The sequence below is a fragment of the Streptosporangium sp. G12 genome (assembly GCF_052983175.1).
This window is the reverse complement of the sequence record NZ_JBRIQO010000039.1, coordinates 1-57,215: the sequence shown is the minus strand read 5'-3', so window position 1 is coordinate 57,215 and position 57,215 is coordinate 1. Positions and strand designations below refer to the sequence as shown.

At 68.9% G+C, this 57,215-nt stretch carries 50 protein-coding genes (1 of these 50 running past the window's edge); 21 read left to right on the top strand and 29 right to left on the bottom strand.

Features of this window, described 5'->3' with window-relative positions; genetic code table 11:
* Both ACVCAG_RS41080 and ACVCAG_RS41075 read left to right on the top strand, forming a co-directional pair.
* A protein-coding gene (locus ACVCAG_RS41080) for an HD domain-containing phosphohydrolase (RefSeq protein ID WP_440088586.1) crosses the window boundary here: on the top strand, positions 1-514 show its end. Its footprint begins 767 nt before the window's first position; the window shows 514 of its 1,281 coding nt (coding positions 768-1,281); its start codon lies off the left edge, out of view; it ends in the stop codon at positions 512-514.
* 172 nt (positions 515-686) lie between these two features.
* Positions 687-899 carry a biotin/lipoyl-binding carrier protein gene (locus tag ACVCAG_RS41075; protein WP_440088585.1) on the top strand — a complete coding sequence of 71 codons (213 nt, stop codon included), beginning with the start codon at positions 687-689 and terminating at the stop codon, positions 897-899.
* Here ACVCAG_RS41075 and ACVCAG_RS41070 read toward each other — a convergent pair.
* Entirely contained in the window at positions 889-1,287 is a 399-nt protein-coding gene (locus tag ACVCAG_RS41070; protein ID WP_440088584.1) for a thioesterase family protein, read from the bottom strand. The genes ACVCAG_RS41075 and ACVCAG_RS41070 overlap by 11 nt on opposite strands.
* On the opposite strand from ACVCAG_RS41070, the gene bsaP reads away from it, so the two are divergent.
* Positions 1,286-1,495, top strand: a complete 210-nt coding sequence (gene bsaP / locus ACVCAG_RS41065) for a biotin synthase auxiliary protein BsaP (RefSeq protein WP_440073019.1) — start codon at positions 1,286-1,288, stop codon at positions 1,493-1,495. The genes ACVCAG_RS41070 and bsaP overlap by 2 nt on opposite strands.
* A gap of 324 nt (positions 1,496-1,819) precedes the next feature.
* Complete coding sequence (locus ACVCAG_RS41060) at positions 1,820-3,613, top strand: serine/threonine protein kinase (protein WP_440088582.1); 1,794 nt, start codon at positions 1,820-1,822, stop codon at positions 3,611-3,613.
* A 102-nt stretch (positions 3,614-3,715) separates the two neighbouring features.
* Here the strand turns inward: ACVCAG_RS41060 and ACVCAG_RS41055 are convergent, their stop codons facing one another.
* From ACVCAG_RS41055 to ACVCAG_RS41035, 5 genes are all read right to left on the bottom strand, one after another.
* A complete protein-coding gene (locus tag ACVCAG_RS41055) occupies positions 3,716-5,368 on the bottom strand; it encodes an acetolactate synthase (protein ID WP_440088580.1) in 1,653 nt (550 codons plus the stop codon).
* A 247-nt stretch (positions 5,369-5,615) separates the two neighbouring features.
* Entirely contained in the window at positions 5,616-6,611 is a 996-nt protein-coding gene (gene bioB, locus ACVCAG_RS41050; protein WP_440088579.1) for a biotin synthase BioB, read from the bottom strand.
* 39 nt (positions 6,612-6,650) lie between these two features.
* Entirely contained in the window at positions 6,651-7,373 is a 723-nt protein-coding gene (gene bioD / locus ACVCAG_RS41045; RefSeq protein ID WP_440088577.1) for a dethiobiotin synthase, read from the bottom strand.
* Between the two features lie 81 nt (positions 7,374-7,454).
* Positions 7,455-8,174, bottom strand: a complete 720-nt coding sequence (locus tag ACVCAG_RS41040) for a GntR family transcriptional regulator (protein WP_350976883.1) — start codon at positions 8,172-8,174, stop codon at positions 7,455-7,457.
* Positions 8,171-9,331, bottom strand: coding sequence for an aminotransferase class I/II-fold pyridoxal phosphate-dependent enzyme (locus tag ACVCAG_RS41035; protein WP_440088576.1), 1,161 nt, complete (start codon positions 9,329-9,331; stop codon positions 8,171-8,173). Before ACVCAG_RS41035 ends, ACVCAG_RS41040 begins: the two co-directional genes overlap by 4 nt.
* 68 nt (positions 9,332-9,399) lie before the next feature.
* Between ACVCAG_RS41035 and ACVCAG_RS41030 the strand changes: the two genes are divergently transcribed.
* Complete coding sequence (locus ACVCAG_RS41030; RefSeq protein WP_440073013.1) at positions 9,400-10,863, top strand: histidine kinase N-terminal domain-containing protein; 1,464 nt, start codon at positions 9,400-9,402, stop codon at positions 10,861-10,863.
* 181 nt (positions 10,864-11,044) lie between these two features.
* On the opposite strand, the gene ACVCAG_RS41025 is transcribed toward ACVCAG_RS41030, so the two are convergent.
* Positions 11,045-11,299 (bottom strand): WhiB family transcriptional regulator, encoded by a 255-nt coding sequence (locus ACVCAG_RS41025; protein WP_440088575.1) that lies wholly within the window; start codon positions 11,297-11,299, stop codon positions 11,045-11,047.
* A gap of 280 nt (positions 11,300-11,579) precedes the next feature.
* Entirely contained in the window at positions 11,580-12,539 is a 960-nt protein-coding gene (locus ACVCAG_RS41020; RefSeq protein WP_440088573.1) for a diacylglycerol kinase family protein, read from the bottom strand.
* 78 nt (positions 12,540-12,617) lie between these two features.
* Here ACVCAG_RS41020 and ACVCAG_RS41015 point away from each other — a divergent pair, with 78 nt between their 5' ends.
* Positions 12,618-13,013 (top strand): hypothetical protein, encoded by a 396-nt coding sequence (locus ACVCAG_RS41015; RefSeq protein ID WP_440088572.1) that lies wholly within the window; start codon positions 12,618-12,620, stop codon positions 13,011-13,013.
* On the opposite strand, the gene ACVCAG_RS41010 is transcribed toward ACVCAG_RS41015, so the two are convergent.
* The 3 genes from ACVCAG_RS41010 to sodN all read right to left on the bottom strand — a co-directional run bounded on the left by ACVCAG_RS41010 (position 13,010) and on the right by sodN (position 14,979).
* Positions 13,010-13,789, bottom strand: a complete 780-nt coding sequence (locus ACVCAG_RS41010) for an RNA polymerase sigma factor SigF (RefSeq protein WP_362697768.1) — start codon at positions 13,787-13,789, stop codon at positions 13,010-13,012. The two genes, ACVCAG_RS41015 and ACVCAG_RS41010, sit on opposite strands and share 4 nt — an antisense overlap.
* Before the next feature lie 17 nt (positions 13,790-13,806).
* Positions 13,807-14,232, bottom strand: coding sequence for an anti-sigma factor (locus ACVCAG_RS41005; protein WP_030924831.1), 426 nt, complete (start codon positions 14,230-14,232; stop codon positions 13,807-13,809).
* Positions 14,233-14,577: 345 nt separating this feature from the next.
* On the bottom strand, positions 14,578-14,979 hold the full coding sequence (gene sodN, locus ACVCAG_RS41000; RefSeq protein ID WP_440088571.1) for a superoxide dismutase, Ni: 402 nt from the start codon (positions 14,977-14,979) through the stop codon (positions 14,578-14,580).
* 90 nt (positions 14,980-15,069) lie between these two features.
* Here sodN and sodX point away from each other — a divergent pair, with 90 nt between their 5' ends.
* Entirely contained in the window at positions 15,070-15,372 is a 303-nt protein-coding gene (sodX, locus tag ACVCAG_RS40995) for a nickel-type superoxide dismutase maturation protease (protein ID WP_440088568.1), read from the top strand.
* A gap of 22 nt (positions 15,373-15,394) precedes the next feature.
* On the opposite strand, the gene ACVCAG_RS40990 is transcribed toward sodX, so the two are convergent.
* Entirely contained in the window at positions 15,395-15,925 is a 531-nt protein-coding gene (locus ACVCAG_RS40990) for a CGNR zinc finger domain-containing protein (protein WP_362697777.1), read from the bottom strand.
* 280 nt (positions 15,926-16,205) lie between these two features.
* Here ACVCAG_RS40990 and ACVCAG_RS40985 point away from each other — a divergent pair, with 280 nt between their 5' ends.
* Both ACVCAG_RS40985 and ACVCAG_RS40980 read left to right on the top strand, forming a co-directional pair.
* Positions 16,206-17,399: a malic enzyme-like NAD(P)-binding protein gene (locus tag ACVCAG_RS40985; RefSeq protein ID WP_440088609.1), complete on the top strand. Its 1,194-nt coding sequence runs from the start codon at positions 16,206-16,208 to the stop codon at positions 17,397-17,399.
* Between the two features lie 294 nt (positions 17,400-17,693).
* Positions 17,694-19,052, top strand: coding sequence for a hypothetical protein (locus ACVCAG_RS40980; protein WP_440088566.1), 1,359 nt, complete (start codon positions 17,694-17,696; stop codon positions 19,050-19,052).
* 146 nt (positions 19,053-19,198) lie between these two features.
* On the opposite strand, the gene ACVCAG_RS40975 is transcribed toward ACVCAG_RS40980, so the two are convergent.
* From ACVCAG_RS40975 to ACVCAG_RS40955, 5 genes are all read right to left on the bottom strand, one after another.
* Positions 19,199-20,704, bottom strand: coding sequence for a trypsin-like serine peptidase (locus ACVCAG_RS40975; RefSeq protein WP_440088565.1), 1,506 nt, complete (start codon positions 20,702-20,704; stop codon positions 19,199-19,201).
* 896 nt (positions 20,705-21,600) lie between these two features.
* Positions 21,601-23,106: a trypsin-like serine peptidase gene (locus ACVCAG_RS40970; protein ID WP_440088565.1), complete on the bottom strand. Its 1,506-nt coding sequence runs from the start codon at positions 23,104-23,106 to the stop codon at positions 21,601-21,603.
* Positions 23,107-23,620: 514 nt separating this feature from the next.
* The gene (locus ACVCAG_RS40965) at positions 23,621-24,781 is read right to left on the bottom strand and encodes a trypsin-like serine peptidase (protein ID WP_440088564.1); all 1,161 of its coding nucleotides are present in this window, start codon (positions 24,779-24,781) and stop codon (positions 23,621-23,623) included.
* Between the two features lie 134 nt (positions 24,782-24,915).
* Positions 24,916-26,136, bottom strand: a complete 1,221-nt coding sequence (locus tag ACVCAG_RS40960; RefSeq protein WP_440088563.1) for a trypsin-like serine peptidase — start codon at positions 26,134-26,136, stop codon at positions 24,916-24,918.
* 211 nt (positions 26,137-26,347) lie between these two features.
* Entirely contained in the window at positions 26,348-27,904 is a 1,557-nt protein-coding gene (locus ACVCAG_RS40955; RefSeq protein ID WP_440088562.1) for a hypothetical protein, read from the bottom strand.
* A 318-nt stretch (positions 27,905-28,222) separates the two neighbouring features.
* Between ACVCAG_RS40955 and ACVCAG_RS40950 the strand changes: the two genes are divergently transcribed.
* A complete protein-coding gene (locus ACVCAG_RS40950) occupies positions 28,223-28,873 on the top strand; it encodes an SSI family serine proteinase inhibitor (protein WP_447191417.1) in 651 nt (216 codons plus the stop codon).
* 122 nt (positions 28,874-28,995) lie between these two features.
* On the opposite strand, the gene ACVCAG_RS40945 is transcribed toward ACVCAG_RS40950, so the two are convergent.
* Positions 28,996-30,111: a trypsin-like serine peptidase gene (locus ACVCAG_RS40945; RefSeq protein WP_440088559.1), complete on the bottom strand. Its 1,116-nt coding sequence runs from the start codon at positions 30,109-30,111 to the stop codon at positions 28,996-28,998.
* A 671-nt stretch (positions 30,112-30,782) separates the two neighbouring features.
* Here ACVCAG_RS40945 and ACVCAG_RS40940 point away from each other — a divergent pair.
* Together ACVCAG_RS40940 and ACVCAG_RS40935 are read left to right on the top strand one after the other, a co-directional pair.
* The gene (locus ACVCAG_RS40940; protein WP_440088558.1) at positions 30,783-31,667 is read left to right on the top strand and encodes a hypothetical protein; all 885 of its coding nucleotides are present in this window, start codon (positions 30,783-30,785) and stop codon (positions 31,665-31,667) included.
* Positions 31,668-31,825: 158 nt separating this feature from the next.
* Complete coding sequence (locus ACVCAG_RS40935; RefSeq protein WP_440088556.1) at positions 31,826-32,788, top strand: zinc-binding dehydrogenase; 963 nt, start codon at positions 31,826-31,828, stop codon at positions 32,786-32,788.
* Positions 32,789-32,953: 165 nt separating this feature from the next.
* Here the strand turns inward: ACVCAG_RS40935 and ACVCAG_RS40930 are convergent, their stop codons facing one another.
* The 9 genes from ACVCAG_RS40930 to ACVCAG_RS40890 form a co-directional block, all read right to left on the bottom strand.
* Entirely contained in the window at positions 32,954-33,643 is a 690-nt protein-coding gene (locus ACVCAG_RS40930; protein ID WP_440088554.1) for a helix-turn-helix transcriptional regulator, read from the bottom strand.
* Positions 33,640-34,437, bottom strand: coding sequence for a DUF4097 family beta strand repeat-containing protein (locus ACVCAG_RS40925; protein WP_440088552.1), 798 nt, complete (start codon positions 34,435-34,437; stop codon positions 33,640-33,642). Before ACVCAG_RS40925 ends, ACVCAG_RS40930 begins: the two co-directional genes overlap by 4 nt.
* Positions 34,438-34,507: 70 nt before the next feature.
* The gene (locus ACVCAG_RS40920; protein WP_329094229.1) at positions 34,508-34,684 is read right to left on the bottom strand and encodes a DUF6104 family protein; all 177 of its coding nucleotides are present in this window, start codon (positions 34,682-34,684) and stop codon (positions 34,508-34,510) included.
* A 147-nt stretch (positions 34,685-34,831) separates the two neighbouring features.
* The gene (locus ACVCAG_RS40915) at positions 34,832-38,530 is read right to left on the bottom strand and encodes a multifunctional oxoglutarate decarboxylase/oxoglutarate dehydrogenase thiamine pyrophosphate-binding subunit/dihydrolipoyllysine-residue succinyltransferase subunit (protein WP_440088550.1); all 3,699 of its coding nucleotides are present in this window, start codon (positions 38,528-38,530) and stop codon (positions 34,832-34,834) included.
* A gap of 193 nt (positions 38,531-38,723) precedes the next feature.
* Positions 38,724-39,389 (bottom strand): phenylalanine--tRNA ligase beta subunit-related protein, encoded by a 666-nt coding sequence (locus ACVCAG_RS40910; RefSeq protein ID WP_440088548.1) that lies wholly within the window; start codon positions 39,387-39,389, stop codon positions 38,724-38,726.
* 46 nt (positions 39,390-39,435) lie between these two features.
* A complete protein-coding gene (locus ACVCAG_RS40905; RefSeq protein ID WP_362846078.1) occupies positions 39,436-39,714 on the bottom strand; it encodes a helix-turn-helix domain-containing protein in 279 nt (92 codons plus the stop codon).
* 7 nt (positions 39,715-39,721) lie between these two features.
* A complete protein-coding gene (locus ACVCAG_RS40900; RefSeq protein ID WP_440088547.1) occupies positions 39,722-40,081 on the bottom strand; it encodes a type II toxin-antitoxin system RelE/ParE family toxin in 360 nt (119 codons plus the stop codon).
* A 114-nt stretch (positions 40,082-40,195) separates the two neighbouring features.
* A complete protein-coding gene (locus ACVCAG_RS40895) occupies positions 40,196-42,733 on the bottom strand; it encodes a glycoside hydrolase family 9 protein (RefSeq protein ID WP_440088546.1) in 2,538 nt (845 codons plus the stop codon).
* A gap of 217 nt (positions 42,734-42,950) precedes the next feature.
* Positions 42,951-43,844, bottom strand: a complete 894-nt coding sequence (locus ACVCAG_RS40890; RefSeq protein ID WP_440088545.1) for a glutathione S-transferase C-terminal domain-containing protein — start codon at positions 43,842-43,844, stop codon at positions 42,951-42,953.
* A gap of 318 nt (positions 43,845-44,162) precedes the next feature.
* On the opposite strand from ACVCAG_RS40890, the gene ACVCAG_RS40885 reads away from it, so the two are divergent.
* The 3 genes from ACVCAG_RS40885 to ACVCAG_RS40875 all read left to right on the top strand — a co-directional run bounded on the left by ACVCAG_RS40885 (position 44,163) and on the right by ACVCAG_RS40875 (position 46,088).
* Complete coding sequence (locus tag ACVCAG_RS40885; RefSeq protein ID WP_440088543.1) at positions 44,163-44,945, top strand: ATP-binding cassette domain-containing protein; 783 nt, start codon at positions 44,163-44,165, stop codon at positions 44,943-44,945.
* A complete protein-coding gene (locus tag ACVCAG_RS40880) occupies positions 44,942-45,463 on the top strand; it encodes an NAD(P)H-dependent oxidoreductase (protein WP_440088542.1) in 522 nt (173 codons plus the stop codon). The genes ACVCAG_RS40885 and ACVCAG_RS40880 overlap by 4 nt, the downstream gene beginning before the upstream one ends.
* A gap of 118 nt (positions 45,464-45,581) precedes the next feature.
* Positions 45,582-46,088, top strand: a complete 507-nt coding sequence (locus ACVCAG_RS40875) for a flavin reductase (protein WP_440088541.1) — start codon at positions 45,582-45,584, stop codon at positions 46,086-46,088.
* A 361-nt stretch (positions 46,089-46,449) separates the two neighbouring features.
* On the opposite strand, the gene ACVCAG_RS40870 is transcribed toward ACVCAG_RS40875, so the two are convergent.
* A complete protein-coding gene (locus tag ACVCAG_RS40870; protein WP_440088540.1) occupies positions 46,450-47,508 on the bottom strand; it encodes an NAD(P)H-dependent amine dehydrogenase family protein in 1,059 nt (352 codons plus the stop codon).
* 339 nt (positions 47,509-47,847) lie between these two features.
* Here ACVCAG_RS40870 and ACVCAG_RS40865 point away from each other — a divergent pair, with 339 nt between their 5' ends.
* Entirely contained in the window at positions 47,848-48,744 is an 897-nt protein-coding gene (locus ACVCAG_RS40865; RefSeq protein WP_440088539.1) for an SDR family NAD(P)-dependent oxidoreductase, read from the top strand.
* A 156-nt stretch (positions 48,745-48,900) separates the two neighbouring features.
* On the opposite strand, the gene ACVCAG_RS40860 is transcribed toward ACVCAG_RS40865, so the two are convergent.
* Positions 48,901-49,392: a MarR family transcriptional regulator gene (locus tag ACVCAG_RS40860; protein WP_440088538.1), complete on the bottom strand. Its 492-nt coding sequence runs from the start codon at positions 49,390-49,392 to the stop codon at positions 48,901-48,903.
* A 114-nt stretch (positions 49,393-49,506) separates the two neighbouring features.
* Here ACVCAG_RS40860 and ACVCAG_RS40855 point away from each other — a divergent pair, with 114 nt between their 5' ends.
* From ACVCAG_RS40855 to ACVCAG_RS40835, 5 genes are all read left to right on the top strand, one after another.
* Positions 49,507-50,310: an SDR family oxidoreductase gene (locus ACVCAG_RS40855; protein WP_440088537.1), complete on the top strand. Its 804-nt coding sequence runs from the start codon at positions 49,507-49,509 to the stop codon at positions 50,308-50,310.
* Between the two features lie 477 nt (positions 50,311-50,787).
* Positions 50,788-51,411 (top strand): NAD(P)H:quinone oxidoreductase, encoded by a 624-nt coding sequence (wrbA, locus tag ACVCAG_RS40850; RefSeq protein ID WP_440088535.1) that lies wholly within the window; start codon positions 50,788-50,790, stop codon positions 51,409-51,411.
* Between the two features lie 837 nt (positions 51,412-52,248).
* A complete protein-coding gene (locus ACVCAG_RS40845) occupies positions 52,249-55,707 on the top strand; it encodes a ThuA domain-containing protein (RefSeq protein ID WP_440088533.1) in 3,459 nt (1,152 codons plus the stop codon).
* Positions 55,708-55,840: 133 nt separating this feature from the next.
* Positions 55,841-57,022, top strand: coding sequence for an ROK family protein (locus ACVCAG_RS40840; protein WP_440088531.1), 1,182 nt, complete (start codon positions 55,841-55,843; stop codon positions 57,020-57,022).
* Positions 57,019-57,215, top strand: a 197-nt coding sequence (locus ACVCAG_RS40835) for an ATP-binding cassette domain-containing protein (RefSeq protein ID WP_440088530.1), incomplete at its 3' end; no start/stop codon positions are given. The genes ACVCAG_RS40840 and ACVCAG_RS40835, both read left to right, overlap by 4 nt.

Sequence of the window (57,215 nt, the reverse complement as noted above, 5' to 3'; positions counted from 1 at the left end):
ACGGGCGCTGGCGCGGGTCACCGAGGTCGGCGGGTACGTCGAGCCGGGGCACTCCCGCCGGGTGAGCCGCCTGTCGGTGGCGGTCGGGCGGGAGCTCGGCACGGCGGAGCCCGAGCTGCTGGAGCTGGAGTACGCCGCGCTCATGCACGACATCGGCCAGCTGTCGTTGCGCGATCCCATTCCCGGCGGCGCCACGGTCCTCACCGACCCCGAGCAGGCGCGGCGCATCGCCGAGCTGGGCGCGGAGGTGATCAAGCAGACCGGGGTGCTGGACCGGGTGGCCGAGATCGTCCGCCGCCAGTGCGACACCTGCGCGGAGCAGCCTCCGATGGCCAGCCGCATCATCAAGGCGGCCAACGCCTACGACGATCTCGTCGGTGGTTCCAGCGACCGCGACCGGGCGGGTGCCGCCCTGGAACGGCTCCGGCTCGGCGTGGGCCGGGAGTACGACCCGACGGTCGTGGAGGCGATGGCCCGGGTGATCGACAGGCTGGCCCCGATTCACCGTCTCTAGGCCTCACGCGGGCTACGCGGAGGATCCCGGGCGGTTCCTCCGTTCTACGCCGGGTCGCCGGAACGGCCGGAACTCGTCGGCGAAAACCGCGACACGGAACTGGCGGTCCGTATACGGACGTGATCGGCTCTGTCTGGCACAGTTGAAGAACGTTGAACGATGGGAGTTTCCGGTGGCTGAGATCCGCGCCGAGATGGTGGCGAACGTCTGGAAGATCCTCGTGGCCGAGGGGGACCCCGTCGAGGAAGGCGACCCCGTGGTCATCCTCGAGTCGATGAAGATGGAGATCCCGGTTCTCGCCGAGGAGGGCGGCGTGATCGCCAGGCTTCAGGTCGCCGATGGCGACGTCATCCAGGAGGGCGACCTGATCGCCGTCATCGAGTAGTCCCGTCGTCGCTGACGAGCCGGGCGAGGAAGCGCTCGCGGTCGACGACGACGCGCTCGATCGTTCCCGAGGCGACGAGGGCCTTCCGGTCGCGGGCGGTGAAGCCGAAGACCAGGCGGCGCCCGTCGACCTCGGTGAGCTCGACGGCGATCTCGACGTGCGTGCCGATCGGGCTGGCCTCCAGGTGCTCCAGGGAGACCCGGGTGCCCACGGAGGTCTGGCCCGGGGCCAGGGCGCCCGCGATCGCCTGGACGGTGGCCCGCTCGGCGAAGGCGAGCAGGCGGGGAGTCGCCAGCACCGGCACGTCACCGCTGCCGACCTTCGTCGCGGTGTCCTCCCTTTCCACCATGATGAGAAGCCGTGCCTGCAGACCGGGAGCGAGCGTCATGCGCGTCAGCATAGGGTCTGGTCCCGTGACCCCGTACTGCGACCACTGCGGGCGCCCGGAGGGCGAGGCCGACCACGCCGCGTGCCTGGCGGCCCGTGCGATGGAGCCGCCCCGTTACTGTTCCCGCTGCCGCCGCCGGATGGTGGTGCAGGTGACCCCCGGCGGCTGGTCCGCGCGCTGCGCCGAGCACGGCACGACGAGCGGTTGACACCGGCCGGTTTCACCCCGGCTTAGGTGTTTTTTGCGTACCCTTGTAGGGTTTTAGGGAGTTCACCCCGGATATCTCGGGGTGACGCCGTGGCACCCGGGTTGGCTGTTTCCTGCGTGACTCCCGAGTGGCCCTGGACACAAGGGCCTGCAAGGTGCACAAGTACGCCCAAAAGCGCCGGGTTTTGTGCGATGCTACGGCACGCGTCTCGTTTGTGAGCCATCTGGCATGCAGGGTTTCGTTACAGCGCTGTGACGGTGCCGCGATACGGGTGCGCTTTGTTGAGAGCTCTGAGGTAGGAGTGGAGAGGGTTACGGGGGAGTCATGGTGGCCCAAGGCACGACGCTGGCGGGGCGGTATCGCCTAAGCACCCGCATCGGCGCCGGCGGTATGGGCGAGGTGTGGAAGGGCGAGGACATCGTCCTGGCCCGCACTGTCGCCGTAAAGGTGCTGCTTCCGGGCCGTACCGACGATCCGGGCTTCCTGGTTCGCTTCCAGGGTGAGGCCCGGGCGATGGCGACGATCAACCACCCCGGGGTCGTCGACGTGTACGACTACGGGGTTCACGAGGTGCCTGGCGCGGGGGCGACGGCATACCTGGTGATGAAGTTCGTCGACGGCGAGCCGCTCGACCGCCTGCTCGGGCGGCTGCGAAGGATCGCTCCAGGGGCCGCGATGGACCTCATCGCCCAGGCGGCCTCGGCACTGCAGGCGGTCCACGACCAGGGCATCGTCCACCGGGACATCAAGCCGGGCAACCTGCTGGTGCGTTCGGACGGCACGCTCGTGCTCACCGACTTCGGCATCGCGAGGTCCGACACCGCGAGCCGACTCACGGACGCGGGCATGGTGCTCGGCACCGCCGCCTACTGCGCGCCCGAGCAGGCCGAGGGTGCGCCCGTCACACCCGCCGTGGACATCTACGCGCTGGGCGTGGTGGCGTACGAGTGCCTGGCCGGGCAGCGCCCGTTCGACGGCGACACGCCCGTCACCATCGCGCTCAAGCACATCCGCGAGGCGCCGCCGCCGCTGCCGCCGGACATTCCGCCCGCGGTTCGCGCGCTTGTGGAGCGCTCCCTCGCCAAGGATCCGGCCCGGCGCTTTCCCAGCGCCGCGGCCATGAGCGCCGCCGCCAGGCAGGCGGCCTTCGGCACGGAGGGCGGCGACACGCTGTCGTCCGCGCAGCAGGCCGCGCCGCCGGAGACCGGCTGGCAGGCGCAGGCTCCCCAGGCGGGTCCGCAAGGGCAGACCGGCTGGCAGTCACAGGCTCCGCAGGCAGGCTCGCAGGGGCAGACCGGCTGGCAGGGCCAGGGATCGGCCACGCCCCAAACGGGCTGGCAGGGCGCTCAGAGCCCCGCCGGCGGCTGGCAGGACGCCCAGGCGCCGACCGGAAACTGGCAGGGATCGCAGGCGTCGACCGGCGGCTGGCAGGGAGGCTCGCAGCACTTCACCGCGCCGACGGCGGGAGCCGGGGCGGCCGTCGAGGCGGGCGGGCAGGGCCGTGGCCGCCGTGCCGCGCGGAAGCCGCGGAGCAAGAGCGGGCTGGTCGCGGCGTCGGCGGTCGCGGCCGTGATGTGCGCCGGCCTCGTCGCGGTGGCGATCAACGGCATGGCTGCCTCCCGGGAGGCGTCGACCATCGATTCCATGAAGCACCCGGTGGCCACGCCCGACGTCGGTGAGACGAAGAAGACGGGGACGAGGAAGCCCCCCCGCAAGACGACGTCGCCAACTCCGAGAGTGACGCGCGGGCAGGGGAACACCCGGCCCACCCCGGAGCCCACTCCGGATGAGAAGTCACCGACCCCCACCCCGACGACGGCGACGAAGACGCCGAAACCGACTCCCACCCCCACGCCGACCCCGACTCCGAAGCCGAAGAGGAGTGTCCCGGACACCGTCGGCATGAAGCCGGAGACGGCGAGCGCGACGCTCAAGCAGGCGGGTTTCAAGGTGACGCTCTCCTACAGCGCCGACGTCAAGCCGGAGAACTGCACCCAGATCGTCGAGTCCCGCCCGGGCGGGGGCACGATGTGGGACCCGTCCAAGCCGGTGGAGATCATCGCCGCCATCGCCGACTGCCCGCCGACGCCCTCCGCGACGCCGACCGGCAAGCCCTAGTCTCGCCAGGTGACGACCGGCAGGCCACGGTCCCGCGTGGTGTGACGACCGGCTCGCGCCGCGGACCTTCCGGTCCTCGTGCGCGAGCCCGGTGGCGCTCTCCTAGATGCCCGTGGTGTGCCGGGGGTAGGCCACCGAGGGGTCGGTGGCGATGTTGACCATGTAGGGGATGCCGGAGTCGAACGCGCGGCGCAGGGCCGGGCCGATCTCCGACGGGTCGGTGACGAGCTCGCCGCCGCCGCCGAGGGCGGTCACCACCTGGTCGTAGCGGCACTGCGGCTGCAGCTCGGCGGCCACGTCGTAGCCGTAGAGCATCTGCATGGGGTGCTTCTCCAGGCCCCACATGCCGTTGTTGCCGCAGATCATCACGACGGGCAGGCGGTGTCGTACGAGCGTGTCCACGTCCATCAGCGAGAAGCCGGCCGCGCCGTCGCCGAGCAGCAGCACCACCTGTGAGGAGGGACGGGCGATCCTGGCGGCGATGGCGTAGCCCAGGCCGGTGCCCAGGCAGCCGTACGGGCCCGGGTCGAGCCAGTTGCCCGGCTGCCGCGGCTCGACGTACTTGCCCGCGTACGAGACGAAGTCGCCGCCGTCGCCGATCACCACGGCGTCGTCGGCGAGGATCTTGCTCAGCTCCCCGTAGATCCGCATCGGGTGGATCGGGTCGGACGCGGACTCCAGCAGGGCGGTGTCGGCGGCGATGGCGGCCGAGGCGGCCTCGGACAGCTGCGTCACCCAGGGCGCGTAGGTCTTGGGGGAGACGCCCGCGTTGGCACAGGCCGCGCCGAGGCTCCAGAAGAGCAGCGAGAGGTCGCCGGCGGCGACGGCCGCGGGATCCATGTGCGTGGTCAGCTGCGACGGCGCGTCGGCCAGGTGCACGACCTTGGCGAGCGGGGCGCCGTCCTTGCCGCCGAACCAGCCGTAGCCGAGGCGGAAGTCGATCGGGGCGCCCGCCACGATCACCAGGTCGGCCTGCGAGAACGCCATCCCCCTGGCTCGGGTGACCAGCAGCTCGTGACCGGCGGGCAGGATGCCGCGGCCCTGGCCGTTGGGGATGACCGGCAGGCGGTACTCCTCGACGAAGCTCCTGGCGACCTCCTCGGCACGGTCCATCCACACGTCCGAGCCGAGCACCAGCACCGGGTGCTGGGCCTCGGCGATCAGCTGAGCGATCGTGGCCAGCGCCTCGGGGTCGGGCTCCAGCGGCGACGGGGTCAGCGTCTCGGGGGCCTCCTCGAGCGCGGGCGCGGCCGAGAAGAGGTGGTCCATGTGGAAGTCGAGGAAGACGGGACCGCGGTGCGGGGCGAGGGCCGTGCGGAAGGCCATCTCCACGTCCTGCGCGACGGAGTCGGCGCCGGAGCCGGTGAAGGCCAGCTTGGTGATGGGCGCGAACAGCGGCGGGTGGTCGATCTCCTGCAGCGCGCCCGACCCCCAGCGCGACTGCGGGGCGCGGCCTCCCATGACCACCACGGGGGACCCGTTGAAGTGCGCGGTGGCCACCCCGCTGACGCCGTTGGTGATGCCGGGGCCCGCGGTGAGCACGGCCAGCCCGGGTTTGCGTGTCAGCCGCGCGGTCGCCTCGGCGGCGAAGACGGCACTCTGCTCGTGGCGGACGTCCAGGATGGGCATGCCCTCGTGGACCGCACCGTCGTAGAGCGGGAAGACGTGCCCGCCGGACAGGGTGAACATGGTCTCGATGCCGTATGCCTTGGAGACGGCGACCGCTATGTCACCTGCGTGCTTGGGAGACTCCATATCGCGCAACCTACCAGTCAGTCACTTAGCCGGACAGGGATTGTTCTCCCTGCCCAGATCCCTTCGCCTAATGCGGCCGTCGCATATCGCGTCTATCCGGAAATAGGCCGTGCAACACCTGGTGGCGAGCCCGTGCGGGCCGCACGGGACCGGCGGGGGATCGGGTACGGGCCGGAGCGCGGGCCCGCCGGGGTGACCGCCGGCTCGCGAGGCCCCTCGCGTCTCTCGCGAGGAGCCTTCGCGGGGCTCAGAGGGTGTCGGAGAGCGCCTTGATGGGCATCTTGAGGTCCACCAGCAGGCCGAGGTCGGCCTCGGCCGTACGGCCCAGGGTGGTCAGGTAGTTGCCCACGATGATCGCGTTGATGCCGCCGAGCATGCCGTCACGGGTGCCCAGGTCGCCCAGGGTCAGCTCGCGGCCCCCCGCGTAGCGCAGGATCGTGCGGGGCAGCGCGAGCCTGAAGGTGGCGATCGTCCGCAGCGCCTCCGACCCCTCCAGCAGCGGGAAGGACGCGAAGGGGGTGCCGGGACGCGGGTTGAGGAAGTTCAGCGGGACCTCGTCGGGCGCCAGCTCGCCGAGCTGCCCGGCGAACTCGGCGCGCTGCTCCCGCGTCTCGCCCATGCCCACGATGCCGCCGCAGCACAGTTCCATCCCGGCCTCGCGCACCATCAGGCAGGTGTCCCAGCGCTCCTCCCAGGTGTGGGTGGTGACGACCTTGCCGAAGTGCGACCTCGCGGTCTCCAGGTTGTGGTTGTAGCGGTGCACGCCCATCTCGGCCAGCTCGTCCACCTGCTCCTGGGTGAGCATGCCCAGCGAGCACGCGACGTTGATGTCGACCGCCTCGCGGATCGCCTTCACACCCTGGCGGACCTGGTCCATCAGCCGCCGGTCGGGGCCCCGTACGGCGGCCACGATGCAGAACTCGGTGGCTCCCGTCGCCGCGGTCTCCCTGGCGGCCTCGACCAGCGAGGGGATGTCCAGCCAGACGGCGCGGACCGGGGAGGAGAACTGCCCCGACTGCGAGCAGAAGTGGCAGTCCTCCGGGCAGCCGCCGGTCTTGAGGGAGACGATCCCCTCGACCTCCACCTCCGGACCGCACCACTTCATCCGCACCTCGTGGGCGAGGGCCAGCAGCTCGGCCAGGCGGTCGTCGGGCAGCTCCAGGCAGCGCAGCGCCTGCGCCGCGTCGAGGCCGCGTCCCTCCTCCAGCACCTGGGTCCGGGCGATCTCGAGGATGTCGCTCATCAAATACCTCCAGTGTGGAGAGGAACTCCGCGGCTCCGGCTACGGGGAAAGCCTAAGGGTGGCGCGGAAGGAAGGGGGGTCGAAGCCGCCGCCCAGCGCCGGGCCCAGTCCCGCGCGGGCCGCGCGGGCGAAGGCGTCGCGCTCCAGCGACCCGGCCCCCTCCGGGAGGGCGCCCGCCAGCGGCCGGGCGGCCAGCATCTCCAGGTCCGCCACGTTGCTCCGCTCGGCGAGGCCGGGTTCGGCCGGCCAGGAGCCGATCACCACTCCGGCGGGCTCCAGCCCTCGGTGGGCCATCGCCTCCAGCGTCAGCGCGGTGTGGTTGAGCGTGCCCAGCCCGGCCCTGGTCACCAGGAGCACCTGGGCCGAGAGCGCCCGGGCGAGGTCGGCGAGGGTCGCCCCCTCCTCGTCGAAGCGGACGAGCAGCCCGCCCGCCCCCTCGACGATCACCAGCCGGTGCGAGTCGGCCAGCTCCTTGATCCGGGCCGCCGCCCGCGTGACGGAGACCGGCGGCAGGCCGGACAGGCGCGCCGCCGCGGCGGGGGACAGCGCGGCGGGGTACCTGGCCAGCTCGAAGGTCGTGCGTACCCCGGACAGCCGGATGACGTCGTCCACGTCGCCCGGCTCGGCACCGGACACCCCGGTCTGCGCGGGCTTCACCACCGCCACCGAGGAGCCCCGCTCCCTGGCGAGCGCGGCCACCGCCGCGGTGACGACCGTCTTCCCCACCCCGGTGTCGGTCCCGGTGACCACGAGAATGCTCACCCGTCTCACCTTAGGCGGGCGGGACCGCGCGGGCGCGTGCGTCCGCACGGCCCGGCGCCGTCGTGGGCGTCGGGGGCCGGGTCAGGGGCGGCGCAGGCGGGTGACGAACTTGTAGCGGTCTCCCCGGTACAGGGACTGGGCCCACTCGACCGGGTTGCCGTCCGCGTCGAAGGCGTGCCGGGTGAGCAGGAGCATCGGCAGGCCGACGTCGACGCCGAGCACCTGCGCGTCGTACGGGGTGGCCAGCACGGTCTCTATGATCTCCTCGGCGTCGGTCAGCCGCACGTTGTACGCGTTGTACAGCGTCTCGTACAGCGAGGAGTGCACCTCGAGCTCCCGCCGGAGGCGGGGGAAGCGCCGGGCCGACAGGTGGGTGGTGTCGATCGACATCGGCTCGCCGTTGGCCAGGCGCAGGCGGTGGATGCGCAGTACGCGGCCACCGGCGTTGATGGCCAGGCGGCGGGCCAGCGGCTCGTCGGCGGTGACGTAACTGGTGTCGAGGATCTTGGTGTCGGGTTCGAGGCCGGCGGTCCTCAGGTTCCCGGTGTAGGAGGTCAGCTGGAGGACCTGGGCGACCTTGGGCTGCGCGACGAACGTCCCCTTGCCCTGGATGCGCACCAGGCGGCCCTCGACCACGAGCTCGGACAGGGCCTGGCGCACGGTCGTGCGCGACGTCTCGAAGCGGACCGCGAGGGCCCGTTCCGGCGGCAGGGCGCTGCCCGCGGGCAGGCTCTTGGTGAGGGTGAGCAGGCTACGTTTGACGTCGTAGTACTTCGGGATCCTCGGGGAGTCGTCGCTCACATGGTCACCTTCATCTCGGCCACGGCGGTGAGTGCACCCCGGATCACCGCTAGATCATCGGAACTCAGATTGGCCCGTGCCGTCAACCGCAGACAAGAGCGGCCGACCGGCACCGAGGGCGGCCGGAAGCATCCGGCGCGCACCCCGTGTTCCGCGCAGATGAGGGCGGCCCGAAGCGCGGTCTCGGGTGGGCCGAGCACGATGGGGACGACCGCACCCGCCGGATCGCCGGTCTCCAGGCCGAGATCGCGGGCCATCGCGGCCAGCTCCCTCGCCCTGGTTCGCACGCGTCCGGGCAGTTCGGGCTGATGGTGAAGGATATCGACGGCGGCGAGTGCCGCCGCAACGCTGCCCGGTGCCAATCCGGTGTCGAAGATGAACGAGCGTCCCGTGTCGACGAGGGTCTGGATCACCTCGGGGGCGCCCAGCACGGCCCCGCCCTGCGATCCCAGGGATTTGGACAGTGTGATCGTTCTCACAACGCCCGGTTCGGCCGCGAGCCCGGCGGCGTGCACCGCGCCCTGCCCGCGAGCGCCGACGACCCCGATCGAGTGGGCCTCGTCGACGACCAGCAGCGCGCCCTGCCGCACCGCCGCCGCGTGCAATCCCGCGAGCGGGGCGAGGTCGCCGTCCACGGAGAAGACCGCGTCGGTGACCACGATCGCGTGCTCCTCGTCCCGGCCGGCCAGCGCCTTCTCCACGGCCGCCACGTCCTTGTGCGGGGTGACCACGACCCGCGAGCGCGACAGCCGGCAGGCGTCCACGATCGACGCGTGGTTGCCCGCGTCCGAGACCACCAGGGCGTCCCTGCCCAGGGCCGCGACGGCGGCCAGGTTGGCCAGGTAGCCGGAGGAGAACACCAGGGCATCCTGCGCTCCGGCGAAGGCGCGCAGGCGCGTCTCCAGGCGCGCGTGGAGGGCCGTGGAGCCCGTGACCAGGCGGGAACCGGTGGAGCCGGTACCCCACTCTCGCGTGGCCGCCACGGCCGCCTCGACCAGCCGCTCGTCCCTGGCCAGGCCGAGGTAGTCGTTGGAGGCCAGGTCGATCAGGCCGTCGTCGTCGGGGGCGCGGGCGCGCAGGACCCGCCGCAGCCCTGCCGCCTCCCTCGTGGCCGCCGCCGTGCGGAACCGGGCCAGCGGGTCGGGGGTCTGCTCCATAAGCGGCATCTTTCCAGCCGGACTCACCCGATTCGCGTTCGGGCCTGCAAAGAACGCATGATGCACGGGTGCCGACTCTAAGCGACCTGGCGGTCCGTCACACCGCGCTCGACGATGCGGACCTGGAGTGGATGCACTCGCTGGTCTCCGACTGGCAGCTCCTCGCCGACCTCTCCTTCGCGGACCTGATCTTGTGGATCCCGCTGAAGGAGGGCTCCGGCTGGATCGCGATCGCGCAGATGAGACCCACCACGGGACCGACGGTCTATCACGACGACATCGTGGGGATGACGGCGGCCAAGGGGGAGCGGCCGCTCCTGGAGACGGCCTGGAACGAGCGGCGCATCTGCCGCGAGGGCGATCCCGACTGGTCGAGCGGGGTGCCGGTCCGCGAGGAGACCATCCCGGTGCGGCGGGCCGACCACTTCCTGGGCGTCATCCAGCGCTCGACGAACCTGTCCTCCGCGCGCACTCCCTCCAGGTTGGAGCTGACCTACCTGCAGAGCGCCTCCGACCTGGCCCAGATGGTGGCCGAGGGCCGCTTCCCGTTCTCCGGCGCCGAGCCGATCCTGGTCCGCTCGCCGAGGGTCGGCGACGGCCTGCTCCGGCTCGACCGGGCGGGCCGCGTCACGTACGCCTCGCCGAACGCCCTTTCCGCCTACCGGCGGCTGGGCCTCAACGCCGACCTGGTCGGCGCGGAGCTGGGCCGTACGACCGCGACGCTCTGCTACTCCGACGAGCCGATCAACGAGAACCTGATGCTCGTCGCGAGCGGGCGGGAGCCCAGGGAGACGGAGGTGGAGTCGGGCGGCACGGTCGTGCAGCTGCGGGCGATCCCGCTGGTCGTCGGCGGCGGGAGGATCGGCGCGCTGGTGCTCATCAGGGACGTGACCGAGCTGCGGCGCCGCGAGCGGGAGCTGATGACCAAGGACGCCACCATCAAGGAGATCCACCACCGGGTGAAGAACAACCTGCAGACGGTGGCCGCGCTGCTGCGGCTCCAGGCCAGGCGGATGCAGCTGCCGGAGGGCAGGGAGGCGCTGGAGGAGGCGGTGCGCAGGGTCGGGTCGATCGCGATCGTGCACGAGACGCTCTCCCACACGCCCGAGGAACAGGTCGACTTCGACGACATCGCCGACCGGGTGATCGCGATGACGGGAGAGGTCGCGGCCCCGGAGACGCAGGTGGTGCCGCATCGCGTCGGGACGTTCGGGGTGTTGCGCTCGGAGGTCGCGACGCCGCTGGCGATGGTTCTCACCGAGTTGCTGCAGAACGCGGTCCAGCACGGGCTGGCACAGCGCCAGGGCAGGCTGCAGGTGATCGTGTCACGGGGGGCCGAGCGGCTGGACGTGATCGTGTCCGATGACGGCAGCGGGCTGCCCGAGGACTTCGATCTCGACCGGACCACCAGCCTCGGCCTGCAGATCGTCAGGACCCTGGTGGTGGGCGAGCTGTCCGGGCGGCTCGCCATCGAGCCGCGCCAGGGCGGCGGGACCGAGGTGAGCCTGAGCATTCCCCTCCCCGCGATCTGAGCGGGGGAGGGGGAACGGCGTCAGGTCACGCCCTCGCCGCGGGGCGTGCCCGTCGCCCGGTCCGAGGAGAGATGGGACCGGGGAAAAGGAGCGTTCTCATCGGGATGTTCCGGTGTGGCGGCCGGTTCGGAGGCTCGTACGGGAGCGGGCCTCTTCGAGATGATCAGGCGGGGCTTCGGCTTCAGACGCTCGTGCGGGTGCGGGCACGGGCCGTGCGGCGCTTGAGCGCACGTCGCTCGTCCTCGCTCAGGCCGCCCCAGACACCGGCGTCCTGGCCGGATTCCAGCGCCCACTTCAGGCACGCCTCACTGATGCTGCACGAGTTGCAGACCTGCTTGGCTTCCTCGATCTGCATCAGGGCGGGACCGGTGTTGCCGATCGGGAAGAACAGCTCGGGGTCCACGTCACGGCAGGCAGCGTTGTGGCGCCAGTCCATGCGTCCACTCCTTCGTATGAGGAGCCCTTGCGTCGGCTCCAGCGGCTCACTTTGTGAAGAGTTTCACTAACCAGCGCGAACGGTTCCCCGGTCCGTGGTTCGGGTCGGGGGTCCATCCGCTTGATCGCCGTTGGCCTGGGAGCGAGGTGGCCGCTCAAAGGTCCTACGTTCCGACGTCATTCCTGAGATTGTCAGCCACGCTTAGTGCACGCAAGAGGTTTGGGAGAACGTTTTACCTGAAATGGATGTCGGATGCGTCACACAGGCCGCACGTAACAGATCAGACCAAGACCTGTAACGCGTCAGGGATAGAGCGGAACGTTATCCGCTCGACCTCCCCCAGGTAGTCCCCGTCCAGCTGGAACGCCACCGGGCGCCTGGAACTCAGGGTGAACTCCTTCTCGTCGTGCAGCTGCACCAGGTGGCGGCCCGTCGGCAGGGTGTCGCGGGCGCCGAGGATCTGGGGCATCAGCTGGAGCATGGAGGGCAGGCCGAGGCGCTGCAGGCCCAGCAGGTCGAGCCCGGTCTCGAAGCTCGCCCACGGGGTCGGGGAGACCGGGCGGGGGCCGATGAACGACCACGGGGAGGTGTTGGAGATGACGGCCATGAAGATGCCGCCGGTCCGCGGCACCTCCGGGCCCTCCACGGTCATCGGCGGGTGGCGCTTGTCGGTCGACAGGTAGTGGTGTAACGCTGTGTTCACATAGCGGGTGGGCGTCGCCTTGCGGCCGGTGCCCCGCATCCCCTCGACCGCCCTGATCACCTCGGCGTCGTACCCCAGGCCGCTACAGAACGTGAAATACCTGCTGTGGCCATCCCAGATCGCCTGGCCGAGCCCGACGGTCCGCCTCCGGCCGTCGCGGATCGCCTCCAGGATCGCTCCCACCGCCTCCACCGGGTCGTTCGGCAGGCCCAGGGCCCTTGCGAAGACGTTGGCACTGCCGCCGGGGATGGCCAGCAGCGCGGGCCGGTCGGCCGAGCTGCCCTCGTCGCCCGCCTTGCCGTCCACCGGGTCGAGCAGCCCGTTCACCGCCTCGTTGATGGTGCCGTCACCACCCAGCACGGCCACCGCGTCGTAGCCGGAGGCGTGCGCCTTGCGGGAGAGCTGCGTCGCGTGCCCCCGGTATCCCGTCTCCTCGACGGTGAGGTTCATCGTCGCGCTCAGCGCCCTGATGAGAACGTCCCTGGTTCGCTGGTTGGTCGTCGTCGCCTTCGGATTCACCAGGAGCATCGCGCGCATGGCCTCAGCGTATCCGCCGGAAACCGAGCTGAGGCGGCGAAGAGGGGGGCGACGATACCCGGCGATAGGGTTGGCCCCGTGCCGAACCGCCCGCTGACCCTCACCGTCGCCGCCGCCGTCATGGCGCTGGAAGGCGCGACCGCCCTGATCCTCGGCGGCTACGCCGGCGTGGAGACGGTGATCGGCCGTCCGTCCGACCTGATGAGCTCGATCGCCGTCGCCGCGTTCGGGATCATCATCGGCGCCGCCCTGCTCTGGGTCGGCTGGGGAATGATCCACTCGGAGCGGTGGGCGCGGAGCCCGGGCGTGCTGACGCAGATCTTCGCCATCCCGGTCTCGGTCACGCTGATCCAGTCCGACCAGCTGGTGATCGGCTTCTCGCTGATCGCCCTCGCGGTGGTCGGACTGGTCGCGCTGCTGTCCCCGCCGACGACGCACGCCCTCTACGGGGACCAGGACCAGCCGTCCGGCTAGTCGTCGACGGTCAGACCCTCGCGGAGCTGGGCGAGGGTCCTGGCGAGCAACCGGGACACGTGCATCTGCGAGATGCCGAGCTCGGTGGCGATCTGGGACTGTGTCATGTTGCCGAAGAAACGCAGCAGCAGGATCCGCTTCTCGCGCGGAGGCAGCCGCTCCAGCAGGGGCTTGAGCGACTCGCGGTACTCGACGCCCTCCAGGGAGTCGTCCACGATCCCGAGGGAGTCGGCCACCGCCGGCGCGTCGTCGTCGCCGGAGTCGGGCGCGTCGAGGGAGACCGTGGAGTAGGCGTTGGCCGACTCCAGCCCCTCGAGCACCTCCTCCTCGCTCATCTTCAGGAACGCGGCCAGCTCGGCCACGGTCGGCGCGCGCCCCTCCCGCTGGGAGAGCTCGCTGATCGCCTTGGTGAGCGAGAGCTTGAGCTCCTGCAGCCGGCGCGGCACGCGGACCGCCCAGCCCTTGTCGCGGAAGTGGCGTTTGATCTCGCCCACGATCGTCGGGGTCGCGTAGGTGGAGAACTCCACCCCGCGGCCGAGATCGAAGCGGTCGATCGACTTGATCAGTCCGATGGTCGCGACCTGGGTGAGGTCGTCCAGCCACTCGCCCCGGTTGCGGAACCGGCGGGCGAGGTATTCGACGAGGGGGAGATGGAGCTCGACGAGCTCGTCGCGGATGCGCTGGCGTCGCGGGTCGTCGGCGGTCAACTCCACCAGTTCCGCGAAGAGCAGGCGCGCACGCACCCGATCGGGCACCGCGTGGTCGCTGGCGGCCATGGCACGAGTCCTTTCCGTCACGCCGGCCTCGCCGCGCCTCGGCGCTTGCGGAGGACGATCGCCATACGGTCGGGGGAGTCGGTTACGGCATCCACATCGTCAGCCAGGGCGGTGAGCACCATCCACGCGAAGTCGTCGCGCTTTGGAGGGGTGCTTCCCACCGTGCTGACCTCGACCCGCACTTTCATCAGCTGCCCGGTGAGCTCGAACTCGGCAGTCAGATCGGTGCCGGGAACGGCCTGGGTCAGTAACATCGCACACGCCTCGTCGACCGCAATCCGAAGATCCTCGATCTCGTCCAGCGTGAAGTCCAGCCGTACGGCAAGCGCGGCTGTCGCCGTACGCAGCACGGACAGATAGGCACTCGTCGCCGGCAGCCGGACGCTCACCACGTCACGGATCCCGCCCATGCCGACCGCGGGCGCCTCGGTGTGTTCGGTCACGTTCCTCCTCGCAGAGTCGCTGACTGCAACCTACAGCCCTGGGACGGTAGTTGGCCCGCTTGGACTCGCGATCGAGGCGATTTGCCACCGTCAAGAACCCCTGAAGATACGCAAAAGGGGCACTGTACTTATGGCGGCTCCGGCGCGTCGCGACCCGGCCCCGGGCCGGGCGACGCCGGCGCGCCGGGATCCGGCCTGTCAGGCGAGGTCGAGGCATCGCGGCCCGGACGACGTGCCGACGGCGGCGCGTCCTCGCGGACCCCGATCCGGATCAAGGGAGTGTCCCGGGGGACGTTTCCTTGATCCGGACTACCGGCGCCCCATCACGAGATCGTTGTGAGGGTTTTAGGCGGCCTTGGTCTCCCAGAAGATCTTGGAGATGTCGTCGATCTTGCCGAGGAGCTCGTCGGCCTTGGCGACGTCGACCGTGCCCTTGCCGCCGGCCGCGCCCGCGAGCTTGGTGGCCTCCCAGAACAGCTGGTGCAGCTGCGGGTAGGTCTCCAGGTGCGGGGGCTTGAAGTAGTCGGTCCACAGCACCCACAGGTGGTGCTTGACCAGCTCGGCCCGCTCCTCCTTGATGGTCAGCGCGCGGGCGCGGAACACCGGGTCCTCGTTTCCGGCGTACTTCTCCATGATGGCCTTGACGGATTCGGCCTCGATGCGGGCCTGGGCCGGGTCGTACACGCCGCAGGGCAGGTCGCAGTGCGCCGAGGCGATGTGCTTGGGGCGCATAAGTCGTGCGAGCATCGGAAATCCTTCCTTGATGCCGGGTTCAGAATGGTCCGGTTAACGACCTTACTCGTCTCCGAATGCCCGCGCGGGAGGGGGTTACGCTCCATGAGAGTCCGTGTCGCAGGTGAGTCGATGCTGCCCGCGCTGCGGCCCGGCGACTGGCTCTGGGTACGGCGCGGCGCGGCCGTGCGGCCGGGGGACCTGGTCGTCGCCCGGTTGCCGTCCGATCCCGCCGTGCTCATCGTCAAGCGCGCCGCGTGGGAGGCGGACGGCGGCTGGTGGCTGGAGAGCGACAACCAGCGCGCCTCCGGCCGGCGCGACAGCTGGGACTTCGGGGCGCTGCCGCCGTCGTCGATCGTCGGCCGGGTGATGTTGCGCTACTGGCCGGATCCCTGGCGGGCCCGGTGAGGCGCCTCCGGGTGTCTCCGGCTTACTGGACGACCTTCTGGCGGGCCCGGTAGGCGGCGACGTTGGCCCGGCTGGCGCACCGCTCCGAGCAGTAGCGGCGCGACCGGTTGGAGGAGGTGTCGAGGTAGGCCCTGCGACAGGGCGGCGCCTGGCAGAGGCCGAGCCGGTCGACGCCGAGATCGGTGATCATGGTGGCGAGTCCCATCACCGCGCCCACCGCGTACTGGTCGGCCATCCGGCCGCCCTCGGTGAGGTGCAGGTGCCAGCGCTCGCCGTCGTGACCGGAGATCTGCGGCTGGACCGGGTGGTGGATCAGCAGCGAGTTGAGCCGGTCGACCACCGCCTCCTCGTCGCCCGCCTCGGCGGTCTCGAACACGATCATCAGCTCCTCGCGCAGGTCGCGCAGGGCTTCCAGGTCGCTCCTGGTGATGCGGCAGCCGGGCCGGTAGCGGCCGCCCTCTTCCAGGAGCAGGCGCAGCCCGTCGAGGCCGGTCAGCCGGTCGGGACTGTTGATCAGTAGTACGGCCAGCTCCGCGTAGGAGGTCAGGTCCATCTGGGGATCCGTCGATGTAAGAGGCGGCATGGATTTTGAGTATTACACGATGTGGTGAGGTTAACACCGGGACGGCGAAAGTGAGCGACTTCCCTCCACGGGCGGCAGTCTCAACATGTGGCACAATCGAGCAACGGGTGACCCCCGTACCCCCTCCAGGCGACCGTGCTCAGTGGGCAGGTCCCGAGCGGCTACCGAAGCCCGGGACATGCTTCCTCCGGCCGCCTCCGAAGGAAACATCCGTCTGTCTGACTGAACTACAGGGGTCGCTGTGGCTGTCATGCCATCCTCCATCTCCCTCGAAGCCCTCGAAGCCCTCGATCTTGACCCGGCCTTCGCCCTGCACCGCGGGGGCAAGCTGGAGGTCCGCTCCACCGTCCCGGTCCGCGACGCCGACGACCTGGCGCTCGCCTACACGCCGGGGGTGGCCAGGGTCTGCAGCGCGATCGCCGAGGAGCCCGAGCTGGCCAAGGACTACACCTGGATCTCCAACGTGGTCGCCGTCGTCTCCGACGGCACCGCCGTGCTCGGCCTCGGGGACATCGGGCCCGCCGCCGCCATGCCGGTCATGGAGGGCAAGGCACTGCTGTTCAAGCAGTTCGCGAACGTCGACGCGGTGCCTCTCTGCCTTGACTGCACCAACGTGGACGCGCTGGTCGAGACGGTCGTCCGGCTCGCCCCCTCCTTCGGGGGGATCAACCTCGAGGACATCAGCGCGCCCCGCTGCTTCGAGATCGAGGCGCGCCTTCGCGAGCTCCTCGACATCCCCGTCTTCCACGACGACCAGCACGGCACCGCGATCGTCACGCTGGCCGCGCTGAAGAACGCCGCGCGGCTGACCGGCCGCTCGCTGGGAGAGCTGCGCGTCGTGGTCGCCGGCGCCGGCGCCTCCGGGATCGCGGTCAGCCGGTTCCTGCTCAACGCGGGCATCGGCGACATCGCGGTGGCCGACTCCAAGGGCCTCATCCACGAGGGCCGCGTCGGGCTCAACCCGGTGAAGGAGGCCCTGGCGCGCGACAGCAACAGGGCGGGCCTGCGCGGTTCCACCGAGCAGGCGCTGGCCGGGGCCGACGTGTTCGTCGGGCTGTCGGGCTCGACGGTCTCCGAGGAGGCCATCGCGTCGATGGCCCCGGACTCGATCGTCTTCGCGCTGTCCAACCCGACGCCCGAGGTGCGCCCGGACATCGCGCGCAAGTACGCGCGCGTGGTCGCGACAGGCCGCTCCGACTTCCCCAACCAGATCAACAACGTGCTGGCCTTCCCCGGCGTCTTCCGCGGGGCGCTCGACGTCCGCGCCACCACGATCACCGAGAACATGAAGGTCGCCGCGGCCGAGGCGCTGGCCGCGGTGGTCGGGGACGACGAGCTGTCGGCCGACTGCGTGATCCCCAGCCCGTTCGACGAGCGCGTCGCCCCCGCGGTCGTCGCCGCCGTCTCCGCGCAGGCCCGCGCCGACGGGGTCGCCCGCCTCTAGGGTCACCTCCGCTGCCTCCGGTCGTCGCCTCCGTACGGCCGCCGGCGCGATCGTGCACCCCATGCCCACCTCATGCTCATCGTGTGCCCACCAGGCATGTGACCACGGACGCCCCCCGCCCGACCGGCGAGGGGCGTTCGCGCTTTCCGGAAACCCCGATATTCGTCACGGATCGTGCTATAAAAAGAGCTCTCAGTTACCTATGTGCGTAAGGTGTGCATCAGGCAGCGATGCGCGCACGACCGGACCATGCGCGCTGCCGGCACGCAGATGGTTCTCGCGGTGAGGGGAGCTATGAGACGCGAGCCCAACCGACTACTCCAGAGGCTCATCGCCGAGGCGGGCTTCACCCACAAGGGTCTGGCCCGGCGGCTCAACGATCTCGGCGCGGCTCGTGGCCTGTCCGGTCTGAGGTACGACCACAGTTCCGTGCTGCGCTGGATCGCGGGCCAGCGGCCGAGAGACCCGGTCACCGGGCTGCTCGCCGAGATCTTCGCGCTCCGGCTCGGCAGGGCCGTGAGTCCCGAGGATCTCGGCCTGCCGGCCGTCCTGACGCCTCTCGACCTCGGGCAGGAGTTCAACCACACGTGGCAGGAGGGAATCTCGACCGTGACAGCACTGTGGCGCGGGGACGTGGAGAGACGAAGGTTCTTACTCGACTCCACCTTCGCGATCGGGGCCGGGTCCGCCGGGGCGGTGCGCTGGCTGACCCTTCCGCTGGAGGGCCGCCCCGAGGGGCGGGGCACCCGGCGCGTCGGCATGGACGACATCGCGGCGATCCGGGAGGTCACCCGGTCCTTCGGCGAGCTGGACAACAGGTTCGGCGGTGGGAGGGTCCGCCCCGCTGTCGTGAAATATCTGGATACGGCGGTGGCGCCGCTCCTCGGTGACGGCTCGTACGCCGAGAACACCGGCAAGGCGCTGGCGTCGGCCGCCGCCGAGCTGACCCGGCTGGCCGGATGGATGGCCTACGACCTGGAGCAGCACGGCCTGGCCCAGCGCTACCTGATCCAGGCGCTGCGCCTGGCGCGCGGGGCGGGCGACCACGGGCTCGGCGGCGAGATCCTCGCCGGGATGAGCCACCAGGCCATATATATAGGACAACCCGCCCACGCGCTCGACCTGGCCAGGGCCGCCCAGCTCTCCGCCCGCCGGGCCGGGATCTTCGCCCTGCTGGCCGAGACGCACGTGCTGGAGGCCCACGCGCACGCGGGGCTGGACGACCGCGCGGCGTGCGCGAGCTCCCTGCACGAGGCCGAGCTGTCCTTCGACCGGCGCCGGGCCGGCGACGAGCCCGACTGGATCTCCTACTTCGACGAGGCCTATCTTTCTGCGAAGTTCGCGCACTGCTTCCGCGATCTGGGCGACGGGCCGGGGACGGTACGGCACGCCAGACGCTCGCTGGAGATGGACGGGCGCTACGTACGCGGGCGGATGTTCAACCTGTCGCTGCTCTCGGCCGGGCTGCTCGCCTCGGGGGAGCTGGAGGAGGCCTGCTCCGTCGCGGTGGAGGCACTGGAGCTGGCGAAGGGCCTGGAGTCGGCCAGGACCCGGTCGTACGTCGCCGATCTGCGGCGGCGGCTGGATCCCCACGCCGGCGAGCGCCCGGTGGTGGAGCTGAACGAGCGGGTGGGGGAGCTCAATCCCGCCTGAGCCGGGTCGTTGTTCCTGTGGTTTCGGTGGGGAATGGCCGAAGGGGCCCGGCTGATGCCGGGCCCCTTCGGGTGGAGCTGGGTCTAACGGTGGTGCTGTGAGTCTGAGGTTTGGACGCTCAGGCTCGGGTGATCGTCAGGGAGCTACTACTTCTTGACGATCGAGCCGGACCACACCGCGGCGGCCTTGGCGTAGATGGCCGCGGTCTCACCGTCGAAGTACGGCGAGGTGATGGTGTCGAAGCGGCCGTTCTTGTCCTGGTCGCCGAACAGGCTGGTGACACCGTTGACGTAGCCGAGACGCTTGGCGTTGCTGTACTTGGCGAGCCAGGGGCCACCGTCGGCGCCGGGGGTGAAGGAGCTCTTGAGGCCAACGTGCTCCTCAACCTTCTCCGCAGCCGAGACGTACACCTTGCCGGAGGTCTTGCCGTAGGTCCACTTCGGCGTAACGCCGGTGTAGGCCTTGTTGCCGTCGGGGTGCGGCGCGGCGGGGTAGCCGAACACGAACACCGTCTGCTCGGGCTTCTGGTTCCAGGTGAAGCCCTGGCCGCCGACGTTGTCGCCCAGGCGACCGGCGTCCTTGATGTAGCCGTCGATGACGATGAAGACGGCCTTGAAGTACTTCTTCGAGGTGCCGGCCTTCAGCCACTTCTGCACGTAGTAGTGCGTGATGACGAAGTTGCCCTGGGCGTCCTTGACCTTGGTGCCCGGGCCCGTGTACGCGTTGTACTGGGACTCGGTGACGTGCTCGACCTCGGGCTCGCCCAGCTTGTTGCCGGTGCCGGGGCCAACCTGAGCAGCGTCGTAGACAGCCTTGGTGACCTCGGTGCGCTCGAGCACCGCGCCGGGGTGGTTCGGGCCCACGACGTCGGCCGGGGTGTCAGCACCCTCGGACCAGCAAGCACCCAGGTTCAGCACGCACTTGTCGTACTCGGCCTTGGTGATCTCGACCGGCTTGACTTCCTTGCGGCCCTCGAACTTCTTGTAGTCCGCCTCGGAAACTTCCTTGGCGGTGCCGCCACCGACCTGGATACCGTTGTACACGGTCACGAACGCGTAGTCGCGGTCGCGGTCGTTGTACGCGCTGTAGTCGTAGTGGGTGTAGGCGGTCTTGCCGACGTAGATGCCCCACGGGGTCTTGCCCTGGTAGTAGCCGGGGACGAAGACCCAGTTGTCCATGACGCTGGCGTTCTTCTTGTCGTCGTAGACGCAGTGACCGGCCGTGGCGACCAGGTTGCGGTACTTCGACTGGATCGAAGTGGCCGAGCACCACTTCAGCTCGTTCTCGGAGTCGACGAAGAACACCTTGCCGATGGTCTTCGGCAGGTTGATGTTCTTGACCTTGGCCGAGGACTTCTTCTCTTCGCCGATCGGGGCCACGATGCCCGGCTTGCCGTCGGGGGTGTAGCCGCCGGCCGCGCTCAGCTTCGAGGCCGCGATGGTCTCGTCGGTGTACGCGGTCGCCTTGGCGAGGTTGTTGGTGTGACCGTTGGCCTTGAGCCAGAACTCGGCGACGTCAACCGCGGCCGGGGCGTTCTTGGCCATGGTGTCGTAGGCCCAGTCCGGAACGGCGTTGGCGGTACCGGCCAGACCAGCGGCCAGCAGACCGGTGGCCAGAACGGCGCCACCGGCGGGGAGGAGGATGCGCTTCAAGGGGAGCTCCTTGGTCTGATGTGGAACGCTTCTTGCGTCCCATGCGTCAGTAAAGGGAATGCCAGAAACATACAGCGCCGATCTTGAACACCGGAAGCCGCTTTGGGGATCAAAGATGGCCTTGATGGCGCCGATGCCATTCTGTGATGTTTGAGCACGCCTGAAGCTGTTGTGAAAGTTGATGGGTGGGCTCCATGTTTACGCAGATAGGCATAGGGTTGGGGTGAAAGTGACCGATGTGGCGTGAGTGGGTAAGTACACTCCGTTACCGGCCATGTGTGATGCAGATCACATCGATTTGATGGCACCGATTTCGTGGCGGGCACGTCTAAAGGGCCGTCGATTCGGGATCCGGGGCGCGAACGAGCCTGAGAGCGTGCGGTACGGGCCCCCGAAACCGGTACGAACGACCTCTCGCAGCCCTCCCGTTCCCCGCAGGGGAGCTTGATCTTTCCGCTGCCGGGTGCCTGCTGCGGGGGTGGTGGCCTTCCGGCCAGAGGGATCTGACCCCGCTGAGAACGCGACCTGGCGGCGCCGAAGCGAGACGTCCACGTTCGCCGCTGCGGGAGAACGCTGCGAGGAACGCGATCTCCAAACCTGACCTTCGGATCCGTTCTGCAGACCTGTTCTCCGGAATCGGCCTCCGGAGCCGATTCCCGAAGCCGGTGTCATCGGGCGTTCCGATGGGGACATCGCCACTACGTCGAAGGGCCCGGCAGGTTGCCGGGCCCTTCGACGTCTCCGAAAACCGATCGCCGCTTTCGCGGTCATCGGTGGGGAATGGCCGAAGGGGCCCGGCAAGATCTGCCGGGCCCCTTCGGGTGGAGCTGGGTCTAACGGTGGTGCTGTGAGTCTGAGGTTTGGACGCTCAGGCTCGGGTGATCGTCAGGGAGCTACTACTTCTTGACGATCGAGCCGGACCACACCGCGGCGGCCTTGGCGTAGATGGCCGCGGTCTCACCGTCGAAGTACGGCGAGGTGATGGTGTCGAAGCGGCCGTTCTTGTCCTGGTCGCCGAACAGGCTGGTGACACCGTTGACGTAGCCGAGACGCTTGGCGTTGCTGTACTTGGCGAGCCAGGGGCCACCGTCGGCGCCGGGGGTGAAGGAGCTCTTGAGGCCAACGTGCTCCTCAACCTTCTCCGCAGCCGAGACGTACACCTTGCCGGAGGTCTTGCCGTAGGTCCACTTCGGCGTAACGCCGGTGTAGGCCTTGTTGCCGTCGGGGTGCGGCGCGGCGGGGTAGCCGAACACGAACACCGTCTGCTCGGGCTTCTGGTTCCAGGTGAAGCCCTGGCCGCCGACGTTGTCGCCCAGGCGACCGGCGTCCTTGATGTAGCCGTCGATGACGATGAAGACGGCCTTGAAGTACTTCTTCGAGGTGCCGGCCTTCAGCCACTTCTGCACGTAGTAGTGCGTGATGACGAAGTTGCCCTGGGCGTCCTTGACCTTGGTGCCCGGGCCCGTGTACGCGTTGTACTGGGACTCGGTGACGTGCTCGACCTCGGGCTCGCCCAGCTTGTTGCCGGTGCCGGGGCCAACCTGAGCAGCGTCGTAGACAGCCTTGGTGACCTCGGTGCGCTCGAGCACCGCGCCGGGGTGGTTCGGGCCCACGACGTCGGCCGGGGTGTCAGCACCCTCGGACCAGCAAGCACCCAGGTTCAGCACGCACTTGTCGTACTCGGCCTTGGTGATCTCGACCGGCTTGACTTCCTTGCGGCCCTCGAACTTCTTGTAGTCCGCCTCGGAAACTTCCTTGGCGGTGCCGCCACCGACCTGGATACCGTTGTACACGGTCACGAACGCGTAGTCGCGGTCGCGGTCGTTGTACGCGCTGTAGTCGTAGTGGGTGTAGGCGGTCTTGCCGACGTAGATGCCCCACGGGGTCTTGCCCTGGTAGTAGCCGGGGACGAAGACCCAGTTGTCCATGACGCTGGCGTTCTTCTTGTCGTCGTAGACGCAGTGACCGGCCGTGGCGACCAGGTTGCGGTACTTCGACTGGATCGAAGTGGCCGAGCACCACTTCAGCTCGTTCTCGGAGTCGACGAAGAACACCTTGCCGATGGTCTTCGGCAGGTTGATGTTCTTGACCTTGGCCGAGGACTTCTTCTCTTCGCCGATCGGGGCCACGATGCCCGGCTTGCCGTCGGGGGTGTAGCCGCCGGCCGCGCTCAGCTTCGAGGCCGCGATGGTCTCGTCGGTGTACGCGGTCGCCTTGGCGAGGTTGTTGGTGTGACCGTTGGCCTTGAGCCAGAACTCGGCGACGTCAACCGCGGCCGGGGCGTTCTTGGCCATGGTGTCGTAGGCCCAGTCCGGAACGGCGTTGGCGGTACCGGCCAGACCAGCGGCCAGCAGACCGGTGGCCAGAACGGCGCCACCGGCGGGGAGGAGGATGCGCTTCAAGGGGAGCTCCTTGGTCTGATGTGGAACGCTTCTTGCGTCCCATGCGTCAGTAAAGGGAATGCCAGAAACATACAGCGCCGATCTTGAACACCGGAAGCCGGTTCGAGAGGGAAGAAGCGGGCTTGGTGTGACGAGACCGTTTCGTGATGTTTGAAGACCCTTGATGCTGATGTTGCGATTGAGGTGGACCCGGGCTGTTTCCGCAGATAGGTGGAAGCCTGGGATGAAAGTGGCCGATGTGGCGTGTTCGGATGGTCACAATGAGCTGTAGCCCTCATGTGACGCAGATCACATCAACGTGATGGCACCGATTTCGCGGCGGGTACGTCTAACGCGTCCGTCCGCGACCGGAACGGCCTTCCCTGCCGCCCCGGGACACCTCTTCCCGGCTCCGGAAACCGGCCTCCTCGCCACGGAAACGCCCCGGAAAACGGGTGCGGGACCCGGCGCCGCGCGCCGGGTCCCGCCGATGTCTCGGAGGCCGAGGTAATCCCTCGCCCCCACGATGTGCGAGTTACCTGTAAAGCTCGCCGTTCGGGCCGACGATCCTGCCGGACCACACGTTGGCGGCCTTGCGGTAGATGTCGGCGGTCTCGCCGTCGAAGTACGGCGAGGTGATGAGGTCGTAGCGGTCGTTCTGGTCCTGGTCGCCGAACAGGCTGGTGACACCGTTGACGAGGCCCAGGCGCCGGGAGCTGCTGTACTGCGAGATCCAGGGGCCGCCGTCGGCGCCCGGCGTGAGGGCGCCCTTGAGACCGACGTGCTCCTCGACCTTCTCCGCGGCCGAGACGTACTCCTTGCCGGAGGTCTTGCCGTAGACGTACTTGGGTGTCACGCCGCTGTAGGGCTTGTCGCCGTCGGGGTGCGGGGCCTGGGGGTAGCCGAAGACGTAGACGGTCTTGCCGGTCCTCTGGTTCCAGGTGAAGCCCTGGCCGCCGACGTTGTCGCCCAGACGGCCGACGTCCTTGGAGAGCAGGATGTAGTAGTGCGAGCCACGTGACCACTTGGGCCCGGTGAACCCGTTGTACTCGCGCCTGGTGACCTGCTTGACCCCGTTGAAGGCGACGCCGTTGTAGACCGTGACGAAGGCGTAGTCCTTGTCGTAGTCCTCGTAGTTGGCGAAGTCGTAGTGCGTCCACGCCGACTTGCCGACGTAGATGCCCCACGGGGCCTTGCCCTGGTAGTAGCCGGGGACGAAGACCCACTTGTCGAGGGTGTCGCTGTTGCTGCCCGGGTCGTAGACGCAGTGCCCGGCCGTGGCGACCACGTTGCGGTACTTGCCCTGGATCGAGGTGGCCGAGCACCAGCGGTACTGGCCGTTGACGACGAAGAACACCTTGCCGATGGTCCTGGGCAGGTTGACGTTCTTGACGCGGCCGGACGGGGCCTTCTCCGAGCCGGTCGGACCGACGCTGCCGGGCCTGCCGTCGGGGGAGAAGCCGCCGCCGACCTTCATCTTCGGTGCACCGGGGTCGGGGTTGTAGACGGTCGCCTTCTTGAGGGCCGCGAAGTTGGAGGCGGCCCAGAAGTCGATGACCGAGACCGCCGAGGCGTTGTTCCTGGCCATCGGGTCGGTCGCCCAGTCGGGGGCGGCCTGGGCGGTGCCGGCCAGGGTGGTGGCCAGCAGGGCGGTGGCGGCTGCGGCGCCACCGAGGGGGAGAAGAGAGTGCTTCACGACAAAAGCTCCTTGCGCTGCAACGTTCCCGGACGGGACGTCCGGGAACTGCGGGACGACAAGCTACGAACCTATGCAGGGATCAAGGGAGCAAACACTGTATAAGGGTCCCTTAAGGATCTCTTAAGGCGGCGTTATGATCGGGGCGCCTGCTGGGCCGCGGCCCAGTGATAGACGGCGTAGGTCGACGCGATGAAGTACGGGGAGGAGATCCTGTCGTACTTGCGGTCGGTGTTGACGTCCCAGGCGAAGCTGTTGACGCCGTTGAGATAGCCGACGGAGTTCTTGTTGTCGTAGAAGATCAGCCACGGGCCGCCGCTCGCACCGTTGGTGAACGGGCAGGCCAGGGCGACGCCCTGCTCGACCAGGCGGGTGGGGGCCTTCACCCTGACGGTGAGCCCGCGGCACGACTTCAGCTGCTGGCCGTTGTAGGGCCTGCTGCCGTCGGGATGCGGGGCGGCGGGGTAGCCGAAGGCGAGGACGGACAGGCCGGCGCCGCGGTTGGTCGCGAGGCCCTGCCCGCCGACGTTGTCCTCCAGGCTTCCGACGCTCTCCATCTCGTAGCTGCCGGACGTCTTGCCGGCCTTCCACCTGAAGCCGTCGTGCACGGTGACGAACGCGTAGTCGTAGTCGTAGTCGCCCCTGCCGACGAAGTCCTCGTGCAGGTTGAGCGAGTGGCCGACGTAGATGCCGTACGGGGTGTTGCCCTTGTCATAGCCGGGGATGAAGATCCAGTATTCGGCCGGGCTGCCGGTCTTGGCGTCGTAGGCGCAGTGCCCGGCCGTGGCGACCAGGTTGCGGTTGCTCGCCGCCACGGAGGAGGCCGAGCACCAGTAGTCCTTGGAGCCGATCCGGAAGAACACCTTGCCCACGGTCACCGGCGAGTTGCCGGAGGCCGGGGCCCGCTTCTTCGGCAGGGTCGGCTTGACGACCGGTGCGGAGCCTCCCGAGGCGGAACCCTTTCCGCCGGTGGTCGCACCGGCCTCCGCGGTCATGGCCGTCGCGGCGGCGGACTTCCCGGTGGCGGACGCCGCGGCGGCCGTGGCACTCCCGGCCGTCGCACTTCCCGGGGTGGCCGCCGAGGTGGGCGACGCCGAGGAGGGAGGGCCGTCGCTCTTCATCCCTGGCGAGGCGGGCACGTTGTCCATGGCCTGCTTGAGCCTCGCCGGACTCCAGTACTCCGCGATCCGCCTCATGTCGGCGCTGCTCTTGGTCAGGGTGATCGAGGTGATCCCGTTGGGCACCCCGTCCAGCGGGGTGGCTGCGGCGCTCCCGGCGAACGCGGACGTCATGGTCACACAGGCGGCGACCAGCCCGCCGAGTGTGGCCGTGATCCGCCGAGCGCGGGAGGACATGGTGTTCCTTTCGGGGGATCGTGACGTTCGGGGAGTTACGGGAGGCGCAAGGGATGATTTTTCCAGATCAACTTAGTTTTGGGCAGTTCGTTGGACCGATCCGCTCATACTCTGTTATCTGATCAGTGTGGCCGAAGGTGTATAAGCACCCCGTGAAGGCAAGAAAGGGCCCGGTGCGTACCGGGCCCTTCCTCGTTCACGAAGCCCGTGTCTAGGCGGGGAGCTTCCCGGTCCAGAGGTTGGCGGCGTGCTTGTAGATGCCGTACGTGTCACCGTTGAAGTACGGGGTGGTGACGCGGTCGTAGCGCTTGTTGTTGTCGCTGTCGACCGTCAGGCTCACGACACCGTTGAGGTAGCCGGTCCGCTTGCTGTTCTTGTACTGCAGCAGGAAGGGACCGCCGCTGGCGCCCGGGGTGAAGGCGCACTTGATCGCCTGGTGCTCCTCGGCCTTGTAGGCCGACACGACGGGCGCGGCGCCGGTCTTGCCGTAGCACCACTTCTGGGTGTGGCCGGAGTACGGCTTGTCACCGTCGAGGTGGGCCGAGGTCGGGTAACCGAACGTGAAGACCTTCTTGCCCAGCTTCTGGTTCCAGCTGAAGCCCTGGCCGCCGACGTTGTCGCCCAGGCGGCCGGCCGCGGTCACGAAGGTGATGTAGTGCCGGAAGATGATGTACTTCGCTGACGACGTCTTCGCGATGTACTTCACCACGAAGTAGTACGTGATCGTGTAGTTGCCCCGGGAGTCGACCTCCTTGTGGCCGGGGCCCTTGTACGCCTCGTACTCGGTCTTGGTGACGTGCTCGACTCGGGGCTGGAGCTTGGAGCCGCTCGCGGGCCAGTCGGCCTGGTCAAGCGTCCTGCCGAGGGTGACCTTGTCGTCGTGCAGGCCGTAGACCTGGCCGGGGACCTTGTCCCAGCTGGACTTGTCGGTCTCGACCGCGACGGCGATCGCGCCCTTGTACTGCGGACCGACCTGGTCTTCCTTGTCCACGCCCTCGACCTTGCCGAGGCCGCCCTTCTTCGTCCACGCGTCGTAGGTGTTCCGGTCGACCGAGATGGCGGCCTCGCGGCCCACCCCGCCCTTGTCCATGTGAGCCTTGAAGGTCTTGTAGTCGACCTCCTTCTCGGGCTGCTGCTTGATGCCGTCGTAGACGTTGACGAAGGCGTAGTCGTAGTCGTAGTCCTCGTAGACCGTGAAGTCGTCGTGGGTGTTGACCTTGGCGCCGACGTAGATGCCCCAGGGAGCCTTGCCCTGGTAGTAGCCGGGGATGAACACGAAGTTGCCGAACGGCTTGTTCGTGTCGGTGTCGTAGACACAGTGGCCGGCGGTGGCGACCAGGTTGCGGAACTTCGACTGCACGGAGGTGCCGGAGCACCAACGCTCCTTGCCCTTGTCGTCGACGAAGAAGACCTTGCCGACGGTGATCGGGAGGTTCACGTTCCGCGACCTGCCGGCGGTCTTGCCCTCCTCGCCGGTCGGGGCGACGATGCCGGGCTTGCCGTCGGCGGCGGCCCTGGCGGCGCCGGTCTTGTTCAGCTTGGCGGAAACGGTGGAGTCGGCGAGGTAGGTCGTCGCCGACTTCAGCTTCGAGGCGGTCCAGTAGCCCGCGATGGCCTTCGCGTTACCGGAGGGGGTGAGCGCCGACGACTTGACGTCGGGATCGGCCGTGCTCGCCTGGGCGGTGGCGGGGAGGGAGGCGCCGACCATGGTGGCGGCGGCGAGGACGCCGCCGAGGGGGAGGGCGAGGCGCTTGGCTCGGGAGTTCAATGGAGCTCCTTCTTTGTCATGAGTCGCTCGGGACGCAACTCACGCATGCGTAAAGAGACAAGAGGTGACCGTACTCGGCAAAGATGGGTTAAAAAGCTATAAATCGGGCACGGGGTCGGACCGTTATATTTTTGTTACTAAATCCGTGGAACCAGGAATCCTCGGAGTCCGTCTGATCTACCTGAACTTGATCGAGAGGTCCCCCGCGGGTCATGTGACCGTATGAACTGCGGAAACACCCAGGCTTGTCGGTGTCCCGCGAGAGCGTCCGAGGGCAGGCTGAGCCGGCATCCGCGTCACACGTCATCGGGGGATCTCATGCGGCGTCTTCTCTGTCTGGCCGTTGTCGGCCTCTTCCAGCTCTCGGGTACGGCCGTGGCGTCCACGGTGCCGCCCCGCGATCCCGGCCCGGGGTGGCAGGAGACGAGACCGTACCCCTACCCCGGCGACTCGGGACCGCAGGTGACGCGGCCGCTCCCGCTCCATCCGGGCGGGCCCGCCCACGTCATGCCAGGACCGGTCGAACCGTTTCCCGGCGCCAGGCCTCCGCGCAGCGCCAGGGCGCTCGTGCTGAGCCTCGCGCAGGGCGACAAGCCCGTGCCCGTGGCGGGCCACGCCCTGCTGCTGTGCGACCGGCCCGGCGGCACCCATCCCGACGCGGTCCGCGCCTGCGAGGCGCTGGCCGAGGTGCGGGGTGACCCCGCCAGGCTCAGGGCGAGGACGGGGGTGGCGTGCACCCTGCAGTACGACCCGGTCACGGTGACCGCCAGCGGGATCTGGAACAACCGTTTCGTCCGGTTCGAACGCACCTACGGCAGCCCGTGCGCGCTGCGGGCCGCCACCGGCGCGGTCTTCGCCCTGGGAGGCGATTCCCGGCGACCGGGATGGAGCGTTCCGGACACGGTGACGGCCCTTCCCGGGCCGCTGCCCGGAACGTTCCCCGGGCCGATCCGGCGGCCGGGTTCGTAGCCGTCCCCGCTCTCTTCGGGAAAGGGCCCGGTCCTGGGACCGGGCCCTGCTCGTTCCCTGCTTGTTCACTGCCCGTCCGCCGCGGCCGGCCGAATGGCCTTACGGTCGGCCGCGGGTGCGGGTCAGCTGGTCCAGCGGTTGGCCGCGGCCTTGTAGACCTTGTAGGTGTCGCCGTTGAAGTACGGCGAGGAGATCTTGTCGTACCGGTCGTTCTTGTCGGTGTCCCAGGCGATGCTGTTGACGCCGATCAGGTAGCCGGTCCGGCTGGAGCTCTTGTACTTGTAGAGCCAGGGGCCGCCGCTCGCGCCCGAGGTGAAGGCGCACTTGAAGCCGATGTGCTCCTGGACGTTGTACTTCGGCGCGGCCGGCATGGCGCCGGTCTTGCCGTAGCACCACTTCATCGTGCGGCCGGAGAAGGGCTTGTCGCCGTCGGGGTGCAGGCCGGCCGGGTAGCCGAAGGAGAAGACCGTGTTCTTGACCTTCTGGTTCCAGGCGAAGCCCTGGCCGCCGACGTTGTCGCCGAGACGGCCGACGTTCTTGATGACCGGCTTCCACTTGTTGTCCTTGTCCTTCTCCCAGTTCACCTTGAACCCGGAGTGGACGTTGACGAAGGCGTAGTCGTAGTCGTAGTCCTCCTTCACCACGAAGTCGTCGTGCGCGTTGAACCACTTGGCCGCGTAGATGCCGTAGGGGTTCTTGCCGTCCCACGCCTGGTTGCCGTCCCAGTAGGACGGGATGAAGATCCAGTTGTCGTAGAACTGGTTGGTCTTCACGTCGTAGACGCAGTGCGCGGAGGTGGCGACCACGTTGCGGTACTTGCCCTGGACCGAACTGCCGGAGCAGTACTTCCAGCTCTTCGGGTCCGACGGGTTGGCGCCGGGCAGGGTGAAGAAGACGCGCCCGACGGTGTTGGGCAGGTTCACCTGCTTGCTCTTGGAGGACTTGGTGCCCTCCGCGCCGATCGGCGGGACCGACCCGCCGGGGCCGTCGGGGCCCGCCGCGCTGGAGGCCTTGCCGCCCTTGACGCTCAGGTCGAGGTCGCCGGTGGCGTCCGTGGCCTTGCGCATCCGCTCGGGCGACCAGAAGGAGGTGGCCTGGCCGGCCGTCTCCGAGGCCTGGGAACTGACCACGTCCTTGGGGGCCGTACCGGCGTTGGCACCGGTGGTGGCGCCGATCGCTCCGGCGATCATGAGAACGCCGGTGAGGGGGATCGTGAGGCGCCGTGCTCGGGAATTCATGAAGCTCCTTTCGTTCTCAGCGCGGAGACGGGACTTCTCCTCGCCGGGAAAACGATCGGAACGTTACTGACTGGATCAAGCGGCGGGCAGGAATTGACGGGAAAAAGTCTGAGATGGTTCCATCCGATGCTGTCTTGTTATTTAAATAGCTATTTGTTATAAGTTAACGAATAGGCATTTCCGCAGCTCATCGCAGTTGCGGGGCGATCTCAGAGGCATCGCCGTCATCACCGGTAACAGCGATTACCGAAGGTTTCTCGAGCAACTTCGACACCTTTGGAGTGTCGGGTGCGGTGACGTTCTCGATGCTGTTCCGCGGTTTCTCATGGTCATTTTCCGTGAGGTGGCCGCAGCGGACGAGCCGAATACCGGAACAGCGGTCCCGGGACACGGGTGCCGCACCACGGATCCCGCGACGTGACCCTCGGAACACGGATACCGGAACGTCACGGGGCACCGGCGCACGGACCGCACGACCCGGCCACCCGAGAGCGGGCGCCGGGACCCGGGTGCCGGAACCAGGGCGCAGGAACGCGGACGTCGCGGTGTGACGGCGCCCTCTCTCCGAGGCATCGATTCTGATTCGTGACGGTACTGACGCGGACGCCGAGACCGCCGGACCCCGAAGATGGGGCCGGGAACCGTACCTTCTGCAGGAGGCGGCCGAGGACGTGGCCGGTGGTCAGCACGACATCATCGAGGCGAGGTCCCGGAAGGGACCGTGGCCCTGGATCGGCGTCGCCGCGCTGGCGGCGCTCGTGGCGTGGAACCTGACGACGGCCCGGGAGCGGCCGGACACGATCTCGCCGCCGTTCCCGCCGCCGGTGCCCACCCGGGCGGGGACCGTCGCGGAGCAGGTCCCGAACGTGCTCAACCCGGGATTCCGCAAGAAGGGCGGCAGGGAGATCCTCGACGTGGTCTTCCCCGACGGCTCGGCGGCGGAGGTGAGCTACCCGGCGGAGCTGGGCCTGGCCGGGCTGGGGGTCCGGCCCGCGATGTCGGGCCGGCTCGACGGCGACACCGGCCCGTACCGGCAGCTGACCGTGCCGTCAGGCGGTCCGGCGGGGGTCTCCCGAGGGCAGCCGATGATCAGGCGACTGGCCAAGCGGGTCACCCTCTGGCATCCGATGAGCCCTGCCGAGGGCGAGGTGCTGCTGTTCGCGTTCGACCCGTGGTTCGTGGCGCTGCGCGATCTCAAGGACGGCATGCCCTTCGAGCAGCGCATGCTCTGGGCGCGCAACCTGCGCGGCAAGGTGACCAAGGGCGGCTACCTCGTGCTCGAGGCCACGCCCCCGGTGCGGCTGGCCACGCAGGGGGAGATCCTCGACGGTGAGCCGCTGGGACCGCAGCTGTGGTTCGGCGGGGCCAGGGAGACGCTGCTGGTGCTGGCTCCGGTGCCGGGCTGCGACGTCGCGTCGATCGAGCTCTCCGTCATCGAGCAGCGGCGCCGCTTCTCCGCGGAGACCTGCCAGGACGGCGTGTACGTCGCGGCCTCGGGGGAGCGGGGACACGTCGAGCGGACCATGGCGGGCATGACCGTCAGGCGGACGGCGTAACGGCGGCCCGTTCACCGTGATCGCCGCGCGGGGGACATGAGGCGCGGCCCCGTTCACCGCGCGAAGGGTGTGAGACACGGCCCCGGTACGCCGCGCGGAGCGCGTGAGGCGCGGCCCCGTACGCGGTGGTGGCCGCGCGGACGGCGTAGGGTGCGGCCATGTTCGCTGTAACCGCCACGCGGATCGATTCCGACAACCCCCTCGCCGGACTCACGCTCGGTGAGCGCCCGGAACCCGAGGTTCCCGACGGGTGGACCACCGTCACGGTGAGGGCCGCCTCGCTCAACCACCACGACCTGTTCAGCCTGCGGGGGATGGGCCTTCGCCAGGAGCAGCTCCCGATGGTGCTCGGCACCGACGCCGCCGGGCTCGACGAGGAGGGGAACGAGGTCGTCGTGCACTCGGTGATCGGCAGTGGTGCCGACGAGACGCTCGACCCGAAGCGCTCGCTGCTCTCGGAGAAACACGACGGCACCTTCGCCGAGCGGGTCGTCGTGCCCCGTCGCAACCTCGTGCCCAAGCCCGCCGCGCTCAGCTTCGAGGAGGCCGCCTGCCTGCCGACGGCCTGGCTGACCGCCTACCGCATGCTGTTCGACAAGGCCGGGCTCGAGCCGGGCTCGACCGTGCTGGTCCAGGGCGCGGGCGGGGGCGTGGCCACCGCACTGATCCTGCTGGGCCGGGCCGGGGGATACCGGGTCTGGGCGACCAGCCGCTCGGAGAAGAAGCGGGCGCGGGCCCTGGAACTCGGCGCCGACCAGGTCTTCGAGAGCGGCGCCCGGCTGCCCGAGCGGGTCGACGCGGTGATGGAGACCGTCGGCCAGGCCACCTGGGGGCACTCGCTGAAGGCGCTGCGCCCCGGCGGCCGGATCGTGATCTCCGGCGCGACCAGCGGCGCCGTCCCGCCGGCCGACCTGAACCGCGTCTTCTTCCTGCAGCTGTCGGTGATCGGCTCCACCATGGGCACCCGCGACCAGCTGGGCAGGCTGGCCCGCTTCCTGGAGCAGACCGGCACTCGCCCGCTGATCGACCGCACCCTCCCGCTGGCCGAGGCCCGCGAGGGCTTCGCGGCCATGCACGAGGGCGAACTCTTCGGAAAGGTCGTCTTCACCCTGCCGGGATGAGCCCGGCAGGTCCCGGGGGCGGCTCGCGGGCCGGGGTGGCTCGGCGTTCCCGCGGGGGTGGCCCGGCGCCGGGGGTGGCTCACCCGTGCCGTGCGGGCCGCCTCACGGAGGCCGCCGGCCGTGACGTGCCACTCCCGGCGGGCGTCTTACGAGGCGTCGCCGGGATCACCGGAGCGCGTCGCGGATGCGGCGGGCCGCGTCGTACAGGGCGTCCTGGGCGGTCGCCAGGGTCTCCTCGCTGACCTGCGCGGCCGCCGCGTCCCTGCGAACCTCCTCGACGAACTCGGCCAGCATCTGCCCGAGCCGGGCGTCTCCGGCCCGTGATCCCTCGCCGGTGAAGCCGTCGGCCCAGACGCGCTTCCACTCGTCCTTCCACTCGCCGGTCTGGCGCTGCCACTCACGCTTCTGGCGCTGCCACTCCGTCTTCTGCTCGCGCCAGACCTTGCGCGGGTCCTGCTCGGGGCTCTGACGCACCTCGCGCGCCATCTGGGTGAGCTCCTCGCGCAGCGACTTGACCGTGTCGCGCACGTCCTCCTTGACCTCGCGGGCGATGTCGCGGACGGAGTCGGAGATCTCCTGCTCCAGGTCGGCGAGCTCGTCGAGCCGCTCGTTGAGCTCGTCGCGGCCCCGGTCGCTGATGGTGAAGACCTTCTTGCCGTCCACCACCTCGTGGGTGACCAGGCCCTCCTCCTCCAGGCGGGCCAGGCGCGGGTAGATCGTGCCGGGGGAGGGAGAGTAGACGCCGAGGAAGCGATCCTGGAGCAGCCGGATCACCTCGTAGCCGTGGCGCGGGCTCTCCTCCAGCAGCTTCAGGAGATAGAGCCGGAGCCTTCCGTGGCCGAAGACCGGGCTCATGCCTGGACTCCCTTCAGAAGAGTGACGTCGGCGGAGACGGTGTTGGCCGTCAGCGACGCCATGCCGCCGCCGATCCGGCCGCCCAGCGTCTTCGCGCCGGGCTGGGCGGAGTGGTCGAGTTCGGAAAAGGCGGCGTCGAGCCTGCCCGAGTTGGAACGGATCTTGACGTCGGTCTCGACCGTGTGCGGGAGCCGCAGCACGATGTCGCCGGAGACGCTGTTCATCGTGACGTGGCCGGTCGGCGGGAGCTCCAGATCGGCGGTGATCCGGCCGGAGACGGTGGTGACGCTCAACCGCCGGGGCGTGCCCTGGGCGACGGTGAGATCGCCGGAGATGCTCTTGAACGACAGGTCGCCGACCAGGCCGCGGCTCTCCACGTCGCCGGAGACGGTGTCGGCGTTGATCTCGCCGCTCACCCCGTCGAGCACGATCCCGCCCGAAACGCTTCTGACCGAGGTGTGGCCCTCGAACCCGGTGACGACCGCGGACGCGGAGACGACCCCCACGTTGACCGGGCAGTCCTTCGGCACGGTCAGCGCGAGCGTGGCCCGGCGGCGGCCGGGGCGCAGCCAGCCCAGCAGGCCGTCCCAGGTGAGATCCCTGTAGGTGACGGTGAGCGTGCCGTCGTCGTCGTGGGTGACGAGCAGCGGGGGGCTGTCGACCTCGGTGACCTCGAGCCTCGGAGGGCCGTCGCTGGCCAGCACCGCCAGCTTCCCCGCCACGATGCGCACGTTGAGTTTCCTGACGGAGTCGAAGGTGAGCTGCTCCGGCTTCTCTATCGTCCATTGCCGCATGTAGATGACCTCCTTGTAATGAACACGATATGTCGCGTTATTCGGAGGGTCAAGATATATCGCGTTTTTCTCAGTCGTCCTCGTCGTCCAGCCGGGCCAGCCAGGTGGCCAGCCGTTCCACCGGCGTCTCGAAGTCGGGGTTCAGGTCGACGAACTCGCGCAGCCGCTCGGCCAGCCACACGACGGTGACCTCCTCCTCGCCCCGGCGCGCGACGAGTTCCTCGATGCCCCGATCGGTGAAGTACATCGCGTTCTCCCTCAATGACACTGATGACGCTGTGGTCGTGCTCGCGACCTCGTGATGACGCTCGCGACAAACGGGGAAGTCCCCCGCAGAGGCTCCTGCGGGGGACTTCCGTGGTGATGCCTGCGCGGACCGGCCGGGGCCGGTCGCCTAGTTGAAGATCTCGCCCAGCATCTGCTGCAGCTCCGCCTCGTGGGTGGAGTGCGAGCCGGTCGCCGGCGAGGAGTTGGCCTTGCGGGAGACCCGCTTGATCGAACGCCCGCCGAAGACCCCCGGGTTCTCGGCCATCTTGAGAGCCAGGAACGGCCACGGACCCATGTTGAGCGGCTCGTCCTGCGCCCACACCAGCTCGATGTCGGCGGCGTAGCGGCTCAGCTCGGCCTCCAACGGGTCGGCGGGGAACGGGTAGAGCCGCTCGAGGCGGATGATCGCCACGTCGTTGCGGCCCTGCTTGTCACGGGCCGCCGCCAGGTCGTAGTAGAGCTTGCCGGAGACCAGCACGACCTTGCGGACGCCGGCCGGGGGAGCCGTGGTGTCGCCCAGCACCGGCTGGAACGACCCCGAGGTGAAGTCGCCGACCGCCGAGATCGCCGCCTTGTGCCGCAGCAGCGACTTGGGCGTGAACACCACCAGCGGGCGGTGCCGGTTCGACAGCGTCTGCCAGCGCAGCAGGTGGAAGTAGTTGGCCGGCAGTGTGGGCTGCGCCACGGTCATGTTGTCCTGGGCGCACATCTGCAGGAAGCGCTCGATGCGGGCCGAGGAGTGGTCGGGCCCCTGCCCCTCGTAGCCGTGCGGCAGCAGCAGGGTGACGCCGGAGCGCTGGCCCCACTTCTGCTCGCCCGACGTGAGGTACTCGTCGATGATCGACTGGGCGCCGTTGACGAAGTCGCCGAACTGCGCCTCCCAGGCGACCAGTGCCTCGGGCCGCTCCACGCTGTAGCCGTACTCGAAGCCGAGCGCGGCGTACTCGCTCAGCAGGGAGTCGTAGACGTAGAACTTCGTGGTGCCCTGGTTGAACGTCTTGAGCGGGGTGTGCTCCTCGCCCGTGACGCGGTCGACCAGCACGGCGTGCCGCTGGGTGAACGTGCCGCGCCGCGAGTCCTGGCCGACGAGGCGGACCGGGTGGCCGTCGATCAGCAGCGACCCGAAGGCCAGGGTCTCGCCCATGCCCCAGTCGATGTGGTCCTCGGCGACCATCTGCCCGCGGCGCTGCAGCACCGGCAGCAGGCGCGGGTGGACGGTGAAGCCCTCGGGCATGTTGAGCTGGGTCTCCACGATCCGCTTGACGGTCTCCTCGGAGACGGCCGTCTTGACGTCCTCGTGCGACCAGGGGACGTTCTCCATGTCCACCGGGCGGGAGAACTCGCCCGTCGGGTCCTTGGCCGCCGCGCGGGTCTCGGCGAAGGCGTTCTCCAGCTTGGCCTGGTAGTCGCGGAGCGCGCCCTCGGCCTCCTCCACCGTGATGTCGCCCCGGCCGATCAGCGCCTCGGTGTAGAGCTTGCGGGTGGAGCGCTTGGCGTCGATCAGGTCGTACATCAGCGGCTGGGTGAAGCCCGGGTTGTCGGCCTCGTTGTGCCCCCGGCGCCGGTAGCAGATGAGGTCGATCACCACGTCCTTGCGGAACGCCTGGCGGTACTCGAACGCCAGCTTGCCGACCCGGACCACGGCCTCGGGGTCGTCGCCGTTGACGTGGAAGATCGGGGCCTGGATCATCCGGGCCACGTCGGTGGCGTACACGCTGGAGCGCGAGCTGGCCGGGCTGGTGGTGAAGCCGACCTGGTTGTTGACCACGATGTGCACGGTGCCGCCGGTGCGGTAGCCCCGCAGCTGCGACAGGTTGAGCGTCTCGGCCACCACACCCTGGCCGGCGAAGGCCGCGTCGCCGTGCACGAGCACCGGCAGGACGGTGAAGCCCTCCTCGCCGCGCTCCAGGAGGTCCTGCTTGGCGCGGACCACACCCTCCAGGACCGGGTCGACCGTCTCCAGGTGGGAGGGGTTGGCCACAACCGAGGTCTTGAGCTTGGAGCCGTCGGGCGAGACGAAGTCGCCGCTGGCGCCCAGGTGGTACTTCACGTCGCCGGAGCCGTGGGCGCTGCGCGGGTCGATGTTGCCCTCGAACTCGCCGAAGATCTGCCCGTACGACTTGCCGACGATGTTGGCCAGCACGTTGAGGCGGCCGCGGTGGGCCATGCCGACCACGGCCTCGTCGAGCCGCTCCTCGGCCGCGGCGCTCAGCACCGAGTCGAGCAGCGGGATCAGCGACTCGCCGCCCTCCAGCGAGAAGCGCTTCTGCCCGACGAACTTCGTCTGCAGGAACGTCTCGAACGCCTCGGCGGTGTTCAGCCGCTCCAGGACGCGCAGCTGCTCCTCGCGGTCGGGCTTGGCGTGCGGCCGCTCGATGCGGGCCTGGATCCAGGCCCGCTCCTCGGGGTTCTGCATGTGCATGTACTCGACGCCGATGGTGCGGCAGTAGGAGTCACGCAGCACGCCGAGGATGTCGCGCAGCTTCATCAGGGGCCGGCCGCCGAAGCCGCCGGTGGCGAACTCGCGCTCCAGGTCCCACAGGGTGAGGCCGTGCGACTTGATGTCGAGGTCGGGGTGCTTGCGCTGCTTGTACTCCAGCGGGTCGGTGTCGGCCATGAGGTGGCCGCGGACCCGGAAGGCGTGGATCAGCTCGATGACCCGGGCCGACTTCGCCACGTCGTCGTCGTGGGTGGTTGAGATGTCCTGGACCCAGCGGATCGGCTCGTACGGGATCCGAAGGGCCTCGAAGATCTCGTCGTAGAAGCCGTCCTCGCCGAGCAGCAGCCGGTGGACCTGCCGCAGGAAGTCACCCGACTGGGCGCCCTGGATGATGCGGTGGTCGTAGGTGCTGGTGACCGTCATCACCTTGCTCACCGCGAGGCGGGAGAGCGTGTCGGGGGAGGCCCCCTGGTACTCGGCGGGGTACTCCATCGCGCCGACGCCGATGATCGTGCCCTGCCCCGGCATCAGGCGCGGCACCGAGTGCACGGTGCCGATGGTGCCCGGGTTGGTCAGCGAGATCGTCGTGCCGCTGAAGTCGTCGACGCCCAGCTTGCCCGCCCTGGCCTTGCGCACGACCTCTTCGTACGCGACCCAGAACTGGCGGAAGTCCATCCCCTCGGTCGCCTTGATCGACGGGACCAGGAGCTGGCGGGTGCCGTCGCTCTTGGCGACGTCGATGGCCAGGCCCAGGTTGACGTGCTCGGGCTTGACCAGCACCGGCTTGCCGTCGACCTCGGTGTAGGAGTGGTTCATCTCCGGCAGGACCTTGAGGGCCTTGATCACCGCGTAGCCGATGAGATGCGTGAACGACACCTTGCCGCCGCGACCGCGCGACAGGTGGTTGTTGATCACGATCCGGTTGTCGATGAGCAGCTTCGCCGGGACCGCGCGCACGCTGGTCGCCGTCGGCACGACGAGGCTGGCCTCCATGTTGGCCGCTGTCCTGGCGGCGGCGCCGCGTAGTCGGACTTCCTCGGCACCGGCGGCGGCGGGCAACTGCGTCTCCTGCTTGGGTTGGGCCGCCGGGGCGGGCTTGGCCGCCGTCGGCGCTGGGGTCGTCGCCGCGGGGGCCGGGGTGGCCTGAGCCGCAGCCGGGGTGGCCGAGGGCGCAGCGGGGGTCGGTGGAGCGGGCGCGGCGGCAGCCGCCCCCGGGGGTGCGGCACGGCCGGACCCCGAATCAGGGCTGTAGTCGGCAAAGAAGTTCCACCAGGCCCGGTCGACCGACTCGGGGTCCTGGAGGTACTTCTGGTACAGCTCGTCGACAAGCCATTCGTTCTGACCAAAGGCTGCCAGCGGGTTTGTCCGCGACGACTCAGACGACACGGCGGAAATCGCCCTCTTCCGCAGATCGGCGTTGATGATAGAGAACCTGTCCAAGGCTACTCGCCTCGGCTCGGACCTGCGCCAGTCTGACGACAGCTTCCTTGCCGATCCTCTCAGCATGGGTTAAAACGGTCAGCAACCGGGTAACTGTTTACCCGCTCAGGCCCTGGTCAGCCCGATGTGGCAGGCATGATCAGCCCGGCCAGACCAGCCGGGACTCCACCCGTATCCCCGGGGTGACATCTTCGAGCAGCCCGGCCAGGTCGTCCCCGGCCGCGCGCAGCTCCTCCAGGGACAGGGGGGCGAGCCGCTCCAGCAGGAACAGCGCGTCCGTCGTCTCCTCGGTGATCCGGGTGCGGACGCACTGCCGCCAGTTCCAGCGGCGGCAGGTGACGCCCATGTCGTCGCGCCAGACGACCTCGCCGGCCTCCGGGTGGTCGATCGCGGGCTCGCCCTTCTCGATCACCTCGAACGGCTCGTCGCCGCTCGCGCGCACCAGCCTCGCCGTCCCCTCGTAGCGGGCCAGGTCCTCCCCGCCGATCGGCAGGCCGTGCCTGATGCTGATCGCGTTGTAGGCGTCGACCGCCCGGTTGATCTCCGGCGGCGGCATCCGCCTGACCAGCGCGTCCACCGACGGCCTGGTCCGCTGCGGCTTCGCCCCGAACCCCCGGTAGGCCTCCCGCCACGCCTCGATCCTCGGGTCGTCGACCGCCACGGCCTTCTCCGCCGCCTCCGCCAGCCAGGCCCGCGACCTGTCGTCCGTGGGCCCGTTGCGCAGCCCGTACACCTCCATCAGCAGCACCCCGAAGTCGGGCCTGAGCATGCTGACGGCGGGATCCACCCGGATGTCCTCGATCACGCCCCCAGTTTAGGGCGCCCACCGCCCCTGTCCCCCGGGAGCGGCGTCAGGCGGCCGCGTGGGGGGTGAAGGTGACGTTCAAGTCGGCGTCCAGCGCTTTCGCCAGGCGCCGGAGCAGTGCCAGCGTCGGGGTGACCCCCCCTGTTTCCAGGCGGGACACCTGCGGTTGGGTCATCCCGGCCCGCTCGGCCAGCTCGGCTTGCGAAAGGCCGAGTTCCGTCCGGCGGTTGTAGACCTGCTGCCCCAGAAGCAACGCCTCGCGGGCCTCCTGGTAGGCGTCGGCCCGGCGCTCGGCGCCCGTCCGCTCCCACGTGCTGTGAGCCATGCCCCACTCAGTCCTTCCAGACGCGGTCGTAGACCTCCGAGGCGACCACATGAAGATTCTCACATTCGACCTGTGCTCGACGAGCGCGTTCAATCCGACCGGTCTCCCTGCGGCGTGTCTTGGTGAAGACGGTGAGAAGGATGATGCGCCGGCGGGGAGCGAGCCAGTAGGTGATCCTGACCTGACGGCGTGTGAGCGAGAGGCGCAGCTCACACACTTTGCCGCCAACGTGCTTGGAGTACGGCTCGTCGAGCGTCTCGGCCTGTTCGGAGAGGAGATCGGCCAGGGCTTCGACCTTCACGTAGTCGCGCTCGGACAGCGACTCAAGCCAAGATCGGATCTCGGGCTCGATGACATATAGCCTCACGGAGCGTGAGGCTATATGTCATCGATTATATAATCCGCGATACGCCGAGATCGGTAACCGCAGGTCACCGGCTCGGGCCTCCGATTATGGGCGTACGGCGTCAAGCCGCGCCGGTCACGTGCAGAGGGTGCCGTTGAGGAGGAAGCGTTCCGGTCTGGGGTTGGGTCCGGGGGCGTCGGCGCCGAGGAAGCCGAAGGTGACCGAGCCGCCGGGCTTGATGGTCTTGTTCCAGGTGAGGTTCCTGGCCGTCACGGTCGCGCCGTCCTGGCCGAGGTCCGCGCTCCAGTGTCTCCGGACGGCCTGGCCGCCCAGGAAGGACCAGCTGAGGGTCCAGCCGTCGATCGCCTTGGGGCCGGTGTTGGTGATGGTGACCTGGGTGGTGAACCCCCCGGTCCACTGGCCGTGGTTGGTGTAGGCGACCTCGCACGGGCCGGGGGCGGCGGGGGTGGCGAGGTAGGAGGCGATCCAGGAGAGCGGGGAGTTCCAGTTGATCGTCAGCTCGTTGGTGGCCCACGACTCGATGTCGTCGATGTAGCAGAACTGGGGCTTGCAGCCCCGGAGCTTGGCCTGCGCCACCGGGTCCTGGATGGCGGAGTTCGGGCCCCCGGCCAGGGTGCCGCGCGGCGGGTTGGGCAGGGACGGGTCGAGCTGGTGGGCGTACCAGCGGCTGTGCTGGTTCTTCGAGGCGACCTCGCCGTAGCCGGTCACGTACGACTGGTTGAGGGCGTTGCGCCCGAAGATGTAGTCGAGCCCCTCCAGCACCCCGTCGCGGTATTTCGCCTCGCCGCTCAGGTCGTGGGCGACGGCCATCACGACCATGTTGTTGAGCACCAGGTTGTTGGAGCCCCAGTCGTAGTCCGGCGGGTTGTACGGAACGCCGTACGGGTGGGCCTTCTGGACGGCGAGATACTTGTCCGCGCCCTCCAGGACGGATTGGCGCACCCGCGCCCGGTCGGGGAGCGCGCTGGGCACGGAGGCCAGCTGCAGGCGGCCGAGCTGGGCGGTGTTGCCCCAGTCGAAGCCGCGCTCGCGCCAGATGTCGCCGGTGTGGTGCGGTGAGGCGAGCACGTAGTCCATGAACTCCTTCTCGCCGGTGGCGAGATAGAGCTCGGCGGCGGCCCAGTAGAACTCGTCGGTCACGTTGTCGTCGTTGTAGGCGCCGCCGCCCACCCCGTCCGCCGGGTCCGCGTACCGCGCGGGGTTCGCCTTCGCCGCCGCCCACGCCTTCCTGGCCGCCGCGAGGTTGCGCGCGGCGAACGCGGCGTCGTATGGGGCGAAGAGGCGGGCCGCCTGGGCCGCGGTGGCGGCCAGGTTGAGGGTGGCGGCGGTGGAGACCGGGTGCAGCTCGCGTGGCTGGGGGTCCAGGTGGGGCAGCAGGGGCAGGCCGGTCCACGCGGCGTCGTGGATCTTGTGGTGGGCCATCCCCGCGTACGGCTTGCCGTCGGGGACCTGCATGCTGAGCAGGAACTCCTGTTCCCAGCGGGCCTCGTCGAGGATGTCGGGCACCTCGTTGCCGCTCTCGGGGATGTCGAGGTCGCCGTCCTTGTGGACGCCGTCGGCCTTGGCGCGCTCGAAGGCGGACATCAGCTGGTGGACGGAGATGCCGCCGTTGACGACGTACTTGCCGTGGTCGCCCGCGTCGTACCAGCCGCCCTTGACGTTCAGCGTGTAGTCGCAGACGCCCGGCTGGCAGGGCACCTCGACGTCGCCCCGGTTGGGGGCGACCCCGACGTGGCCGGCGGGCCTTCCGTAGCCGGGGCGGAGCTCGTCGAGGATCGGGATGCCGCTGCGCTGGGTGTAGTAGAACTTCAGCGCGTCGGTCCTGAGGTCGCCGTAGACGTCCGCGCCGATGTCGAAGGGGCGGCTGGTCTCGCCGTCGGCCTCCAGCGTGTAGCCGGTGCCGGGGGCGGTGACCGTGCCGAAGTCGATCGAGTGCACGTTCTGGCCGGAGCTCCCGTCGACGCCGCGCGGGACGGTGTCGCCCTCGGCGACGACCTCCCCGCCCTCCCCGCCGCGCCTGAGCTTCCAGGCGACCGGCTCCGTCTTCTCGGTGACGAGGGTGGCGTTCTTCGGCCCCGAGGGCAGGTAGCCGACCATGTTCACCCGGACGCGGGGCCCGGTGTCCGGTTCGTAGACGTCGGGTTCGGCCCCGCCCTTGAGGGAGACGTTGTCCACGCAGAACCTCCATGGGGTGGCGCTGCCCCCAAGCTGGAACGCCACCTGCGCGCCCGGCAGGTCCACGGGCGAGGTGAAGGTGTAGCGGTAGTCGTTGCCGGACACGCTCAGCTCCGGGTTGGCCGACAGGTACTGCGTGTAGGGGTCGACCGGGAGCTGGACGAGGGCCTTGGCCACCCGGCCCGGCGTGGCGGTCCCGAAGAAGGAGAACTCGTACGTCTCGTCCTTGACCAGGGGGATGTCGTTCTGGCCGATGATGACGTCCCAGGGGTTGGCGGTGCCGCCGGGGATGTCGGCGCACAGACGGCCGCCCTCGACCTCCAGCGCGGTGTTGCCGGTGCTCCACCAGGGAGCCGTGCCGGTGTCGAAGGTGCCGTTGACGATCTGTTCCGGGCCGTCCGCGGCGGCGGGCAGGGGGGTCAGGGTCACCAGGGCGGCGGCCGTGGCGAGGGCGAGCCAGGCAGGTGGTCTGATCACGGGGGGTCCTTTGAGCGGGGGAGGTGCCAGGTTGCGGGAGCTTGGGTCCGAGGATCCCCGTCAGAGGGATCCAAGTGGGAGCGCTCCCACAACCTGGGTGCCCGATGTTTCCAGCGCGTTTCACCCACCGTCAACCGGTCACTCTCCCCGACCACCCGCCGACCGGGTGAATGACCGATTTGTCGGATGAAACTTTCAGGCCCTCCCGGAGTCCGTCTCAGGGAGCGGTCCAGTCGACCTCCGGCCCCCGGGGCACGATCCCGCTCGGGTTGACGTTCGTCTGCGTCACGAAGTAATGCCGCTTGATCTGATCGAAGTCGGTCGTGTCGCGGAACGCGGGAACGGCGTACAGGCCGCGGGCGTAGGCCCACAGGGCCGGGTGGTCGGTCAGCCGCCGCACCGAGCACTTGAAGTGCGAGTTGTAGACGGCGTCGAACCTGGCGAGCGTCGGGTAGAGCCGCACGTCGCTCTCGGTGAGCGCGTCGCCGTGCAGATATCGGCGGGTGGACAGCCGCTCCTCCAGCAGGTCGAGCGTGGCGAACACCTCGGTGACCGCCTCGTCGTACGCCTCCTGCGAGCGGGCGAACCCGGCCCGGTAGACGCCGTTGTTGAGGCCGTGGAAGATCACCTCGTTGAGCGCGTCGATCTCCTCGCGCAGTTCCTCGGGATAGAGGTCGGGGGCGCCCTCGGCGTGCCAGGGCGCGAAGGCCGTTTCCAGGGTGAGGGTGATCTGCGGGTAGTCGTTGGTGACCAGGCGCCCGGCGGCGACGTCCCAGACGCAGGGCACCGTGTAGCGGCCCTCGTAGCCGGGGTCGGTCGCCAGGTAGAGCTCGGAGAGGTACTCCACCCCGGTCACCGGGTCGCCCCCGGGGATCCGCCAGCCCTTCTCGTCCCTGATCGGGTCGACGATCGTCACCCCGACCACCTCCCGCAGGCCCAGCAGCTCACGGACGATGAGGGAGCGGTGCGCCCACGGGCAGGCGTAGGAGGCGTAGATCTGGTAGCGGCCGGGCTCCGGCGGGTGCTCGCCGCCCGCCTCGATCCGCGTCGTGAACCGGTTCGGCTGCCTCTCGAAGCGACCGCCGCCGGAGATCTCCTTTTCCAGCTTCATGCTTCGACGGTACGGGACCCCGGCCGTGAGGGCACCCGCTCCGCCGAGGTATTCCATGTACAACCAGTAGGAAATATTGACTTACCGCGAAGTGGTGCGTAGCTTCTCCGGTATGGGCATCTATCTGACTCGGTGCGCGCACGTCGACCTCTGCCGCGTGTTCAGCGCACAGTGTCCGTGATCATGAATCCACCCGCCGTCCCATCCCACACCTCACAGGACGCATAGGACGCATCTCGTGATCATGATCAGACATGTCCCCATCCCCCTCCTCGCCGGTCCCGTCATCCCCGCCCGCGCCTTTCCGGGAGGTGTCCGGTGAGGCTCCGGATCCAGGGGGTCGGCAAGGAGTTCACCGGCCGCGACACCCACCGCTCCTTCGCCGCCCTCGACGACGTCAACCTCGACGTACGGGAGGGAGAGCTCCTCACCCTGGTCGGGCCGAGCGGCTGCGGCAAGTCCACCCTCCTCGACCTGATCGCCGGGTTGGCCGCGCCGACCACCGGCCGGATCCTGCTGGACGGCGTCCCCCTCGACGGCCCCGGTCTCGGCCGGGGGATCGTCCTGCAGCAGTACGCGTTGTTCCCCTGGCGCACGGCACTGTCCAACATCGAGTTCGCGCTGGAGGGCAGGGCCGCCACGAAGGGGGAGCGCGCCGAGCTGGCCAGGGAGTATCTGGACCTGGTGGGGCTGGGCGAGTTCGGTGACCGTTATCCCCACGAGCTCTCCCTCGGGATGCCCCAGCGCGTGGCCGTCGCCAGGAGCCTGGCCGCGGATCCGGCCGTGCTGCTGCTGGACGAGCCGTTCTCCGCGCTGGACGCCGGGACCAGGGAGTCCCTCCAGGAGGAACTGGTGCGGATCTGGGAGAGGACCGGTACGACGATCCTGTTCGCCACCCGGAGCATCGACGAGGCCGTCTACCTCGGCCGGAGGGTCGCGGTCATGACGTCCCGGCCCGGCCGGATCGGGCGGACCGTCGAGGTGGATCTCGGCCCCCGCGAGGGAGATCCGAGGGGCGGTTCCCGCTTCGGGGAGTACCGACACGAGGTGTGGAAGCTTCTCCGTTCCGACGTCGACCAGGAAGCGCCGGTGGCCTCATGAGCATCGTGACCGTGGTGGGAAATCCGCGGCCCGGATCGCGCACCCACGGGGTGGCCGTCCGGGCGGCGGAGGCCGTCGCCCGGCGGATCGGGGACGGGGAGGCTCCCGAGGTCGTCGACCTGGCGGCCCTGGCCCCGCTGCTGTTCGCCCCGGGGACGGCGCCGGAGGTGAGGGCCGCGCTGGAACTGGTGGCCGGAGCCGACGTGCTGGTGGTGGCGAGCCCGACCTACAAGGCCACCTACACCGGCCTGCTCAAGGTGTTCCTCGACCGGCTGCCGGGCGGCGCGCTCGCCTCGGCCGTCGCGCTGCCGCTCCTGGTGATGGGGGACGCCAGGCACTCGCTGGCGGTGGAGGTCCATTTCCGCCCGCTGCTGGTGGAGCTGGGGGCGACGGTGCCCACCCCGGGCCTCGCGCTGCTGGAGTCGCAGATTCCCGACCTCGACGCCGCCCTCGGTCCCTGGGCCGACCGGGTCGGCCCGCAGGTGATCGCGGCACTCGGGAAAAGGGCTCTCGCGTGACGCGGGAAGAGATAGAGACCCCTACGGGTTTTGAGTAGTGTCCTTTGTTCCTTAAAGGGGAAAAAGTGACCAAGTGGATCATCTTCACAGTAACCCACACAGTCCTAAGCGAGGCGGCATGACCGAGACACTGTCCGGCAGAGCGGTCGACGCGGAGCGTTTCCGGCAGGCGCTTGCCGTCCACGCGGCGGGAGTCGTCGTCGTCACCGCTCAGGTCGAGGGCATGCCGGTCGGCCTCACGGCGACCTCGTTCTCATCCGTCAGCCTCGCGCCCCCGCTGGTCTCCTTCTACGTGGACCAGTCCTCGACCACCTGGCCCTGGCTCAGGCAGGCGGACCACTTCGCGGTGAACGTGCTGGCCAGCGACCAGGCCGAGGTGGCCTCGCGCTTCGCCAGGAAGGGCGTCGACCGCTTCGCCGCCCCCACCTCCTGGACCCCCGGGCACCTGGGCGTCCCGCTGCTGGAGGGCGTCTCGGCCCACCTGATCTGCGCTCCCCACTCCACCGTCGACATCGGCGACCACGTCCTGGTCGTCGGACTCGTGATCGAGACCAGCCTCGAACCCGGCGGACGCCCGCTCCTGTATCACCAGGGCCGCTTCGGGCGCTTCACCCCGCACCCCTGACCCCTCTCGATCCCTCCTGATCCCGCGGGAACCCTCCGGCCGATCTCGCGGGGGACGTCCGCGCCGGAGCGTTCCTCGCGGGTGCCGCGGCCGGCGCGGGAGGGGGAACGCGGCGCGGGAACCGGAGGTGTCGCGGCCGGCCGGCGCATTGGCGCACGCGCGGAGGCCCGCAGATCCGTTTGTTGAATGAAATGTTGATTGCCGCGATTTCTCACTTATGGCATTACATATGCCAGTTGTCGTGGATGAGACTTCTATCTGTCGTACTCAGGCTCATCATGCGGCTCGTCCGGCCCGCCGCGGGGCGGAGCCGTGGAGTGTCCACGCGGGGGATGCCTCGGAGGGGGGCCGAGGAGGATCCTCAGGCGAGGCGGACGGTGCCCCGGCCGGTGGCCAGGGGGAGCTCCACCGCGGTGCGGATGCCCGGTGGGGCGGCGCAGAGGGCGGCGACGGAGTTCACGGCGTGGGCGGCGGCGCCGGCCAGACCGTGCGAGATCTCGTCCACGGTGAGCATCAGCTGGGGCACCCCCTCGATGTGGACGCTGAAGCCGGGATCGGCCCAGCGTTCCACCCGGGTGGCGTCGGCCTTGTAGACGCACTCCACCGTCATGAAGGGACGGCCGCGGACCAGCCCGCTGAACATCCAGCGGGACGCGCACACGGTGCCCGCCCTGACCAGCCCCGCGCTGATCTCGAACTCCTCGGACGCGAGCTCGAACTCGTCGCTCTCCTCGACCTCGTCGAGGGCCACACCGAGGTTGTCGGCCACGAACTGGACGCTCTCGGCGAACAGCGAGCGCTGGAAGGCGCGGAAGGGGCGCACGGCGGCGACGTAGTCCTTGGCCGAACGCGTGAAGCCGAACAGGTCCACCACGATCTGCCGGGACGGGTGCCCCCGGAAGTCGGACGACTCCCGGACGTAGATGTGGTCGACGCGGCTGGACAGGCCGGTCAGCGTGAGCGGCAGGATGTCGCTTATGAAACCGGGGTTGACGCCGGTGCCGTGCAGGGACGTGCCCCCCGCGCGACAGGCGGCCTCCAGGCGCTCCACCACCCCCGGGCCGTAGCACTTGGGATACACGAACCCGGTGGTGGTGATGACGTTCTTGCCGGCGGCGAGCAGTGCGCAGATGGTCTCCACGTCGCTCGGATACTCCCCGCCGAAGTAGGACGCCGGCAGCGGCATGTGCAGCACGCAGTCGGCCTCCGTGGCGAGAATCTCCTCGACGTCGTCGGTGCAGGTGACACCGGCCTCGGGGAGCCCCACGAGGGTCCCCGCGTCCTGTCCTACCTTGTCCGGGTCGTAGACCAGGACTCCGGCCAGTTCGAACTCCGGCCGGGTGATCACGCTGCGCAGGGAGTATCTGCCGACGGCGCCCGTGGCCCACTGGACCACGCGCAGGGGCGGCGATAAGGACATATAGGGCCTCCAGCCCAAAATATTGGGCGGGGCCGTACTAGGAAAAAGTGAGGGGTGTCGTCGTTGACCCTCGCCCGTGTGGGGCAAAAACTTTAGCAGAAATTAACACGTGTGCTTACTATCCGCAATGATCCCACGCGTTTTTTGTTACCACTCCACGCCTTTCTTTTCATGGGCCGGACCGGTGCCGGGAAGGTCCCGCCGACGGTTCGTCATGGTTCGGCGGATGTCGTCCCGGTGATTTCGCAGGCGGTGTCCCGAGGATCCCCATGGCATCACGAGGGCCGGGCGAGCTATTGTTCAAACGACTAGAATTATGTTCTCGTGGGAGGGTTGCGGATGTCAGAGCTGCGGTTTGACGGCAGGGTCGCGGTCATCACCGGCGCCGGGCACGGACTCGGCCGCTCGCACGCGCTGTCGCTCGCCGAGCGCGGCGCCAAGGTGGTGGTCAACGACCTGGGCGGGGCACTGGACGGCACCGGCGCCTCCGCGGGCCCGGCCGCCGAGGTGGTCGAGCTGATCAGGAAGAACGGCGGGGAGGCGACCGCCAACACCGACAACGTCGCGACCCCCGAGGGGGCCCAGGCGATCGTGGGGACCGCGATCGACACCTACGGGCGGCTGGACATCGTCGTCAACAACGCCGGCATCCTGCGGGACAAGTCCTTCGGCAAGATCAGCGTCGAGGAGTTCGACCAGGTCCTCGCCGTCCACGTCCGCGGCTCGTTCCTGGTCAGCCGGGCGGCGTTCCCGTACCTCAAGGAGCAGGGGTACGGCCGGATCATCAACACCTCCTCGCCCGCCGGGCTGTTCGGCAACTTCGGCCAGGCCAACTACTCCACCGCCAAGATGGGCCTGGTCGGCCTCACCAAGACGCTCGGTATCGAGGGCGCCAAAGCCGGGATCAAGGCCAACGCGATCGCGCCGATCGCCTGGACCCGGATGACCGAGGAGATCCTGCCCGCCGAGTTCGAGGCCAAATTCACCGCCGAGCGGGTCAGCGCCCTGGTGACCTTCCTGGCGCACGAGGCCTGCGAGACCAGCGGCGAGGTCTTCAGCGTCGGCGGCGGCCGGATCGCCCGGGTGTTCGTGGCCGAGGGACCCGGCTGGCGGCAGGACGACCACACGGTGGAGGACATCCGGGACAACTGGGAGGCGATCCTCGCCGAGCAGCCGTACCTGACCCCGACCACTCTCGGGCGGCAGGCGACCGCCTCGATGAAGGCCATGCTTTGACGGTCACGTACCGGCCGCGGTGGCCGCCGTGGTCGTGACGGCCGGACGTTCGAGGGCGTTCTCGTTTCGAGGGCGCCCTTTTCTTTCGCGTCGAAGGGGGCGGGGGGTGAATCCCCTCGGCGCGGGCCGGCTCTTCCGTCCGAGGCTTCGCGGGCGTCACTGCGACGGCCAGCCCATCGTGATGAGCTTCCGCACGTCGACCATCCCGGTGGCCAGCGCCTCGCTGATCTCCCGCAAGGACTCTTGCTGCTCACGGGTGAGGCGGTCGAACATGAGTGCCCGAACCTGCTCGGCGTGGCGGGGGGCGGCCCGCCGGACCTGCTCCATGCCTTCGTCGGTGAGTTCCGCCAGCTGGCCACGCGCGTCCGAGGGAGACGGCACCCGGCGGACCCAGCCGTCGCGCACCAGCCGGTCGACCGCGTGGCTCAGCCTGCTGCGGTCGAAGACACACGCGGCCGCGAGGTTGGCCATCCGCATCGAGCGCCCGGGCGCTTCCGAAAGCCGGGTGAGGATCTCGTAGTAGGTGAAGGAGAGATCCGCCTCCTCCTTCAGGTCTCGTTCCAGCCGATCGAACAACAGCCTGCTGGCGATCAGGAAGCTGCGCCACGTCCGCTGCTCCTCCTCGTCAAGCCACCGGGTCTCCGTCATCTCGACCTCGCACGAGTTAGTTGAAATTTCAGCACCTTATGCTAGCGTAGGAGAAGGTGCTGAAATTTCAACTACTTCGCGAGGAGGAGATAGATGGACCGTTTGAAGGGCAAGGTGGCGATCGTCACCGGTGCCGCGGGCGGCCTTGGGTTCGCGGGAGCGCGGGCCATGGCGGCCGAGGGGGCACGCGTGGTGATGATGGACCTGTCTTCGTCCGTCCACGAGCGGGCGAAGGAGCTCGTGGGGGAGGGCTTCGACGTCGCGCCGTACGGCGGTGACGTCAGCGTCGAGAACGACATCGCAGGAGTCGTGGCATTCGCCAAGGAGACCTACGGCGGGCTCGATGTGCTGTGGAACAACGCCGGATTGGTAGGCAGCGACTGGATCAAACAGGACACCGACGTGGTGGGTGTCAGCCGTGACTACCTGATGCGGACCTTGGAGGTGAACATGGTCAGCGTCTTCCTCGGCAGCAAGCACGCGATCCCCCTGATGGCCGAAGCCGGGGGTGGATCGATCATCAACACTTCGTCGGTTCAGGCCGCAGGCGGAGACCTCGCGCTGGTCTCGTACGGCACGAGCAAAGCGGCGATCGACTACTTGACGAAGTCCATCGCCACCTCGTTCGGCCATCTCGGCATCCGCTGCAACGCGGTGGCTCCGGGGCTGATCCCGCCGCCCGCCGCACCGGAGGCGCCCGGTGGCGCACACCCCCTGGAGGACGTCGCGCCGGTGAAGCTGGTGCTCGACTCCCAGATGCTCGCGTACGTCGGAGAACAAGCCGATGTGGCCAACGCGGTCGTTTTCCTCGCGTCCGACGAGTCGAAGTTCATCACCGGCCAGCGGATCAACGTCGACGGTGGAACGACCGGTCACCTGCCGACGCTCTCGGATCGTCGCAAACTGGCCGGAGCCTGAGCAGCCGGGCGCACGACCGCCTGGACCACGACCACCGTCAAGGGACGTCCGGGTGAACTCGGTGACCATGCCCGAGAGTTCCCTGTTCGGATCCGCATCGACGATGCGAGCTGTTCTCGCCGGAGGGCGTGCGAATGCCCCCGCCACCGCGGATCACATCCAAGGGGGACATCGTCGGATACGAAATGCGTGCCATGCAGGTCATGATCCGTTGGTCATGGATCAGCAGACCCCATGACCGCTCAGCAAGACGTCGGAACGCCGAGACGCGGAAATAACGACGCAACGATGTGAACCGTGCCGCCCGCGTGCCCGGCCGGATGCCGCGGGTGACCGGCCCTTCTCCCCAGGTCTCGCCCATCGGAGCGAACTGGCCGGAACCCTCGACCGCGGGCTTTTTTCCGCATACCGCAGATCAGCCGCGCAGCCGCCCGGCACATCACGAATTCCTGAACCCTTCACAAGAGAGGACCAACCATGTCCGATATCGTCAACCTTGCCGTGATCTACTACTCCTCGACGGGCACCGGAACGGCGATCGCCAAGGAAATGGCCGAAGCGGCTGAGGCCGCCGGTGCGAATGTCCGCGTCCGCAAAGTACCCGAGCTGGCACCGCAGACCGTGATCGACTCGAATCCGCTCTGGGCCGCCCACCACGCGGCCACCGCCGAGGTGCCGGCTCCGAGCCTTGACGACGTCTCTTGGGCGGACGCCGTCATCTTCGGCTCACCGACCCGGTTCGGCAACGTCGCCGCTCAGCTGAAGCAGTTCATCGACACGTTGTCTCCCCTCTGGCAGACGAATGCGCTGGCCGACAAGGTCTACAGCGCCTTCACCTCGACCGGCACCCGTCACGGTGGGCACGAGTCGACCTTGCTCGCCATTTACAACAGCATCTACCACTTCGGTGGCCTGATCGCGCCGCCCGGCTACACCGACCCCGTCAAGTACGTCGACGGCAACCCGTACGGCACCTCACACCACGCGGTGTTCGGCCCCGACCTGGGCTCGATCGACAATGACACCCGCAACGCCGCCCGCCACCAGGCCGAACGTGTCGTGCGGATCGGGCGGGCGCTCAAGCGAGGAAACGCGGCCTGACGGACGGCTCTTTCGGCGATTGCCGGCCGCACGGAGCGGAAGAGCCCCAGGAAGGTGTCCTGGAACGCGCCAGGCCTGCCACCGGAGCGGGCGCCGGTCTCGACCGGCGCCCGAAAGGGGTGGTGGCGCTGCGACGCAAGGAAACCGAGGTGGCGCGGTGCGGCGGGCCGCATCGCGAGCGCACCTTTCCGGGAGGTGATCACAAGGAGGAGAGCTCCTCAGGAGAAGAAGCCGCTGAGCTGTGCAATCCACCGACCGGGTCGACCAGCGGCAGCCTCCTTGGTGACGAACCGAGTGACAAACTTCTCGTACAGGAACGGACAGCCACGAAACACCAAAAACCACTTCTGCTGTTCGAACTGATGTGGGGCGCCCTTTTCGCTGCTCGAAGGTTCGTCACATGAAAGGTTCATGGTGACTTCCGGCGATTGTGGAACGGTCCGGACGGTGCGCTGAGGTTGTGGAAATCAGATGAATTGCCCGGTAGGACGGGCGGAAGGGGTCGGGGGGACCGTGGCCGCTTTCGCAGTACGGGTGAGAGGTTCTGCTTGACAAGAGCAATCTTTTGCTTGACGGTCGGCAGAACTCGTCCCTACCATCCTGAAATGAGGAGGAAATAAGCTAGAAATCAGCAGATTTCGAGATTTGTACCACTCTGCCGGTGCCGCAACCGGCTCGCCCACCATCTTCCTCCTGATCTTCCGGCATGCCCGCCCAGGCCGCCCGGTCCGTTTCGCATGTCCTTCTCGTTCCCCCCCAGGAGATTCCATGCGCCGCCCGCTCACCGCCTTAATGGTCCCGATCCTGCTCTTGTTATCCGTGGTCTCCGGTTTGTCGATGTCTCCGGCGAACGCGGGAGCCGCGAAGGCGGCCGCCTTCCGGGTGCTGCTGTTCACCGAGACCGCCGACTACGTGCATGCCTCGATCCCGACCGGCATCACGATGGTCCAGCAGCTCGCCGCCGCCAACGACTTCGAGGTCGTCCAGTCGGCCAACTCCTCCTCGTTCAACGACGCGAACCTGGCCACCTTCGACGCGATCATCATGCTGCAGAACTCCGGCATGGTCTGGGACAACGACGCCCAGCGTCAGGCCACCCAGAAGTTCGTCAACGACGGCGGTGGGATCGTGGCGATCCACAACACCACCGACATGAACGTCGAGACCCAGTTCCCCTGGTGGGACCAGCTCGTCCTGGGCGGCGCGCACATGACCGCGCACTCGTCCATCTTGCAGGGCACCGCCAAGGTCCTGGACAAGAAGCACCCCTCCACCGTGGGCCTGCCCGACCGCTGGGTCCGTACCGAGGAGTGGTACAACTTCAGCAAGAACATGCGCGGCGACGTCCACGTCCTGGTCGCCGCCGACGAGAGCACCTACGACGCCGGCGGCAGCAGGATGGGCCCCGACCACCCGATCTCCTGGTGCCGCACCACCGAGGGCGGGCGCGTGTGGGCGACCGCGATGGGCCACGAGAGCGCCTCCTACAACGAGGCCAACTTCCGCCAGCACGTGCTCGGCGGCGTCAAGTGGGCGGCCGGCAACGCCGCGGGCGACTGCGGCGGCACCGTGTGGAACCGGTACCAGAAGGTGACGCTCGACGGCGCGCCCGACCAGCCGATGGGCCTGGACATCGCCCCCAACGGCGACGTCTACTACATCGCCCGCTCCGGCAAGCTCATGCTGGTCCGCAAGAGCAACGGCCAGATCGTGACCACCGGCACGCTGAGCGTCTACACCGGCGGTGAGGACGGGCTGATCGGCATCGCCCTGGATCCGAACTTCGCGACCAACCGCTGGGTCTACCTCAACTACTCGCCCACCGGTTCCGCGGCGATCAACCAGGTCTCCCGGTTCACCCTCAACAGCGCCGGTGACAGCCTGGATCTGTCCAGCGAGAAGAAGCTTCTGGCCATCCCGGCCACCAGGGTCGACGAGCCGGGGCACACCGGCGGGTATCTCACCTTCGGGCCCGGCGGGAACCTCTACATCGGCGTCGGCGACGACATCAACCCCTTCGCCTCCGACGGGTACTCGCCGATCGACGAGCGTTCGGGCCGCGCCAACTTCGACGCGCAGAAGACCAGCGCCAACACCAACGACCTGCGCGGCAAGATCCTGCGGATCCACCCCGAGACCAACGGCACCTACACGATCCCCTCGGGCAACATGTTCGCGCAGGGCACCGCGCAGACCCGCCCGGAGATCTACGCGATGGGCTTCCGTAACCCGTTCCGCTTCTCGGTGGATTCGGAGACCGGCTGGATCTCGGCGGCCGACTACGGCCCCGACGCGGGATCGGCCAACGCCAACCGCGGGCCCGAGGGCACCGTGGAGTGGAACCTGATCAAGTCGCCCGGCTTCTACGGCTGGCCGTACTGCGTGGGCAACAACATCCCGTTCAACGACTACAACTTCGCCACGAACACCTCGGGGGCGAAGTTCAACTGCTCGGCGCCGGTGAACAACTCGCCCAACAACACGGGCATGACGAACCTGCCCGCGGTCAAGCCCGCCAACGTCTGGTACAACTACCACCTCGTGAACGAGTGGCCGGAGATGGGCAACGGCGGCGGCGCGGCTCCGATGGGTGGCCCGTTCTACCACTACGACGCGGCCAACCCCTCGGAGACGAAGTTCCCCTCCTACTTCGACGACACCCCGTTCTTCTACGAGTGGAGCCGCAACTACCTGATGGAGATGCGGCTGGACGGCAGCGGCAACGTCCTGAAGACCAACCGCTTCCTGTCCAACCTCGGGTTCAGGTCACCGCTGGACATGAAGTTCGGCCCCGACGGCGCGATGTACCTGATCGAGTGGGGCGTCGGCTACGGCGGCACCAACCCCGACGACGGCGTCTACCGCATCGACTACATCAACGGCGGCTCACGCTCCCCGATCGCCAAGGCGGGCGGGACGCCCACCTCCGGCCAGGCCCCGCTCACCGTCCAGTTCTCCTCGGCCGGCTCCTCCGACCCCGACGGCGACGCCTTCACCTACGCGTGGGACTTCACCAGCAACGGCTCGACCGACTCCACCGCGGCGAACCCCTCGTTCACCTACACCTCCAACGGCACCTACACCGCCAAGCTCACGATCACCGACACGTCGGGCAAGAGCGGCTCGGCGACGGTGCCCATCACGGTCGGCAACACCGCGCCGGTCGTACGGTTCGGCTCGCCGCCCGACGGCACGACGATCAACTTCGGTGACTCGGTCCCGTACACGGTGACCGTCACCGACCCCGAGGACGGCACGATCGACTGCTCCAAGGTCAGGGTGGTCACGGCGCTGGGCCACGACACCCACAGCCATGACACGGGCCAGTTCACCGGGTGCTCGGGGACCGTCGTGACCACGAACTCCGGACACGACGCCGACGCCAACACCTTCTACGTGCTGACCGCGACCTACACCGACGCGGGCGGCCTGTCCAACACCGCCAACCTGATCCTGCAGCCCCGCCAGAAGCAGGCCGAGTACTTCACCGGCTCCTCCGGGGTCCGGGTCGTCGAGCAGGCCGGCGCGCAGGCCGGCAAGCGCGTCGGGGACATCTCCGGCAACGACTGGATCTCCTTCTCGCCGATGAGCGTCCAGGGGATCACGTCGGTGTCCTACCGGCTGTCCTCGCCGTCGGGCGGCGGCACCATCGAGCTGCGCGCAGACTCGCCCACCGGGCAGCTGCTGTCCACCACGACCGTGCCGAGCACCGGAGGCTGGGACACCTACCAGCAGACGGCCGCCACATCCGTGACGGCGCTGTCCGGCAGCCACCCGCTGTTCCTGGTGTTCAAGCCCTCCGCGGCGAACCAGTTCGACCTCGACTCCTTCACCCTGAACACGACAGGAGGACCGACCGGGCCGGTGGCCGGCGGCGTCTACACCCTGGTCGCCGCGCACAGCTCCAAGGCGGCCGACGTCGAGGGCCAGTCGACGGCAGACGGGGCCAGAGTGGTCCAGTGGACGGCCGGCACCGGCACCAACCAGCGGTGGAGGTTCACCGCCGCGGCCGGCGGCGCCTTCACCCTCACCGGAGTCCAGAGCAGCAAGTGCCTGGACGTGAACGGCGGCTCCACCTCGCCGGGTGGGCTGATCATCCAGTGGACCTGCCACAATGCCGCCAACCAGCAGTGGAGGTTCACCGCCGGGTCCAACGGCACCTACAGGATCGCCTCGGCCGCCAGCAATCTCTGCCTTGAGGTGCCCGGCGCCTCGACGGCCAACGGCACGCAACTGACCCAGGCCACCTGCGGCACCGCCACCAACCAGCAGTGGAGGCTCACCCGGATCAGCTGACCCGACATGGTCAAGTTCGCCGACTTTTGCCGATTGAGGCAAAAGTCGGCGAACTGTTAGGTAAAAGTGATTCACAAACTGGTCTAAAGAGGGTTAGCTTCTGCACACCTGCTCGGAACAGGGAGGGTGTGTAGTGAAGCGGACCGTCGTCCGGCCGGAGAACGCGTACCAGGCCGCGTTGCTCCGGCTGCTGCGCGAGGGGGCGCGGTCGCGCGCCGAACTCGGCGACGTGGCCGCCCTGTCGCGCTCCCGGCTCAACCTGGAACTCGACCGGCTCGTCGAGCTGCGCCTGGCCGAGCAGGCCGGGCTGGCGGCCTCACGCGGCGGGCGCAGGTCCGGCCTGGTGCGGATCTCCGGAGATCTCCGCTTCGCCGGGATCGACATCGGCGCGACCTCCATCGACGTGGCCGTCACCGACGGCGAGATGGAGATCCTCGGCCACCTGAGCGAGCGGTGCGACGTGCGCGACGGTCCGGCGGCCGTGCTCGACCAGGCCATGGAGATGATCGCCAAGCTGGGCGAGCAGGGCCTGTTCACCCAGCTGTACGGCGCGGGGATCGGCCTCCCAGGGCCGGTCAGCTTCCGCGAGGGGGTGCCGGTGGCGCCCCCGATCATGCCCGGCTGGGACCGCTTTCCCGTCAGGGAGGCGGTCGGCCAGGCCCTTGGCTGCCCCGCCGTGGTCGACAACGACGTCAACATCATGGCCCTCGGCGAGCTCCACTCGGGGCTGGCCAGGCAGGTGGACGACTTCCTGCTCGTCAAGATCGGCACCGGCATCGGCTGCGGCATCGTGGTGGACGGCAAGATCTACCGCGGTGTCTCCGGCAGCGCCGGCGACATCGGCCACATCCGCGTCGACGACCAGGGTCCCGTCTGCGCCTGCGGCAACGTCGGCTGCCTGGAGGCCTACTTCGGCGGGACCGCCCTCGCCAGGGAGGCCACGGCCATCGCCGGGCGCTCGGCCTACCTGAGCCGGCGCCTCGACCTGACGGGCACCCTCACCGCCGAGGACGTCGCCAAGGCCGCCGAGATGGGCGACGCCGAGGCGGTACGGCTCATCCGCGACGGCGGGCGCAGGGTCGGCACGGTGCTGGCCGGCCTCGTCAGCTTCTTCAACCCCGGCCTCGTGATCATCGCGGGAGGAGTGGCCCAGCTGGGTCACGTCCTCCTGGCGGAGATCAGAAGTGTCGTCTACCGCCGGTCGCTGCCCCTGGCGACCGGCAACCTGCCCATCGTGCTCTCGGAGCTCGGACCCGACGCCGGCGTGGTCGGCGCGGCCAGGCTCAGCAGCGACCACGTCCTCTCGGCCCCATGATGAACCAGCGAGGCCCCATGTCAGAAGCCAACCCCCTGCTCCTCATGCGCGGGATCGTCAAGCAGTTCCCCGGAGTGCGCGCCCTCGACGGCGTCGACCTGGAAGTGCTGCCCGGAGAGGTGCACTGCCTGCTCGGCCAGAACGGCGCCGGGAAGTCCACGCTGATCAAGACTCTGGCGGGCGCTCACCAGCC

Coding starts and splice junctions, on each gene's coding strand:
- bsaP (WP_440073019.1), top strand. CDS start 1,286: ATGCGCGTCAGCATAGGGTCTGGTCCCGTGACCCCGTACTGCGACCAC.
- ACVCAG_RS41070 (WP_440088584.1), bottom strand. CDS start 1,287: ATGACGCTCGCTCCCGGTCTGCAGGCACGGCTTCTCATCATGGTGGAA.
- ACVCAG_RS41060 (WP_440088582.1), top strand. CDS start 1,820: ATGGTGGCCCAAGGCACGACGCTGGCGGGGCGGTATCGCCTAAGCACC.
- ACVCAG_RS41055 (WP_440088580.1), bottom strand. CDS start 5,368: ATGGAGTCTCCCAAGCACGCAGGTGACATAGCGGTCGCCGTCTCCAAG.
- bioB (WP_440088579.1), bottom strand. CDS start 6,611: ATGAGCGACATCCTCGAGATCGCCCGGACCCAGGTGCTGGAGGAGGGA.
- ACVCAG_RS41035 (WP_440088576.1), bottom strand. CDS start 9,331: ATGGAGCAGACCCCCGACCCGCTGGCCCGGTTCCGCACGGCGGCGGCC.
- ACVCAG_RS41025 (WP_440088575.1), bottom strand. CDS start 11,299: ATGGACTGGCGCCACAACGCTGCCTGCCGTGACGTGGACCCCGAGCTG.
- ACVCAG_RS41020 (WP_440088573.1), bottom strand. CDS start 12,539: ATGCGCGCGATGCTCCTGGTGAATCCGAAGGCGACGACGACCAACCAG.
- ACVCAG_RS41010 (WP_362697768.1), bottom strand. CDS start 13,789: ATGGCCGCCAGCGACCACGCGGTGCCCGATCGGGTGCGTGCGCGCCTG.
- sodN (WP_440088571.1), bottom strand. CDS start 14,979: ATGCTCGCACGACTTATGCGCCCCAAGCACATCGCCTCGGCGCACTGC.
- sodX (WP_440088568.1), top strand. CDS start 15,070: ATGAGAGTCCGTGTCGCAGGTGAGTCGATGCTGCCCGCGCTGCGGCCC.
- ACVCAG_RS40990 (WP_362697777.1), bottom strand. CDS start 15,925: ATGGACCTGACCTCCTACGCGGAGCTGGCCGTACTACTGATCAACAGT.
- ACVCAG_RS40985 (WP_440088609.1), top strand. CDS start 16,206: ATGCCATCCTCCATCTCCCTCGAAGCCCTCGAAGCCCTCGATCTTGAC.
- ACVCAG_RS40980 (WP_440088566.1), top strand. CDS start 17,694: ATGAGACGCGAGCCCAACCGACTACTCCAGAGGCTCATCGCCGAGGCG.
- ACVCAG_RS40960 (WP_440088563.1), bottom strand. CDS start 26,136: ATGTCCTCCCGCGCTCGGCGGATCACGGCCACACTCGGCGGGCTGGTC.
- ACVCAG_RS40950 (WP_447191417.1), top strand. CDS start 28,223: ATGCGGCGTCTTCTCTGTCTGGCCGTTGTCGGCCTCTTCCAGCTCTCG.
- ACVCAG_RS40945 (WP_440088559.1), bottom strand. CDS start 30,111: ATGAATTCCCGAGCACGGCGCCTCACGATCCCCCTCACCGGCGTTCTC.
- ACVCAG_RS40935 (WP_440088556.1), top strand. CDS start 31,826: ATGTTCGCTGTAACCGCCACGCGGATCGATTCCGACAACCCCCTCGCC.
- ACVCAG_RS40930 (WP_440088554.1), bottom strand. CDS start 33,643: ATGAGCCCGGTCTTCGGCCACGGAAGGCTCCGGCTCTATCTCCTGAAG.
- ACVCAG_RS40925 (WP_440088552.1), bottom strand. CDS start 34,437: ATGCGGCAATGGACGATAGAGAAGCCGGAGCAGCTCACCTTCGACTCC.
- ACVCAG_RS40920 (WP_329094229.1), bottom strand. CDS start 34,684: ATGTACTTCACCGATCGGGGCATCGAGGAACTCGTCGCGCGCCGGGGC.
- ACVCAG_RS40905 (WP_362846078.1), bottom strand. CDS start 39,714: ATGGCTCACAGCACGTGGGAGCGGACGGGCGCCGAGCGCCGGGCCGAC.
- ACVCAG_RS40890 (WP_440088545.1), bottom strand. CDS start 43,844: ATGAAGCTGGAAAAGGAGATCTCCGGCGGCGGTCGCTTCGAGAGGCAG.
- ACVCAG_RS40880 (WP_440088542.1), top strand. CDS start 44,942: ATGAGCATCGTGACCGTGGTGGGAAATCCGCGGCCCGGATCGCGCACC.
- ACVCAG_RS40875 (WP_440088541.1), top strand. CDS start 45,582: ATGACCGAGACACTGTCCGGCAGAGCGGTCGACGCGGAGCGTTTCCGG.
- ACVCAG_RS40870 (WP_440088540.1), bottom strand. CDS start 47,508: ATGTCCTTATCGCCGCCCCTGCGCGTGGTCCAGTGGGCCACGGGCGCC.
- ACVCAG_RS40865 (WP_440088539.1), top strand. CDS start 47,848: ATGTCAGAGCTGCGGTTTGACGGCAGGGTCGCGGTCATCACCGGCGCC.
- ACVCAG_RS40860 (WP_440088538.1), bottom strand. CDS start 49,392: ATGACGGAGACCCGGTGGCTTGACGAGGAGGAGCAGCGGACGTGGCGC.
- wrbA (WP_440088535.1), top strand. CDS start 50,788: ATGTCCGATATCGTCAACCTTGCCGTGATCTACTACTCCTCGACGGGC.
- ACVCAG_RS40845 (WP_440088533.1), top strand. CDS start 52,249: ATGTCTCCGGCGAACGCGGGAGCCGCGAAGGCGGCCGCCTTCCGGGTG.